The following is a 54,462-nucleotide window of genomic DNA, read 5'->3' on the forward strand; positions in this document are numbered from 1 at the left end:
AAGATGGCCACGGCCACCACCACGATGTCCAGGCCGTCCGCCAGGAGCGGTTGGCCGAACGTCAGGCGGCGCTGGCCGGTGACTGAATCCATCCCCACCAGGCCGATGGCCAGGCCGAGGCCCAAGGACGCGAATCCGCGCAGCCGGGACGATCCCAGTACGGCGGTGACGGCCAACAGGGCGAGGACCATGATGGCGAAGTAACTTGGCGCGCCCAGGCTGACGGCGAACTTCACCACGATCGGTGCGCAGACGGCCAGCAGCGCCGTGCCGATGGTGCCGGCGACGAACGAGCCGATGGCCGCCGTCGCAAGCGCCTGCGCCGCCCGGCCCGCCTTGGCCATCTTGTTGCCTTCGATGGCGGTGACCACGGAGGACGATTCACCCGGTGTGTTGAGGAGGATCGAGGTGGTGGAGCCGCCGTACATGCCGCCGTAGTAGATGCCGGCGAACATGATGAAGGCGCTGGTGGGTTCAAGGGCGTAGGTGACGGGGAGCAGCAGGGCGACGGTCATGGCCGGGCCCAGTCCGGGGAGGACGCCGACGGCGGTGCCCAGGATGACGCCGATTACGGCGTACATGAAATTCATGGGGGTCAGGGCGGTGGCAAAGCCGTCCATCAGGGAGGACCAGACGTCCATTTAGAGGATTCCTTCCAGGAGGCCGGCGGGCAGTGCGATGCCCAGGCCGAGGTAGAAGCCGTAGAAGGTCAGCAGGGACAGTGCCACGGAGATCAGTCCGTCCCGGACGTAGTGGCGGCTGCCGAGGGCCAGGACGCTGCCCCAGAACAGGACGGTGCCGGAAATGACCCAGCCGGCCCAGTCGATGAGCAGGATGTTCAGGACGAAGGCCCCCGCCAACGGCAGGATGGTCTTCCAGTCGGCGGGGTGCGCCAGGTCGACGTCCTCGCCGCCCTCCGCCTCACCCTTGCCGCCGCGCAGGACGTTGATGGCCAGCAGTACGGCGCAGACCACCAGCATTCCGGCCACGATGAACGGAACGGTTTTGGGCCCTACCGGGTCGGATTTCGAATACGGGGTTACCAGGCCGTTGGCGTCCAGGAAGACCATGACGCCGGCCGCCCCGAGCAGGAGTGCGACTCCCAGCTCGGAGCGGCCTTTGAGGCCGGTGGTCAGGGAGGTCACGCCAACCCAAGCTTGGTGAGGACGTCCGCCACCCGCTTGTCCTGCTCGGTGAGGAAGGTCTTGAACTGGTCGCCGGTGATGAAGGCATCGGTCCAGCTGTGGGTCTTCAGCGCTTCCTTCCAGCCGTCAGTGCCGTGCATCTTTTCCAGGGCTGCGATCAGGGCCGCCTTGTCCTTGTCGCTGATGCCCGGAGGGGCTACGACGCCGCGCCAGTTGGTGAACACCAGGTCGATGTTGGATTCCTTGAGCGTGGGTGCGTCCACGCCGTCGAGGCGCTTTTCGCCGCTGGTGGCCAGGACGCGGACCTCGCCGGATTCGATCTGCTTCAGGTACTCTCCGGCGCCGGAGGCGGCGAAGCCGAGCTTGTTGCCGAGGATCGCGGGCAGGAGGTCGCCGCCGCCGTCGTAGGAGACGAAGTTGACCTTGGTGGCGTCGATGCCCACGGCGCCGGCCAGCTGCATCGGCAGGAGGTGGTCCGGGCCGCCGGGGGAGGAGCCGCCGCCTACCGCGATGGAGCCGGGATCGGCCTTCCAGGCCTTCACCAGGTCATCGATGGTCTTGTAGGGCGAGTCCTTGCTGACCATGATGGCGCCTGGCTCTTCGATGAGGCGGGCCAGTGGAGTGGTGTCCGTCAGCTTGGACTCGGACTTGTTGGTGTAGCTGGCACCCACCACGCCCAGGCCCATGAGCATGGCGAGGTCGCCGTTGCCCTTTTCGTTGACGATCCGGGCCAGGCCCACGGTGCCGCCCGCGCCGGCCAGGTTGAAGACTTCGGTGTTGGTGGAAATCTTCTCGTCATCGAGGACCTTGGCGGCAGCGCGGGCGGTGGTGTCGTAGCCACCGCCGGGGGTGTTGGGGACCATGATCTGCAGGCCGGTGATGGGACCGGCGGCGGCGCCGGAACTTTCCGAACCCGTGGAGCCCTTGCTGGTGGCACCGCAACCGGTGGCCATCAGGGCGATGCCGGCGGCAATGGCGGCAACTCGCAATGCGCGGATCTGGCGCATGTATTCCTCTTCTCATCAAAATCTGATCAGCATCGGCTGACTGGGTGGTTCCGATGCTAGGGGCGCAGGTGACGGTCATCACTCTTGTGTACGCAGAGAAAGTTGTGTTCATTGCGTTCACGCTTCAAACACCCCGCAACGTCCCCGCCGCGGGCTTTGGGATATAGTTCCCGGGTATCGCCCCCGGAATACCAGGAAGACCATTGTGACTCGACGACGAGGAATGTCCCTTGCCGGGCAGTACCTTCTGCTGCAGTTGCTCATTGTCCTGGCGGTGCTGGTGGGCGTGGTGGCCATCTCCCTGGCCCAGTCCGCGGCGGCGTTCGAACGGACCGAGGGCAGGCGTGCGCTGTCGGCCGCGGAAGCCCTGGGCGGCAATCCGGTGGTGCGGGAACTCCTTCCGGACACTGAACCGCGTGGTGGTGCCGTGTTGCCCGCGGTGGCCGAGTCGGTGCGCATCGTCTCGGGTTCATCCAGGGTGGCGCTGGCAAGACTTGACCGTACCGTGGTGGCCTCCTCGGACCCCAGCCTGCTGGGCCAGCCGCTGGAGCTCGGCGAGAGCAGGGTGATGGAAGGCCGGGCCTGGACCGGAGTGGTGGGCGGGACGCCCGCCCCGCTCCTGTCCGCCCACGTTCCGGTCCTTGACGACGCCGGCCGCATGATCGGGATCGCTTCCATCAGCCGCAACTATCCCACCGTGCTTGAGCGGCTGGGCGACGCCGTCCCCAATCTCCTCACCTACCTGGGGGTCGCCAGCGTCCTGGGCCTCGCCGGGTCCCTCCTGCTGTCCCGCAGGGTCAAGCGGCAGACCCTCGGCATGGAACCCAGCGAAATCACCAGCCTGGTGGAAAACCGGGAGGCCATGCTGCACGGCCTCAAGGAGGGCGTGGTGGCGCTCGACCTGCATGAGCGGATCACGGTGGCCAACCACAGTGCGCGGTCGCTGCTGGGGCTCCCGCCGGATTGCGTGGGCAAACGCGTGTCCGGACTGGCTGTCGAACCCGCCCTCAAGGAAGTCCTCACGGGGGACCAGCCCGGACCGGACCGACTGGTGCTTGTCGGGGACCGGCTGGTGGTGATGAACCGGGTTCCCATCCGGTCCCGCGGCAAGGTGATCGGCTCGGTAGCTACGCTCCGCGACCGGACAGAACTCTCTGAACTTGAGCATGAACTGGGCGCCACCCGCACCGCCACGGACACCCTTCGGGCCCAGGCGCACGAGTTCGCCAACCAGCTTCATGTCATCTCCGGCCTGATCCAGATCGGCGAGTACGATTCCGTGGTCCAGTTCGTCAACGGCGCCACGGTGGACCGGACCCGGCTCAACGATGAGGTGACCGGCCGGATCGCCGATCCGGCGCTCGCCGCCCTGCTGATCGCCAAGTCCAGCCTGGCCGCCGAGCGTGGGGTGGCCCTGCAACTGGACCCGGACTCGGGGCTGGACAAGGTTGATGACGCGCTGTCCCGGGACCTCACCACGGTGGTGGGGAACCTCGTGGACAACGCGTTCGACGCCGTCACCGGGCTTCCGCAGGCGGCCGTCAGGGTGCTGGTGGAAGGCAGCGCCGGGGGAGACGTGGTGGTGACGGTGCGGGACAACGGACCCGGCGTCCCTGGTGGTTCAGCAGACCAGATCTTCCGCCAGGGCTTTACCACCAAGGAGCCCGGACCGGCGGGCAGCCGCGGCTTCGGGCTGGCGATGTCCCGGGTCGTCTGCCGCCGCGGCGGCGGGAACCTGACGGTGGCCAATGACCACGGGGCGGTCTTTACGGCCGTGCTGAAACGAGGGAGTGCCCAGCCATGATCAAAGTCCTGATCGTCGACGACGACTTCATGGTGGCCAAGGTGCACGCCGGCTTCATCCAGCGCACACCCGGCTTCACCGTGGTGGGAGCGGCCCACACCGGCGCGCAGGCAGTTGCCGAGACCCAACGGCTCAGGCCGGACCTGGTGCTGCTGGACATCCACCTGCCCGATGTCAACGGCCTGGACCTGATGCACCGGCTGCGCAGCGTGGCCCCCGAACTGGACGTTTTGGTGATCAGTGCCGCCCGCGAAGTTGAAACGGTGCGGAAGGCGCTCCGGGGCGGCATCGTCCACTACCTGATCAAGCCGTTTTCCCAATCGGACCTGCAGGAGCGGCTGGAGCACTACCGCAACGCCTACCAGGGCCTGGATGCTGCCAAGGACGTGGCCGAACAATCGGACGTCAACCGGGTGTTCGGCCTGGACCGCGCCGAACGTCCGCTGCCCAAGGGCTGCAGCATCGAGACCCTGAAGCTGGTGGAGGCCGCTCTTAACGCTGCCGCCGCTGATGTGTCCGCCGCCGAGGTGGCGCAGGAGCTCGGAACCTCCCGCGTCAGCGCCCGCCGCTACCTGGAGTACCTGCACGACGAAGGCCTGCTGGATGTCCGGCTCAAGTACGGGGCAGGGCGGCCGGAGCGCCGGTACGTCCTCAAGGCCTGATCCGGCCACGCACCGGGGACTGTCAGCGCAGCAGCGTATCCACCAGCCGGGCGGCCGTGCGTGCGGTCCGGCCGTCGATGTCGAATGCCGGGTTCAGCTCCGCCACGTCAAGGTGCAGCAGCTTTCCGCTCCGCGCCACCTGCCGGCACACTGCCGTGATGACCGGGAGCGGCACACCGTAGGCCGCGGGGGCGCTGACGCCGGGGGCCACCGCGGCGGGCAGCACGTCAAGGTCGATGGTCAGGTACAGGACGTCGGTTTCCGCCAGGAAGTCCGCCACGAAGGCCTGCACCCGTTCCGCCCCGCAGTCTTCGTCCAGCAGGTACCTCACGCCCAGCTTCCCGGCGGTATCGAACAGGGCCCGGGTGTTGTTCGGCTCCGAGATGCCCACGACGGCATACCGGAAGTCACGCCCCGCGTCCGCTTCCGCGCGTGCCATTTGCAGGAACGGCGTCCCGGAGCTTGGAACCGGTTCGTCGCGGAGGTCGAAGTGGGCATCGAGGTTCAGCACGCCCAGACGCTGCCCGCTGCGGACCGCCGCCGAGGCACTGACGCCAAGGTAGCTGGCGTAGGCGGTTTCGTGGCCCCCGCCCAGGACGACAGTCTGGTGGCCGGCATCGAGCAGGGCGGCTATTGACTGGCCCAACCGTTCCTGGCCGGCCTCCAACCGGTCCCCGGACACCACCACGTTCCCATGATCGGCAACAGTGCGGTCCAGATGGAACGCCAGCGGGCCCAGTGCTTGTCGCAGCGCTGCCGGTGCGGCTGCCGCCCCGGTGCGGCCCTTGTTCCGGCGCACGCCCTCGTCGCTGGCGAAGCCCAGCAGGGCCACCGGCGGGCGGCCGGATGCCGCTGGATGCCCGGCACGGTGAATTGCAGGGATCTGGCCGCCCGGCGCGTCCACCGCCCCGGACTGACTTTCCGTGGTCACTGCCTGCCACCAGCGGCGGTGTTCCGGTCCGTCGCCGTCGTACCTCCCGGTCCAAGGTTGCGGCGGGACATCGACGGCTGCGTGATGGAAAGGCATGCTTCAAGCTCACCGTAAGCCGGGTCCAAAAACCAGCACCGCCGTCGTCGTCCTGTCCGGGATCCAAGAACCAACCGGGCGGGCCAGGGGATAGGGTGAAAGCGGTCGGCCAGATCGAAGCGTGACGTGCCTGTGCCGGAACCACGCACATTCCCAGGCTGGAGGCCGCCCATGTTCGACGCCGCTAACATCATCTTTGCCGCAGCCGGCGCTGCCGTCTTCGTCGCCGCGGTCCTGCCAAAGCTGCTGCGCAACATGCCCCTGTCAATGCCCATGGTCTTCCTCGGCGCCGGGATGGGCGCTTTTGCGTTGATTCCATCGCTCCCGGATCCCAACCCCGTGGAGCACAGCGGCTTCGTGATGCACCTGGCGGAAATCTGCGTCATCATTTCGCTGATGGGCGCCGGGCTGGCCCTGGACCGGCCGGTGGGGCGCAAGCGGTGGTCCACCACGTGGCGGCTGCTGGGTATAGCCATGCCCCTGTGCATCGTTGGCCTGACGCTGCTGGGCATGTGGTTCCTGGGCCTCGGGCTCGGCGCGGCGCTGCTGGTGGCCGCGAGCCTGGCCCCCACGGACCCGGTCCTGGCCTCCGAGGTGCAGGTGGGCGAACCGGCGGACGAGGAGGACGGCGTCGAAAAGGAGGATGAGGTGCGCTTCGGCCTCACCTCGGAGGCCGGCCTCAACGACGGGTTGGCTTTCCCGTTCGTCTACCTTGCCATCGCCATCAGTGTGGTCGGGGCCTCGCCGTCAGCCTGGTTTCCCGAATGGTTCGGGGTGGACGTGCTGTGGCGGCTGGCCTTGGGACTGCTGGTGGGCTTCCTGACCGGAAAACTGTTGGCGATGCTATTCTTCTCTGCCCGCCGGGACAGCCTGCGGCTCTCCAACCACTCGGAGGGCTTCGTGGCCCTGGCGGCCACGTTCCTGGCGTACGGGCTGACGCAGCTGGCGGAAGGCTACGGGTTCATCGCGGTTTTCGTGTGTGCCGTGACCATCCGTGCGGCTGAGCGGAGCCACGGCTACCACCGGGTACTGCACTCCTACGTGGAGCAGCTCGAACGGCTCCTGACGGTGGTGATCCTGGTCCTGCTCGGGGGTGCCATCGCCCGCGGACTACTTGAGGGAATCGGCCCGGCGGAGGTGCTGGTGGCCTTGGCGTTCCTGCTGCTGGTGAGGCCCCTGGCAGGCTGGCTGGGGCTCCTGGGCGGCAAGACCGGACCGCGCGAACGCGTGGCGCTGTCATTCTTCGGCATCCGCGGCATCGGGTCGCTGTACTACCTGGCCTTTGCACTGGGGGAGGGCCATTTCGCTGGCCAGGCGCACTGGCTGTGGTCGTTTGTGGGGCTGGTGGTGGCGTTGTCAATCGTGATCCACGGGGCCACCACCTCGCCACTGATGAACCGGCTGGACCGGCTTCGCGAGAAGCGGGCGCTGGCAGTTTCCGGGGACGAGGGACTCGCGCCAAACACGCCGGTCTAGTCAGCGCCAAAGACAAAGGGCCGGCACGGCGGACGCCGCACCAGCCCTGTCCGTACATCGCAGTAGCTACATGCCGAGGACGGCCTCGATCGGGCCGATGGCGAAGAACAGCAGGAACGCTGCTGCCACAGCCCACATCAGCGGGTGGATGTCCTTGACCCGGCCCTGGACCGTGCGGATCAGCACGTAGGCGATGAAGCCGGCGCCCAGGCCGTTGGCGATGGAGTAGGTGAACGGCATGAGGGTGAACGTCAGGAACGCCGGAATGGCAATGCCCCAGTCCTGCCAGTCGATCTTGCCCACCTGGGACACCATCATGAAGCCCACCACCACCAGCGCCGGGGCCACGGCCTCGAACGGCACCAGGTTGATCAGCGGGGTGAAGAACATGGCCACCAGGAACAGCAGGCCGGTGACGATGGAGGCGACGCCGGTCCGGGCGCCTTCGCCAATGCCGGCGCCGGCTTCGACGTAGATCTGGTTGGAAGAGACGGACGCGCCGCCGCCGATGATCGCACCGAGAGCGTCCACCTGGAGCACGCGGTCGACGTCGGGAATGTTGCCGTTTTCGTCAACCGTGCCGGCTTCGTTTGCCAGGCCCACCATGGTGCCCATGGCGTCGAAGAAGATGCTGAGCAGGATCACGAAAGCCAGCAGGGTGGCGGCCACGAAGCCGAGATCGGAGAACGCCCCGAACGGGTTGGCCTTGCCGATCAGGGAAAGGTCCGGGGCGGACCAGCCGGTGAACGTGGGGGCCACCAGGGACCAGCCCTGCGGGTTGGAGGTCTTGCCGTCGAAGCTGGGGCCGATGTGGAGGGTCGTCTCAAGGATGACGGACACCACCGTGGACGTGATGATGCCGATCAGGATGGCGCCCTTGACCTTGCGCACCACCAGGGCGATGGTCAGGACCAGGCCGAAGACGAACACGGCCGTTGGCCAGCCCAGCAGCTTGCCGTCGAAGCCCAGGCCCACGGGCACGGTGGTTCCTGCCACGTCGGGGATGCGCCGGACGAACCCGGCATTGACCAGGCCGATCAAGGCGATGAACAGGCCGATGCCCACCACGATCGCTGTCTTGAGCCCGTCGGGGACGGCCTTGAAGACGGCGGTGCGGAAACCGGTGAGGACCAGGATCAGCATGGTGATGCCGGAGAGGACCACCAGGCCCATCATGTCCGGCCAGGTGAGGCCCGGGTTCCTGGCGACTGTCACGGCCACGAAGGCGTTGACGCCCAGGCCGGTGGCCAGCGCGAAGGGGTGCCGTCCCCAAGCACCCATGAGGATGGTCAGGACTCCGGCTACGAGCGCGGTTACCGCGGCCACGGCGGTGAAACCAAGCGTTGCCCCGGTGGAGTCGGGGCCGGACAGGATCAGGGGGTTCAGCACCACGATGTAGCTCATGGCGAAGAAGGTGGCGAACCCGCCGCGGATTTCGCGGGAAAGGTTGGAGCCGCGCTCCGTGACCTTGAAATACCGGTCCAGGGCAGAGCCTTGCTTAAGCATTAGTCCTCCGGGGGAATGTGTGGGGATACCTGCATCCTAAGGGTGCTGAACGGTAGAGTCGGCCAAATTCGCCTAGTCTGTAAGGAAGCCAACACGAGGAGCAGCCCACCATGCGCCCAGTCCGCCGGCAGTTGCTGAGCGTGATGCTCGGCTTGTTCACCCTTGCAGCCGTCACCCTGGGCCTGGCAGCGCCGGCCTCCGCGCATGATGCTGCGGAATCCACCAGCCCGGCACAGGGAGCTTCGCTGGCGGCCCCGCCGGGTGAAGTTTCGGTGACCTTTAGCAATCCGCCGCTGGGCATTGGTTCCTCGTTCTCCGTCAAGGACGCGTCCGGCACGGAATGGGCTGACGGTTCCGTCCGGATCGTTGACAACGTGGCCACCCAAAAGCTGCGGCCCGGCGGCCCGGCAGGGGCGTACACGGTGGCGTGGCGCGTGGTCAGCTCCGATTCACACCCGATTGAGGGGACTTTCAGGTTCACCGCGGCGTCGGGGTCTGCCCCGGCCGGATCTGCGGCGCCGGGTAGTCCGACGACGGCCGGCGCTGTCCCGGGCATTGGCACCGCAAAGCCGGGAGTCACGGAGGAGCCATCCGTACCGGCCGGTGCGGGCGAGCCCTTCCAATGGAGCATTGTGCTGTTTGCGGCTGTGGCCGTTGGACTGCTCGTCGCCTTGGGCGTCCTGGCCCGGCGTCGGCTTTCCGGCGACGAGGACACGCCTGAACACGACATGCCGGACGACGGCAACATGCCTGACGATGGGGACACTCCTGATGGCGGGGACCCGGCCGACGAAGCCCGGCAGTAGCGCACGCCCGCAGTACCAGGCGGAACCAGGCCGGCGGGCACGCGGACGGCCGTCAGCAGGTCAGCGCCGCAAAGCTGCCCGTCGCCGGGAAGGCGCCGCCGGATCGGTGGACGTTGTCTATATTGACCTTGGCGGAGATCGCCTGGCCCACGGTCTTGGCCTGGCGCAGCACTTCCTTCGGTGATGGCGTGATCAGCTCGCCCACGCCTACCAGGTAGATGCCGATGGCGCGCATGGCCGCTGCGACGTTCTTGCCCACGGCAATGCCAAAGTCGCTGAGCATGCGCCGCAGTTGGCTGTGGGCGCACCGCGTCAGGACGATGTGGTCAGCCACCAGGATGCCTGTAGGCGTGTGGACCTGCCACTGCGGCGCCGCCGTGTCCTCCGGCCCTTCAACCATGGTCAGCTGCACTGCCCGCGTGGTGTTCCGTACGTCAACGCTGTGGCTTGCGGCGTAGTTGCGCAGGTGACGCAGGATCTCGTTCCGTTCCCGGAGGGTGTCGCTGTCAGCGGCGTCGCAGCGCTGCAGCGACGACGTGTTCGCCGGCTGCGCGGCGCCCAGGATGTCCAGGCCATCCACCACGATGGAGTCCACGCCATGGCGCCGCAGTTCAGCGGCCACGGCCAGCCCGGACAGGCCGGTGCCAATGATCACAGTGGTGGTCTGTTCTGTCCCGGCACTCCCAGGCATGCTTGACACTGCAGTTTCCCTCCTTCGAAGCTTCGGCAGGTTGCCGGCGACCTCGCCGGCTCGCGTTCCGATACCCCCAAGTACGGTCGCAGCGCATGGCCGGGCCGCCCCTGACAGGAAGTTGCAGCTGGCGTCCCGGACCAACAATGTCCTGAAGACTACAGAACAATTGCGGCCGTGAATAGCCCATTGGACAAAACATTCCTGCCGTAGTGAAGGCGCTTTCCGCGCCTTGGCCAAAAGCCTGTGGATAACCCTCGTTCCCGCCCCTGAACAGCCTTGCTAAGCCGTATGGGACGGAGAATAGTGGGAAACGGAGGCGGTCCTTTTCCCGCCGTTGCGGCAGCGGGGCGGGCTGCACGGGACCAGGGCCGTTTTCTGGCAGAATAGCCGCAACATCAGGCAGTATCGCGAGGAGGCGGCCCCCATGGGCTCACAAGAGTTGCATCCGGACCCGGCCCGGGACGGTGGTGGTTCTCCGGCCGCTCCCGAAGGCATCGTGGTAGGCGTCGATGGCTCTGAGCACGGCCAGTGCGCCCTGGTGTGGGCCGCGCGGGAGGCCCAGCGCCGTCGTCGTCCCCTCCATATCGTGACCGCCTATTCGGTGCCGATCTTCGCCGCGTCCGGCCTGGATGGCGGCTACGCCACCGTGGATGACTCGGTCATCCGCGAGGGGGCCGAGGCCATCGCCAAACAGGCGCTCGAGAAGGTTTCCATGTACGACGTCGAGGTCAGCTCCTCGGTGGAGAACGGTGACGCCGCTGGAGTGCTGCTGGAGATCTCCGAAACCGCCGAGCTCCTGGTGGTGGGCACCCGCGGCCGTGGCGGCTTCGTGGGCCGGCTCCTGGGTTCGGTCAGCAGTGCACTGCCTGCGCACGCGAAATGCCCCACGGTAACGGTGCCCCTGTTCTGCTCTGACCGCCTCGGGGAAACCACCGAGGACCGGCGCATCAAGGCAGAGCAGGCCAAATCCGGGCACCGCCCGGTGGAGAACGTCGTGGTGGTGGGCGTCGACGGTTCGGAGCAGGCCCGGGTCGCTGTCCTGGAAGCGGCTGACCAGGCCGAACGGCTCGGCGCCGCGCTGCGCGTGGTCTGTGCTGTCCCGCAATACAGCGGATCCTTGGCCTGGGTTCCTGCGCCGATGGACCGGAAGGCCCTGTTTGAGGACATCCGGGTCACCCTGGACGCCGGCATGGCCTGGCTCCGCAGCCATTATCCCCGCTTGGAGGCCGACTACGAGCTGAAGGACGGTTCGCCCGTCGATGTGCTCGTGGAGGAGAGCAGGCACGTGGAGCTGGTGGTGTTGGGCACCCGCGGCCGCGGCGGCTTCACGGGCATGCTCCTTGGCTCAACATCGGACGGCGTGCTCCATCATGCCAAGGGGCCGGTCATGGTGGTTCCGGACAGGGAAGATCCCCGCTTGGCCGACCGCGCACGGTTCGGGCCCATCCTGGGCGACGCCACCTAGGCACAACAGATCCGCCGGCAAGGCAGCCACACCATGGAGCAGCACGGGGTACCGTCGCCGGGCACCCGCGGGGATGCCGGGCCGGTCCTGGGGCTGGCCGCGCTCCACGCCGGAATGCTGGCCCTTGTGGGCGGCAAGGCCGCGAACCTCGGCGAGTTGCTGTCCGCCGGGCTGCCCGTCCCGGAAGGTTTCTGCCTGACCACCGAGGCATACTGGCAGGTGGTCGGTGCCCCCGATCCCGTCCTTCCCGCCCTTGCGGAGGTCTACGCCGCCCTGCAGGCAACAGCGCCGGCCACGGGCCACAGTCCAGCCCTTAGGGAGCCGGACGACCTGGACGGGCTGGCCGGAACCGCTCGGGCTGCAATCCTGGCGGCACCGCTTCCGGCAGCAGTATCCGACGCCGTTAAGCAGGCCTACGCTGCCATGGGGCCGAACGTACCGGTGGCGGTGCGGTCCTCCGCTACCGCCGAAGACTTGCCGTTTGCGAGTTTCGCCGGCCAGCAGGACACCTACCTCAATGTCGTCGGAGCGGACGCCGTCCTTGAGGCTGTCCGCAACTGTTGGGCCTCGCTCTGGACCGACCGTGCAACTGCCTACCGGGCAAGCCTTGGTATCGACCCGGCCGGTGTGGCCCTGGCAGTGGTGGTCCAGCGAATGGTGGACGCGGAGACGGCAGGGGTCATGTTCACGGCGAACCCTCTCACCGGCCGGCGCCGGCAGATCGTGATCGATGCCGCCCCGGGCCTCGGCGAAGCGGTTGTCTCCGGCGCGGTCAACCCCGACCACTTCGTGGTGGACGGCCTGACAGGCAAGGTGCTGGAAAAGCGGTTTGGTGGGAAGGGGGTTGAAATCCGGCCCCTTCCCGGCGGCGGCACTGAGACCCGCCAGTCGCCGGCCGCCACCGGCACTTCCTGCCTTACGGAACGGCAGCTGACGGCCCTGGCGAGGCTCGGCCTTCGGGCCGAAGAGCATTTCGGCGCCCCGCAGGACACCGAGTGGGCCATCGACAACGCCGGCGCCCTGTGGCTGACGCAATCCCGGCCCATCACCACCCTGTACCCGGTCCCGGAAAGCAACGGGGCCGCGGGCCGGAATCGACAGGGCGGGCACGATGCGGGCGGTACCAGGGCGTACCTCTGCTTCAGCCTGGCACAGGGGCTTACCCGGCCACTTACTCCCATGGGGCTCGCTGCGTTGCGCCTTGTCGCCTCGTCCGTGGCCACGGCCGCAGGGTTCCCGGTTCCGGAGCCCCGGCGGGGTCCGTCCCCGTATGCCGAGGCCGGGCAGCGGATGTACATCGACTTCACCACCCCCCTTCGCAGTGCTGTGGGCCGCCGCATCGTTCCCCGGGTCTTTGACGTCATGGAAGCCCGGTCCGCAGCGGTCATGCGGCAATTGTTCGACGACCCCGCGTTTGCGGTGACCAGCAGGACGCCCTTCGGGCTCCTCCGCCACGCGGGCCTGGCAGCGGTGCATGCCAAGGTTCCCCAAGCCATACTCGGGGCGCTGCTCCGGCCCGAGGCAGCCCTCCGCAGGCTGGACCGTTTTACCCGGGACTTCGAAGCATCGCTGGCTCCCGGCGACGACGCCGGGACCCTGGCGCAGCTGGACCACATCGAGGCCCTCCTCGGAGGCCGCCTGTTTTCGATTGTTCCGGCCATACTTCCCGTTCCCTTGGTGGGTTTCGCCATGCTCGGCGTCGCCGGAAAGCTCCTTGGCGATGACGCGTGGGACGAACTGCAGCCGGTCATCCGGGGCCTGCCGAACAACGTCACCACGGAGATGGACCTTGAACTGTGGCGCCTCGCAACGGCCATCAAGGATGATGGCGAATCGAGCGCCGCACTGATGGCGTCGGATCCAGCGGCACTGGCGGAAGATTTCAAGGCCCGGCGGCTGCCCGCGCGCCTGGACGCCGGGCTGGGAAGGTTCCTTGACCGGTACGGACACCGGGCAGTGGCTGAGATCGACGTCGGGCTGCCGCGCTGGTCGGAAGAGCCCGCACACATCCTGGGCATCCTGGCCAACTACCTCCGGCTGGAGGATCCCGCCCTCGCGCCGGACCGGCAGTTCAGCAAGGCAGCCGAGGACGCTGAAGCCCAGGTTGACGGGCTCGTAGCCCGCGCAGCCGGGCGCGGCAGGATCAGGGGAGTGTTGGTGCGGGCTGCCCTGCGCAGGGCACGGCTCTTCGCCGGCCTGCGTGAAATGCCGAAATACCAGCTTGTGGTTGGCCTTGGCGAGGTCCGCAGGCAACTGCGTCTGGTGGGCGCCGAGCTGGCGGAGGCCGGGGCCCTCGAGTACCCGGATGATGTCTTCTTCCTGGACTTCGACGAGGCGCGCCAGGCACTTTCCGGTGGAACAGCGGACCGCGGCGCAACGCTCCCGGACTTCCGGGCCCTGGTGGCGGCCCGGCAGGCGGACTACCGCAGGGAGCTCGGCCGCCGCCATATTCCCCGGGTGCTCCTCTCCGACGGCACCGAGCCCGAAGCCGTGCGCACCGCCGTCGGGATTGCGGACGGAACGCTGGCAGGAAGTCCCGCGTCGGCAGGGACGGTGACGGCGGCGGCACGGGTGGTCCTGGACCCCGTCGGCGCCCGCCTTGAACCGGGCGAAATCCTGGTTGCCCCGTCCACTGATCCCGGTTGGACACCGTTGTTCCTCACCGCGGGCGGGCTGGTGATGGAGATGGGCGGCGCCAACTCCCACGGCGCCGTCGTGGCCCGGGAATACGGGATTCCCGCGGTGGTCGGGGTGGCGGACGCCACCCGGCTGATAACCACCGGCCAGAGGGTAGCGGTCGACGGCGGCGCGGGGACCGTCGTGCCGGAGCGCCCGGCCGCAGGTTTAGGGGCCCATACCGGCACGGACCCTGCCGCGCGGGCGTAATCTTGATCTATGGGTTCCAACACGCTGGATTCCAGTGGAGAGTTGCAGCAGCACAGCAGATTGAGCCGCCGGACATGGCTTCGGTGGATGCCTGCCGCCGCAGCCCCGGTGGTGATCGCCGTGGGCGCCCTCACCGGGTCCCTGCCGGCCAGCGCCGGAGACCCGCTTCCCGCCAAAACCCCTGAACAAATCCTGGAACTGGTGGGTACCCATCAGGTCCACACCTTCTCAGGAACCCTGGAGCAGGTGGCGGACCTGGGCCTGCCCGAGCTTCCGGCCACCGGAAAGGCCTCCACCCCTGCATCAGCCGGGAGCGCAGCTGCCGCGATTGAGCTCTTGTCGGGCCAGCACACCGCCCGCATCTACGTCGACGGCAAGGACAACGCCCGCGTGCAGGTAGTGGACCAGTTGGCCGAGCGGGACGTGGTCCGGCACGGCAGTGACGTCTGGTTCTACTCATCGAAGGACAACACCGCCGAGCACCTGACGCTGCCGGCAAGAACCCAGGATCCGTCGCCCTCGAAGGACGCGCAGGGCGCACCCGGCATTCCCGCGCCGGGCGACCTGGCGCAGCAGTTCCTGGCTAAAGTCGATCCCACCACCGCCGTCACCGTGGGGCCGGATGTCGTCGTGGCCGGGCGCAGCGCCTACAACCTGGTAATTGAGCCCCGCACGGAGGCCACACTGGTGGGCAAGGTGGCCATCGCCGTGGACGGCCAAACCGGCATGCCGCTGTCCGTCCAGGTGACCGCACGCGGAGCGGACAAGCCGGCTTTCCGTTCCGCCTTCACCGCGCTTTCCCTGGACGCACCGGACCAGTCCCTGTTCAGCTTCACGCCCCCGCCCGGCAGCACGGTGAAGGACGTGCCGGTTCCGGTCAAGTCACGTGAGCCCGCAGGTGCCCCGCATCCAGGGCCCATGACCAGCCCGGGCCAGTTGCTGCCGCAGCTCGAAGCCAAGGCACACGTCTCCGTGGCCGGCACCGGCTGGGAAACCGTGGTGGGCACGGCACCAGGCGCATCCGGCCCAGCCGCCCAATCACTGCTGAGCGATCCGCTGCTGTCCCAAGCCGCAGTCGCCGTGCCGGGCGGCCGACTGCTCTCCACCGCCCTGCTGAACGTGCTGATCACCTACGACGGCCGGATGTTCGCAGGCATGGTGCCGCCGGAGAGGCTGCAGGCCGCAGCAGCAGCAGCTGCTCGGTGAGTAGGGGCCGGGCGGGCGCTGGTCCGGTGACTGACGGGCTGGCGATCGAGACCCATGGCCTGAGCAAGCGGTTCGGCCAGCAGACCGCCGTCGACGCTGTGGACCTTGCCGTCCCGCACGGTGCGGTCTTCGGTTTCCTGGGACCCAACGGGTCCGGCAAAACCACCACCATCCGCATGCTGCTGGGGCTGGCTGCCGCGTCGGCCGGAACGGTGAACCTGCTCGGCAGGCAGATGCCCGATGAGTTCCACGACGTGTTGCCGCGGGTCGGCGCCCTGGTGGAAGGGCCGGCGTTCTACCCCTTCCTCTCCGGGGCCGCCAACCTCCACCGGCTCGATGCTGCCGGGCGGCACACCGTTCCGGCCACCCGCAAGGCCAGGGTGGAACGGGCCTTGGAACGCGTGGGCCTGGAGCATGCGGCCGGGAAGCGCGTCCACGCGTACTCGTTGGGGATGAAGCAGCGGCTGGGCATAGCCAACGCCTTGCTCTCGCCCCGGGACCTGCTGGTTCTCGACGAGCCCACCAACGGGCTGGATCCGCAAGGAACCCGTGAGGTGCGCAACCTGGTCCGGTCCCTGGCCCACGAGGGCACCACCGTATTCGTCTCCAGCCACCTCCTGGCCGAGGTGGACCAGATGTGCACCCATGCGGCCGTGATGAGCGCCGGCAAGCTCGTGGCGCAGGGGCCACTGGCCGACCTCCGGCAGTCCGGCAGCACCCGGCTCCGGCTGGTGACTCCGGACGCCGGCGCAGCGCGGCAAGTCCTCGCCCGGCTGGGGCTGGCACCTGAACCTGCGGAAGCGGAGTCCGGCAAGCCGTCGCCGGACGGCGAGACCATCGTGGCGGCCCTGGGCGTCCCGGCGGAGCAATCCGCGCCGCTCCCGGAAGAAGTGGTGGCGCACCTGGTCCAGGCCGGTGTGCGTGTCCGGGGCTTCGCCGTCGAGCGTGAAAGCCTCGAAGACCGCTTTGTGGCCCTTACCGGGGAAGGATTCGACGTTGCCCAGTAGCATGCCTGCTGATATCCCACAGGGCGCGGGGGCTGCCACGCCGGCGGCCCCGGAGCGCACTTCCATGCAGTCCAGCGCCAGGATGTCCGGTTCAGGCATGTCACTGCTGGCCTCGGAACTCAAAGTCCTGTTCAGCCGGCGCCGGACGTGGGCGCTGCTCTTGGCGCTGGCCGCCATTCCGGTGCTCATCGCCGTCGCGGTCAAGGTATCGTCCGCTGTCCCGCCCGGGCGCGGTCCTGCCTTCCTTGACCGAATCACCCAGAACGGCCTGTTTGTGGCCTTCACCGCCATGCTGGTGTCCGTCCCGCTGTTCATGCCGCTCGCGGTGGGTGTGGTGGCCGGTGACACGATCGCCGGGGAAGCGAGCCTGGGAACCCTCAGGTACCTCCTGGTTGCCCCGGCCGGCAGGGTGCGGCTGCTCCTGGTCAAGTATGTGGGCGCCCTGGCCTTCTGCATCGTGGCGCCGCTGACCATCGGCCTGACGGGGGCGGCCATTGGCGCCGCGCTCTTCCCGGTAGGGCCCGTGACGCTGCTCTCCGGCGGGGTGGTCCAGCCCGCTGAAGCTGCCGTGCGGATAGTGCTGATTGCGGCCTACATCGCCGTGTCCCTGGCGGGCCTCTCAGCGATCGGGCTGTTCCTGTCCACCATGACCGTGGTCCCTGTCGGCGCGATGGCAGCCACCGTGGTGGTCTCGGTTGTTTCCGAAGTCCTGGACCAGCTTCCGCAGCTGGAATGGCTGCACCCATGGTTGTTCAGCCACTACTGGCTTGGCTTCGGCGACATGTTGCGCCAGCCGGTGCTGTGGGACTCGTTTGCCAGCAACGCCCTGCTCCAGACGGGTTACATGGCGGTGTTCGGGGCGCTCGCGTACGGCCGCTTTGTCACCAAGGACATCCTGAGCTGACTGGGGGCCGGAACCGGCAATCCCAGCACGGAATTCCAGGACAGGAAATGCCAAGCCCGGCAAAGCGGCTCAGTAGCGGGCAGCGTACGGGTAGAGGTCCATTCCCACCATGGAGCTGATGCTGGACACGGTGATGCCTTCCTGGGGATTGAGCGCCTGCACCACTTGGCCGTTTCCGAGGTAGATGGCCACGTGGTAGAAGTTCGGAGCCGAACCCCACACCAGGAGATCGCCGCGGCGCGCCTGCGAGATCGGGACGTGGACAGGGGCGGCAGCGTACTGCTGGGACGCGGTGCGCGGGAGGTACTTCCCGGCTGCGGCGAAGGCGTTCTGCACCAGGCCCGAGCAATCAAAGCCGTACACGCCGGTACCGCCCCACTGGTAGTAGTACGGCGCGCCGACCTTCCCCAGGGCGACGGAAATCGCTGTCTCGTAGGTGCCTGCGCCGGTTGACGGCGGCGTGGGTGCCGGCGTGGGTGCCGGTGCAGGGGCCGGTGCGGGGTCGGCCGGAACAGGGGCCGGGGCAGGCGCAACGGGGGCGGGAGCAGCGGGGGCGGCGGGCGGCTGGACGGCCACCGGAGCCGGGGCAGCCGGTGCCGGAGCGGCGGGTGCTGCGTCCTGGGCCGTCGTGTTCCGGGCCGGGGTGTTCTGCGCGGCGGCCTGGTCCTGCGCCGCCTTATCCTGTGCCGCTTTGTCCTGCGCTGCCTTGTCGGCAGCGGCGGACAACGCGGCAAGCCGGGCTTCTTCACGCTGCCGGTCCAGCGCATCCACCCGGGCCGATTCCAGCGCCACGGTGGTGTTGCGGAGCTGCGCCAGTTGGTCCACCAGGATGGTCCGCTGCGCCTTCGCGTCGGACACGGCTTTGGCCTGGGCGGCATTGGCCTCTTCGGCCTGGGACTTCCGCTGTTCGGCGGTTCTCGCAGCATCGTCAGCGGCCTTGGTGGCATCGTCTGCGGATGCCGTCAGGGAGCGGTAGGCGGTGGCCGCAGCGTCTGCAGCTTCAAAGGCACGGCTCCGGCTGGCGGACAGGGCTTCGAGCGTGGCGGCCTGCTGCAGGCTGTCCCCGCCGCCGGCCAGTGTTCCGAGAGTGGGGTTCAGGCCGCCGTTGCGGTAGAGGTCGCCGGCGAGTTGCCCCACCTGTTTCCGGGTCTTGTCCAGCTGTTCCTTCGCGGACGAGGCGCGGGCGGAGGCTGCTGACGCGGCTTGGGTCCGCTGCTGCAACTCCACCAACGCCTCGCTGTAGGAGTTGTTTGCCTGCATCGCCACCGCGAAGGCTGCCTGCTGGGCCGTGGAAGCGTCGGCGAGGATGCGTTCGATCGCGGTGACCTGGTCCGCCGTCGCGGTCTCGCTGGCTTTAGCCGCGGCAATGTCCTCCGGTGACGGGATGTCCGGAGACGCCGGAACGGACAGGGGCGCGGAAGGCGCCGGTACAGCAGCTGCGGGCGTTGCGGCGGAGGCAAAAAGTACGACGGCGGCGCACAGCACGGCCGTTTTGCGGCCGGATCCGGATAAAAGCATGTGCAGAGACCTCGCAACAATATGGCTGGGAGTGAGGTTCTGGATGCGGCACGACGGTACCCCTCAGCTGCTCGCCAGCAGTCCGAGGTTACGTGACTGGCTGCACATTGGCAACAGCAGTCACATCAATAACATAAACCACAAGTATGTCATTTACGGCGTTTGTTGAGGCGGCGTGTCGTGCGGTCAAGCGCGGGGGCCGGAGCCCTCTCAGCCCCAACCCAGCTCGTGCAGCCGGGCATCGGAAATGCCGAAGTGGTGGGCGATTTCGTGCACAACCGTCACGGCCACTTCGTGGATCACGTCGTCCCGGGAGTCGCAGATCTCCAGGATGGGGTCGCGGAAGATTGTGATGCGGTCCGGCAGGGAGCCGGCGTCCCACCACGAGTCGCGTTCAGTCAGCGGCACCCCTTCGTAGAGTCCCAGCAGCACGGCCTCCGGATTTTCCCCGGGGCCGGGGACATAGTCGTCCTCGATGAACACGGCCACATTGTCCATGGCGCGGGCCAGGCGGTCCGGAATGCTGTGCAACGCGTCCTGGACGGCCGTCTCGAACTCGTCCGCCGACATGGCGAATCCGGAGGGCCCGTCCGTGGCGGGCTCATGCGGGGCGGCTCCGTCCGGGCCGGAGGGGACAATCGGCAGGCCCGGCGGCAGGCTGGCTGGCATAGGTCGACTCTAGCCCCGAAGCGGCCGGCGGTGACCGCGGGGCGCCCGGGTCCTTCGCCGGGTCAGGCCAACGCCCACCAGGCACACAAGGCCGCCCGCCAGCCCCCAGGCCGTCGGGATCTCGCCCAGCACGAGCCAGGAGATGAGGACGGTGGTTCCGGGAACCAGGTAGGTGGTGGCAGCCAGCTTTCCTGCGTCCACCAGGGACAATGCGTAGGCCCATGTGGTGAACGCGATGGCGGTGGGAAAGACGCCCAGGTACACCAGTCCCCAGGTGGCCTGCGGAGGGGCGGCCTGCACCTCGGCGGCGAGCTGCCCGGCAAAGGGCAGGCAGCACAGCGCCCCCACCACGACGCCGAACCAGGTGGCCTGCGCCGCGGGGAACTTCCGCACCACCGGCTTCTGGATGATGACGCTCACTGCGGCGAGTACCGCGGCAAGGAGGCACAGCGCCACCCCGGCGAGGTCCGCCGTCGTACTGCCGCCCGGGGTGCGCGGCTGTCCCGAGCCTATGGCAATCATCGCGACGCCGGCGAAGGCCACCGTGCTGCCGATCAGCAGCCAGCGCGGAAAACCCTCCTTGAGGAAGATGCCGGCCATGATCGCCACCAGGATGGGATTGACGTTGATCAGCAGGGCGCTGGTGCCTGCGTCCAGGATGTGCTCGGCGGCGTTCAGCGCCACGTTATAGCCACCGAACCACATCAGGCCGTAGGCGAGGATGGGCAGCCACTCCCGTCCCCGGGGCAGCAGGCGGCTCCTCAGGAGTTGCGGCAGGACCAGGAAGGCCAGGACGACGGCGGCGATCGCCAGCCTGCCCAGCGTCAGGGGGCCGGGGGAGAAATGCGGGCCGATCGCGCGGATTCCCACGAAGGCCGAGGCCCACAGCAGCACGGTGACCGCCATCGCCGCCACGCCGAGGGCCTTAACCGGGGCGGCTGCGGCAGCTGGGGGAGTGAGGGGTTCGCGCGCGGGGCTGGTTGAGGGCATGAACCAAATGTAGCGGCGGCGGCGAAGCCCGGCTGGCGGGAATCGGCCATGTCTGTGCCCCAACATTGCGCCTGCGGATGACCGTCGTTGACTACTTCGAACCTGTCCAGGCCAGCAGCTTGTCCAACGGCCAAGTGGTGATGATCCGCTCAGCCGGAACGTTGTTACGGGCTGCCCGTTCGGCGCCGTACTGCAGGAAGTCCAGCTGCCCGGGTGCGTGGGCATCGCTGTCGATGGAGAACAGGCAGCCGGCCTCCAGGGCCAGCTGGATCAGGGCGTCGGGCGGGTCCTGCCGCTCCGGCCGGGAATTGATCTCCACGGCAACGTTGTGCTCTGCGCAGGCGGCAAACACTTCCTTGGCGTCGAATTCCGACGGCGGCCGGGTCCCGCGCGAGCCCTCCACCAGGCGGCCGGTGCAGTGGCCCAGGACGTTGGTTTGGGGATCGCGGATGCCGCCGAGCATCCGCGCGGTCATGGTCTTGCGGTCCGCGCGCAGCTTCGAATGGACGCTGGCCACCACGATGTCCAGGCGCTGCAGCAGTTGCGGTTCCTGGTCGAGTTCGCCCGATTCCAGGATGTCCACCTCAATGCCGGTCAGGAGCCGGGTGGGTCCGCCGTTGCCGTTAATGCCCGCCACCACGTCCAGTTGGTCCCGCAGGCGTTCGGGCGAGAGTCCGTTGGCGATGGTGAGGTTGGGGGAGTGGTCGGTCAGGGCCAGGTACTCCCGGCCCAGTACCTCCGCGGCGGCCACCATCAGCTCGATGGGGGAGCCGCCGTCGGACCATTCGCTGTGGCTGTGGAGGTCGCCCCGCAGCGCATCCTGGATCTCCACGCCGCCGCCTGCCAGTGGCTGGGCGCCCTTCTCCCGGAGGTCCGCCAGGTACTCCGGGACTTGTCCGTCCACGGCTTCCCGGATCACCGTGTAGGTCCGGTCGCCGATCCCCTTCATGGACTTCAGCCGCCCCGACCGTGCGCGGGATGCCACTTCGTCAGGTCCCAGGGTGGCGATGGCGGCGGCCGCCTTGCGGAAGGCCTGCACCTTGAAGGTGGCGGCGCGTCCGCGCTCCAGCCAGAAAGCAATCTCGTTAAGGGCTGCGACGGCATCCATCCGTCCATCTTGGCCCCTACAGTGGCGGAATGGCGGTGTTTTTGGCCGATTTTGGATAATTCCTGCAGAGGCCCTATAGTTGTTGAGTCCAGTTCGGAGAAACGCAAAGGACAAAGACGGAAAGCCTCGCTTGACGCCTTTTATTTTGTTCCGAACGGGTTCTGGCCCCCATCGTCTAGCGGCCTAGGACACCGCCCTTTCACGGCGGCGGCACGGGTTCGAATCCCGTTGGGGGTACGCAAGGAACTGGTCAAGCAGGCTGAGAAAGTCTGGTAGGCTGGAAGCCTTGAAAAAAGCGGTAGAGATACTGTGAAAGCAAGAAACGCAAGGCCCTGTAGCGCAGTTGGTTAGCGCGCCGCCCTGTCACGGCGGAGGTCGCGGGTTCAAGTCCCGTCAGGGTCGCTCTGATTGTTGGAAGTAATTCCGGCTCTCATGGTGACTAGTCACCTAGGCTCTGTAGCTCAGTTGGTAGAGCGTTCGACTGAAAATCGAAAGGTCACCGGATCGACGCCGGTCGGAGCCACCACTGGGAAGCATCAGTTCTTCGGAACTGGTGCTTTTCTTCGTTTAAGGCGCGACAATGTGCTCCACCGCATTCGCAGGCGACGTCCAGATGCATCTGCGCCACCGTGATTCATCTACGCGACCCACGTTCGTTTGCGCCATCCACATTCGTCTGCGCCACCGTGATTCATCTACGCGACCCATATGTGCGCGTCGTCACGGAATAACGGGGGCGAAGATGAATATGGGCGTCGTCAAACGAGGGCACCGCCCTGGATCACAGTTGCGCACACCCTCCAGCCAGGCGACATTGCCTGCGTTTCCGCCTCGGGCAGGGCCGGCATCGCACACGCACCATTCCCTGGCCCGACTACGGATGCCGCGCCGACGCCGGCCAGCAAGCGTGGCTTACGCAACATCTGGGCGCCGGGCAACAGAAAAATTCGTGCTGCCACGAAACATTTGACCTTCGCCAAACCGTTGTGGCACGCGCGCGCATTAGCTTGCGTAAGCGCTTGCATCCTACTCGCCGGTAGCTGTTTGGAGGCCCCGAAACAGGGTTTGAAATGCTCCCGGGATGCCGCCTAGCGTGGATCGCGGCCAGGGAAAGCATGCTTTCCATCTGCCCGGGGCCCTACCCAGGCCCTGCTGATTCCCGACACACAAAGGCGTCTCCGACGGCACCTGAGGTGTTGCCGGGGCCGCGGATGTTGTCGGGGCAATGGGCACACGCCCGTCTTCCACGAACAGTTACAACTCCGCGAGAAGAGCAACAATGCACAAGCACCCCCAAAACCGGATGCTGCGGTGGCGCTCCGCCGCCGCAGCATTGGCGGCTGCGGTCGCCGCCTCGGCCTTCCTGGCCGTCCCCTCGGCACAGGCCAACGAGCCGTCCGACCCGCCTGCCGTCCAGCAGATGCCGGCGCCCGCTCCGGGCTTCCCCCTCCCGACCGGACACACACAGCAGGCGTTCGATCCGGCGTCGGACTTCACCTCCAAGTGGACCCGCGCCGATGCCAAGCAGATCATGGCCCAGAGCGATTCAACGGTCGCGCCGGGTGAGAATTCCATGAGTCCCGATGTCACCATGCCGGAGATCCCCCAGGACTTCCCCACCATGAACGACGACGTCTGGGTCTGGGACACCTGGTCCCTTACCGACGAGAACGCCAACCAGATCAGCTACAAGGGCTGGGACGTCATCTTCTCCCTGGTAGCAGACCGCCACGCCGGCTACGGCTTCGACCAGCGCCACTGGAACGCCCGGATCGGCTACTTCTTCCGCAAGACCAACGCGGACCCGGCCAAGGACAAGTGGAACTACGGTGGCCACCTGTTCCTGGACAACACCTCCATCGGCAACACCGAGTGGTCCGGTTCCACCCGCCTGATGCAGGGTGACCACGTCAACGTGTTCTACACGGCCACCACCTTCCATGACATCGCAGAGCGCAATGCCGGCGGCGGCGGGATTGCTCCCGACGCTGCGATCGCGAAGGCCCTGGGCAACATCCACGCCGACAAGAACGGCGTCACGTTCGATGGGTTCCAGCACACGAAGCTGCTGGAACCGGACGGAAAGATGTACCAGACCAAGGCGCAGAACCCCGGCTTCGCGTTCCGCGACCCCTACACCTTCGTTGACCCGGCCCACCCGGGCAAGACCTACATGGTCTTCGAAGGCAACACCGGCGGCACCCGCGGCGATTACAAGTGCAAGGACGAAGACCTCGGCTACAAGCCGGGCGATCCGCACGCCGAAAACGTCAACGACGTCCAGAACAGCGGTGCTTACTACCAGACCGCAAACGTCGGCCTCGCCGTGGCTGACAACAAGGACCTCACCAAGTGGTCCTTCCTCCCGCCGATCCTTTCCGCGAACTGCGTGAACGACCAGACCGAGCGGCCGCAGATCTTCATCCAGAATGAGGGCGGGAAGAACAAGTACTACCTGTTCACCATCAGCCACCAGTTCACCTATGCGGCCGGCATGCGCGGTCCTGACGGCGTCTACGGCTTTGCGGGCGACGGCGTCCGGTCCGACTTCCAGCCGATGAACAACAGCGGCCTGGCGCTGGGGTCCCCGACGGACCTTAACCTCGCAGCCAACGCCCCGGAGAGCCCGTCCGCGAAGCAGAACGGCCGGCAGTTCCAGGCCTATTCGCACTACGTGCAGCCCGGCGGCCTGGTGCAGTCGTTCATCGACAACGTCAACGGCGTCCGCGGCGGCTCGCTGTCGCCGACCGTGAAGATCAACTTCCGCAACGCCGTATCCCAGGTTGACCGCAGCTTTGGCCGGAACGGCCTTGGCCCGTTCGGCTACCTGCCCACCAACGTCAGGGTGGGCGGCGAGGGCCTTTACAAGTAGGCCGCTTTTGCACCACCGCCGGTAATCCGGCGTATACCGCCCAGGCGGGGATGTCCTTGGGGGCTTCCCCGCCTGGGTCTTTCCATTGGGCACCACCTTCGGCGCGGCGGGCCGCAGTGTTTCCGGCACATCTGTCGCAGGCTGGGGATAGGGTGGAATCAATAGAAGGGGGAGTGCCTGATGGAATACCAGAACCCACAACCCGTGGTGCCAAGCCGTCCTGCCGCCAGCCCGGTGACGAGTCCGGGGCCGGGACGCACAGTAATCTCCGAAACCGCCGTGGCCAAGGTGGCGGGAATCGCGGCGCGGGCCGTCCCCGGCGTCTACTCCCTTGGCTCGGGCCCGTCCCGTGCACTGGGTGCCATCCGGGACGCCGTCGGAAGTTCGGACCACGCAGCCGGAGTCCATGCGGAGGTGGGCGAAACGCAGGTAGCCGTGGACATCACCCTGGTGGCAAGCTACGGGACCCCCCTGCACTCGCTGGCCGATCACGTCCGCGCCGCCGTCTACCGCGCCGTCGAAGAACTCGTGGGCCTGCAGGTCATCGAAGTGAACGTCGAGATCACGGACGTGTACGTGCCGCCGCCGGTCAAACCGGCAGCGCCGGCGGCTGTGGACCGGGAGGCATTGTTGTGAACCTCACCGTTGCGGGCACGGCCATGGGCGCCTTCGTGGCGTTCATGTCACTGCAATTCGGCTTGTGGGGATTCATCGTGTCCCTGCTCTTCATGGCCATCGGAGCAATCCTGGGCCGCGCCGCCGAGGGGAAGCTCGATCTGCGCGGCGTGATCGATGCCATCATCGGCCGGCGTTCGTCCTCATGAGTTCACCAGCGCCCGTTGCGAGTGGGCAGGCGCTCAGCGGCCATAACCGGATCAGCACCCAGGCATTGACCAGCCTCGCCAGGGCAGCAGCCGCCCAGGCCCTGGGCGTGGACGCGCAGGACATACGGGCGGATTGGACGGACGACGACGGCCTGCTGGCTTTGTCCCTCGTCGCGCCCATCAGCATCCCGCCTTTGCAGTCCGTGGTGCTGGATCCGGCGCGGGTCCCGGCATCCGGCGGCTCCATCTGGGACCGCACGGTCATGGCCAAGGCCGCCATCCTGGAGACCGTCTCGGAGCTCAGCGGCTCCAGGCTGAGCCGGGTGGATATCCGCATCAGCGGGGCAAAGATCAGCGCAGGAGGGCGGGTGCAGTGAGCAGCAGTGTGGAAAACCGCCGGGCAAGGGCCGGTTCCCGGGCGGGCAACGGGCCGGACATGCGCAGGATCACCTACCGCGAGACGCACTCGACGCGCGCCGCGGTCTCGGTCGTGGCCGCCGCACTGGTCCTGGTGCTGGCCGGTTACGGGGTCCTCGAATCCGGCGTCCATGCCGTCGGGCAGCCTGCCTGGCTGATTGAGCCGCAAGTGGCGGCCCAACGGATCGTGGATCTTCCTTCCGGCGTACCGCCGCTGCTCCTGGGTGCGATCGGTGGTGTGCTTGGCATGCTGGGTGTGATCTTCTTCCTCAACGGGATACTTCCAGGACGGCGGGCGCGCCACCTGCTGGCCGGCGGCCGCCGCGGTGGGTCCCCGGGCGCAGTGGTGGACGACGAAGTTGTGGCATCCTCGATCGCACGCCGTGCCCGGCTGGCCGCCAACGTCACGCCGGAGCAAGTCATGGTGGTGGTGTCCCAACGCCAGGTTTTGGTGAATGTCCGGCCCACCTCCGGTGTTGCGGTGGGCCAGGACCGGGTGCTTGCCGCAGTCAGCGATGAACTGGACCAGATGCAGCTGGAACCGGCCCCCGTTGCCCGCGTCAACGTTGCCCCGTCGGGGGTGATCGGAGCATGAACAGCACCCCTGCCCTGCTTAACCGCGTCCTCCTCACCCTGCTGGGCGTTGTCCTGCTGGCGGTGGGCTTGCTGCTGGTTTTGCTGGCAGCTGTGCCAGCTGTGGGCCCGTGGTGGCACGCCTGGGCATCCGGGGCATGGGACGGCATAAGCCAGGCCTTCAATTCCACCCGGTTTCCCGGTGGGCAGGAAAGCTGGCTGTGGATTGTGGTGGCGCTGGCACTGCTGGTCCTGATGGGCCTTATGGTTGCCTGGATTGCGCAGCAGGGAAAGGGCCGGGCAAACGTCCTTGTAGCTGAGTATGACCCCGGTGACGTTCCGGGCGATGTCCGAATCGGTGGCGGCGTAGCGGAGCAGGCCCTTAGGCAGGCCCTTGAGGGCCGCCCTGACCTCGCTGGTTTCTCCGTCACCACCTATGACGTGAAAGGCTCGCCCGCGCTGAAGGTCCGGCTTATGCCGCGCCAGGGTGTGGCACCACACCTGTTGGCCGCCGAGGTATCCGGGCTCCTGGACGCCTTGGAAGCTGTGGTGGGCAAGGAGATACCCGTCCTCATCCACATCGGTTCAGGGGCGCGGACGCGCTTCAGCCGGGCTGAGCGCGTCCGCTGATTTACATCCGGGTTTGTAGGGTCACTCCTGCAGCAGGTAGACGGTGCAGTCCACGGGAACTTCCCGCATCGCTGCCCGGTCTTCGGCCGGGTCGGGTCCGCTGGAGAGCGCTACGCTGTATCCGTTGGGCACGGGCGCCGAGGCGAAGCCCAGGTTGGACAGGACAATGACATCTCCGTTCCGGAACGCCAGCAGCCCGCTGTCCGGCGCGTGCTCATCGGTCCACTCCACCGTCCCCTTGCCGAGGTGGTGCGCCGACCTGAACGCAATGGCGGCCCGGTAGAGCTCCAGCGTTGAGCCTTCCTCGCCCTCCTGCTGGTCCGCAGCCAGGGGTCCGAAGCTCTCCGGCTGCGGGAGGCACGGCGCGGACGCCTGGCCGGAGTGCCCGCCGGAAAACCCGAAACCCGGTTCGCCCCCGGTCCACGGCAGCGGGACGCGGCACCCGTCACGGCCGATCTCGGCTCCGTGGGTCCTGAAAAATGTCGGATCCTGCCTGGCGGACGCCGGCAAGGTGGTGTGTTCCGGAAGCCCCAGCTCCTCGCCTTGGTAAAGGTAGGCCGAGCCCGGCAATGCCAGCGCGACCAACGTGGCGGCGCGGGCCCGGGCAAGGCCCAGGGCAGAGTCCGGCTGTTCGTCTCCGGCCCCAATGCCTTTCGGAAAAGTGGTGGGATCCTGGAGGCCGAACCGGGTGGTGTGCCGGACTGTGTCGTGGTTGCTGAGTACCCAGGTGGACGGAGCTCCCACGGATGCTGCCGCTGCCAGGGAAGCGTTGATGGCGTCAGCCATCCGCTCGGCATCCCAGCCGGCCAGCAGGAAATCGAAGTTGAAGGCCTGTTGCATCTCATCCGGCCTGACGTACCTGGCCAGGCGTTCGGCGGGTTCAACCCACGCCTCCGCCACCATCATCCGGTCGCCGCCGTATTCGGCCAGGACCCGGTTCCAGTCGCGGTAGATGGCGTGCACGCCATCCTGGTCGAAGAAGGGCGACGGCGGGTACATCGGTGAGACGGCCCGGTGCGGTTCCTGGGCATCGGTGTGGGCGTGGGGAGCGTCCCCGGGCAGGTGGCTGTCCCGGCGCGGGCCGGACGTTCCTTCCACCATCGCTGCGGCGCCGTCCCAGTCAGGCAGGCCTGCCGCCTTGACCAGGCCGTGGGCAACGTCCACCCTGAAGCCGTCCGCGCCGCGGTCCAGCCAAAAGCGCAGCACCGAACGCATCTCCTCCTGCACATCCGGGTTTTCCCAGTTCAGGTCGGGCTGCTTGGTGTCGAAAAGGTGCAGGTACCACTGGCCCGGCGAGCCGTCCGCTCCGGTAAGGCGGCTCCATGCCGGTCCGCCGAATATTGATTTCCAATTGTTGGGCGCCAGCCTGCCGTCCCCCGATCCCGGCACTTCGTCCTTGCCGTCCCGGAAGATGTACCTGTCCCGTTCCGGGCTTCCCGGGCCTGCCGCCAATGCTTCCTGGAACCAGGCATGCTCGTCGGAGGTGTGGTTTGGGACCAGGTCCACGATCACCTTCAAACCGCGGCGGTGAGCTTCCTGCAACATCGCATCGAAATCCGCCATGGTACCGAAGAGCGGATCCACCTGGCGGTAGTCCGCGACGTCGTAACCGCCGTCGGCCTGCGGCGACTTATAGAAAGGAGAGAGCCAAATGGCGTCCACGCCCAGCTTTTCCAGGTAGGGAGCCGGTTCAGGACGCCCCGCAAATCGCCCATTCCGTCGCCATTGCCATCGGCGAAGGACCGGGGGTAAATCTGGTAGACAACGGCGTCCGCCCACCATGCGGAGGGCACGGAACGCGATGCCGGAACGGACGGGTTGGGCATTTGGTTCCCCTAAGATAACTTTTTGATGTAAACGCTTGCATTCGAGACTGCAACCTTACTAGTGTGATGGTCACCACATCAACCTCACCTAGCAAGCGCACTGTCGACTTACTTGTCACTCAGCGAGGAGCTTCAAGCTAATGAAAACCCCGAGATTCCTGCTTCCGGCCGCCACGGCCGGCATTCTGGCCCTGACGTTGTCCGCCTGCGGTGGCGGCGGCGGAGGGGGCACCACCGGCGGGGGAGGCAGCGACGCTGACGCCAACCTCGACGGCCGCGGCCCCATCACGTATGTCCAGGGCAAGGACAACAGCAACGTCGTCCGTCCGCTTGTTGATAAGTGGAATGCCGCGCACCCGAATGAAAAGGTCACCTTCAAGGAACAGACCGACCAGGCCGACCAGCAGCACGATGACCTCGTCCAGCACTTCCAGGCCAAGCAGTCCGACTACGACGTTGTCGACGTGGACGTTGTCTGGACCGCCGAGTTCGCGGCCAAGGGCTGGCTGCAGCCGCTGAAGGACAAGATGGCGATTGACACCAGCGCCATGCTGAAGCCGACCGTGGACAGTGCCACGTACAAGGGCACCCTGTATGCAGCCCCGCAGACCTCGGACGGCGGCATCCTGTACTACCGGAAGGACCTGGTCCCCACGCCGCCCAAGACGTGGGACGAGATGATGAGCATGTGCTCCATCGCCAAGCAGAACAACATCGGTTGCTACGCCGGCCAGTTCAGCAAGTATGAGGGCCTGACCGTCAACGCTTCAGAGGCCATCAACTCCGCCGGCGGCTCAGTCCTTGACAAGGACGGCAAGCCCAGCGTGAATACCGCAGAAGCGAAAGCCGGCCTGGGTAACCTGGCCAAGGCCTACGCTGACGGGAACATCCCCAAGGAAGCCATCACCTACAAGGAAGAGGACAGCCGCCAGGCATTCCAGAGCGGCAAACTCCTGTTCCTGCGCAACTGGCCCTACGCCTTCAACCTGATCACCACTGAAGGATCCTCGGCGGTGAAGGACAAGACCGGCCTTGCAGCCCTTCCGGGCAAGAGCGGTCCGGGTGCGTCCTCGCTTGGCGGCCACAACCTCGCTACCAGCGTGTACTCCAAGAACAAGGCCACCGCACTGGACTTCATGAAGTTCATGACCTCCGCGGAGACCGAGAAATTCTACGCCACCCAGGGTTCCCTGGCTCCGGTCCTCGGCTCGCTGTATGAAGATCAGGAACTGGTTGCCAAGCTGCCCTACCTGCCGGTCCTGAAGACGTCCATCGAGAACGCCGTACCGCGTCCCGTAACGCCTTTCTACCCGGCCGTCACCAAGGCAATCCAAGATAATGCCTACTCCGCTATCAAGGGAGAAAAGACAGTGGACGCTGCACTTTCCGACATGCAGAACGCCATCCAATCCGCCGGTGCAGGATCGTAGTCCTGCCATGGCAACCGAACTAGGCCCGACGCCGGTTAAGTCACCGGCGTCGGGCGCTGCCCCTGCTCATCACGCGCCCAAGGGCGTTGGGGAAGACAACAGGATCGCAAGTCAGGGGCGCTGGGCGTCCTGGCTGCTCGCCCCGACCATTGTGGCCCTGGGCATTGTGATCGTGTACCCCATCGTCAGCGCGATCGTCATGTCCTTCCAGAAGGACGCCGGCCTTGACCCCGCCACCGGCCTGTTCACAGCCGGCGGCTCAGCCGGCATCCAAAACTATGTCAACTGGCTGGCGCAACAGTGTTCGGCGCCCGCCGGCGGAACAGTTGCCTGCCCGCCGGGAACCCTGGGCGGCCAGTTCTGGTCCGCCACCGCCACCACGTTCTTCTTCACCATCGTGACGGTGACGCTGGAAACGGTGCTTGGCTTCTGGATGGCCATGATCATGGCACGTACTTTCCGCGGCCGGAGCCTTGTCCGCGCAGCGGTTCTGGTGCCGTGGGCAATCCCCACCGCCGTGACGGCGAAGCTCTGGTTCTTCATCTTCGCCTTCGAGGGCATCGCCAACAAGCTGTTCAACACCACCATCCTGTGGACGGGCAGCGAGTGGCCGGCCAAATGGGCTGTGATCATTGCCGACGTCTGGAAGACCACGCCGTTCATGGCACTGCTGATCCTCGCAGGCCTGCAGATGATTCCGGCCGAAGTCTATGAGGCGGCCAAGGTGGACGGTGCGTCCGCCTGGCAGCGGTTCCGGCTGATCACCTTGCCGCTGGTCAAGCCGGCGCTGATGGTGGCGATCCTCTTCCGCACCCTGGATGCCTTGCGCATGTTCGACCTGCCGTACATCCTCACCGGCGGCGCCAACAACACCACCACGCTGTCCATCCTGGTCATCAACCAGATCAGGCAGGGCTTCAATTCCGCGGCGGCGTTGTCCACCATCACCTTCATCATCATCTTCCTCGTCGCCTTCATCTTTGTCCGCTTCCTCGGGGCAAACGTGGTTGAACAGAGCGGCGCCACAGGAAAGGGGAAGAAATGACAACGGCAACAGCAGACGCCACAGCGCTGCGGGCACGCCAGGACAAGGGCCGCAAAACTGCCCAGAACCGGGAGAAGTGGGCCCAGGGCAGGACCTACATCAGTGCTGTCGTCGTCCTGATCTGGTGCCTGGCGCCGGCCTACTGGATGGTGGTCACCGCCTTCCGCGAGGTGGGGTTCACGTACGACACGTCGATCCTTCCCACCCACGTCACCATGGACAACTTCATCACCGCCTTTGATACGTCATTCGGCAACCGGTTCGGACAGGCACTGCTCAACAGCGTGTTCATTGGCGGCGTGGTGACGGTGGTATCCCTGGTGATCGGCGTGTTTGCGGCCTACGCCCTGGCCCGGTTGAATTTCCGGTTCAAGTACCTGGTACTCGGCTTCATCCTGGGAGCTTCCATGTTCCCGGGCGTCGCCCTGATCACACCGCTTTTCCAGCTGTTCACCAACATCGGCTGGATGGGCACCTACCAGGCGCTGATCATTCCCAATATCTCCTTCGTGCTCCCGCTGACGGTCTACACCATGACCTCGTTCTTCCGGGAAATGCCGTGGGAGCTGGAGGAATCAGCCCGTGTTGACGGCTGCACCCAAGGGCAGGCCTTCCGCAAGGTCATCATGCCCCTGGCGGCGCCGGCGATCTTCACCACGGCGATCCTGGCGTTCATTTCATCCTGGAATGAGTTCCTGATTGCCAGCCAGCTGTCCAGCGACGCAACCCAGCCGGTCACGGTGGCAATCGCCAACTTCGCCGGTGCACAGCCGAACCAGATCCCGTACACGGCCATCATGGCCGCAGGCACCATCGTCACTATCCCACTGGTGATTCTGGTACTGGTCTTCCAGCGCAAGATTGTCGCCGGCCTCACGGCAGGTGCGGTCAAGTGACGGACCACGGTGCCCGCCCCCGCACACCCGCGGGGGCGGGCAACCGCAGCCGGCTGGTCAGGTCGGGCGAAGATTTCGACATCATCATCGGCTTTCTTGGTTTCTGGGCAGTGGTCCTCCTCGTGGTCACTGTATGGATGGAAATCACTGCGCAGCCGGCCATGGGCTGGGCTCTGGGCCTGCTCGCAACACTGCTGGCCTTGTACGGAATGGTGCGCCTGCGGCGTAAGCTTCCGGCCCGCAAGTAGGCGCATTCAAAGCAGCGGTCCCCGCCACAGTTATCACTGCCTGGCCGCGGAATGGAAAAATACGAGGCTTGGGGGTAGAGGCAGGGCCAACCGGCCTGCGCCGCGCAGGAGTTATGAGGGGACACGGTGGCACGCACAACGGAAAGGTCCCAACGGGGCGGCCATAATGGCGTCAGCATCGAGGACGTGGCGGCGGCCGCCGGAGTCTCAACCGCAACCGTCTCCCGCGCCGTGCGGGGCTTGCCCCGGGTTTCCCCGGCCACCAGGGAGAAAATACTCGAAGTGGCAGGGAACCTGGGGTACGTCGCATCGTCCTCCGCCTCCGGCCTCGCCACGGGACGCACCAAGACCATCGGCGTCCTGGCCCCGTTCGTCAGCCGCTGGTTCTTTTCCAAGGCCATCGAGGGCGCGGACCGCGAGCTGCACGCCCGGCATTACAACCTCTCCCTTTTCAACCTCGGCGGCCACGGCAGCAACCGCGAACGGCTCTTCAGCAAGACCATGGTCTACAAGCAGATCGATGCCCTGCTGGTCCTTTGCATGGCGCTCAGCCACGAAGAAATCGAACACCTGCAGAAGATCGACATTCCGTTGGTGGTGGTGGGTGGCCACGTTGAAGAGTGCCCTTACATCGGCATCGACGACTACGCGGCAGCCTCAACCGCTGTCCGGCACCTGATTGAGCTGGGCCACCGGGACATCGCCTTGCTGCATGGCGACGACGAGACCGACCTGAACTTCGATGTCCCCCGGGTGCGCATCCTGGCGTTCAAGGACGTCATGGCCGCCGCAGGCCTGCCTACCCGGCCGGATTGGGACGAGTGGGGCGACTTCACGGTGCGCAGCGGGCAGGAAGCCTTCCGCCGGCTCTGGACAGGTCCGGGGCCTAAGCCCACGGCGATCTTCTGCGCCTCTGACGAAATGGCCATGGGGGTCATCTTCGAAGCCAGCCGCCTCGGAGTCAGCATTCCCCGTGACCTGTCAGTGGTGGGCATCGACAACCACGACTTCGCCGATGCCATGGGCCTCACCACCGTTGGGCAACGCCCGGACGAGCAGGCTGAACTGGCCACCAAGATGCTCCTGGACGAACTGGACGGTGAAATCGGGTCCGTCCGGTCCACCGTCGCGCCGCATGAACTGATTGTCCGGCGCACCACTGCGCCGCCCAAAGGCTGAGAGCGCGTCAGGAGGCGCGCGCGAGCTGCCGGATGGGAATCCAGCGGGAGGCCAGCCGGCGGTAGGCGGCTGCGGCGCCGGTCATGTCACCCTCAGCCAGGCACTCAATGCCCAGCCTGATGTCCATGGGTGATTCGTCCGGGTACACCTTGTCTGCCACGGCACCGTAGTCCAGTTCCACCATGGAGTTCACATGGAACAGCTCCAGCCATTCGGTCAGCTGTGCCAGGTCATCAAGCATGTCCAGGTCCGGGGCGGCAAGCGCCAGGTTGGCCACGGCGTAGCGGGCCCGCTCCAAAGCATCGGTGATGGGCGCCCAGACCCGGACCGTGAGGATGCGGCCGGCGGCTTCCACCACGTCCTTGCGGTCGGATTCCATGAACAGCGAGAACCAGCTGAACGGGATGCCCCAGGTGGAGGCCCGCGTGTGTACCCGGATGGATCCGTCCCGTGCCTTCACCAAGTCAATCCGCCCCTGGTGCCGGTCCCGCTGTTCCTCGGGAATCAGCAGCTCGGCCAGCGGGCCATGGATCCCCTCCATCAACGCGTTGGCGGCCAGCCCGGCGCGCAGGACCAGTTGGCTGGGGCAATACAGCAACACCGGCCCGGTGCCCGCGGCAGCGCCGTCGTCGTCCGTTGCGCCTTCCGGTGCCGGCGCGGTGGTAACGCGCACCAGGTCGGTGCGCCCGGTGGGGAACGGATCCCCGCCGGAACGGGTAATCCGTCCCAGCGAGGCCAACAGTTCAGCATTTTCGACGGCGGCCCGGGAGGCCGAGCGTGCACCGGCGGCCTGGAGGGCAGGGCGTTGTTCGGCAGGAAAGGCGTCCAGCGGTTCGTAGACGCGCAGCGTGGAGGAAAATGGCAGGCCGGCCTGGCCCCGGTAGAGGTTTCCCGTCATGACGGTCTCCTTGGATGGGCGCAGGGGGCTGTCATCAGTCCGCCAATTCCACCAGCACGGGGGCGTGATCCGAGGCGCCCTTGCCCTTGCGTTCCTCGCGGTCGATCGAGGCGCCGGTGACGCGGGCTGCCAAAGCGGGCGAGGCCAGGACGAAGTCGATCCGCATGCCCTCCTTCTTGGGGAACCGGAGCTGGGTGTAATCCCAGTAGGTGTAGACGCCCGGGCCCGGGGTGTAGGGCCGGACCACGTCGGTGAAGCCGGCAGACTCAAAGGCATGGAACGCCGCCCGCTCCGGCGGGCTGACATGGGTGTAGCGGTTATTGACGAACAAATGGATGTCCCAGACGTCATCGTCGAACGGGGCAATGTTCCAGTCGCCCATCAACGCGACCTGCGCCTGCGGGTTGTCCGTCACCAGCCCCTGGGCGTGTGTTTTCAGGCTTTCCAGCCACTTGAGCTTGTATGGCATGTGTTCGTCGTCCAAGGAACGCCCGTTGGGGACATACAGGCTCCACACCCGGACACCGCCGCAGGTGGCCGCCATGGCGCGGGCCTCCTGGACCGGGTCCTTGCCCGCCTTGCCGAACGAGGGCTGGTCCAGGAACGTCCGCTCCACGTCCTCGAGCCCGACGCGGGAGGCGATCGCGACTCCGTTCCACTGGTTGACGCCGAAGTGGGCAACCTCGTAGCCCATGCGCTCAAAGAGTTCCCAGGGGAAGTTCTCGTCCTTGCACTTGGTCTCCTGGATGGCAAGGACGTCGCAGTCGCTGCGCTGGAGCCAGGCTTCAACACGGTCGGCGCGGGCACGGAGCGAATTCACATTCCAGGTAGCTATCTTCACGGTTCTTAACTTACCTTGGCAGCCCTGCGCCGGGTAAAGCCTCCCGGCTGCCCGGCCGGCACCACCCGTGCCGTTGGTCCCAAGCGTGAAGCGGCGGGTATATTCGCAACCAGAATGACCTGGACCACTCATCCGGCCACCATGCGAAGGAGCAGCCAGCCGATGACCGCAGCCAAGGGAATGGATGGTGCCGCCGGCAACGGGCACCCGGAAGTACTGTTTGAACGCCGCGGCAGGCTGGGCGTGGCCACGCTCAACAGGCCCAAGGCCGTGAACGCGCTCACCGCCGGCATGGTGGATCTGCTGCTTCGGCAGCTCACTGCGTGGGCCGGAGACGACGACGTTGCCACGGTCCTGGTGCAGGGCGCCGGGGAACGTGGACTCTGCGCGGGGGGCGACATCGTGGCCATTTACCGGGACATGCTGCGCGGCGGAAACCGGACGGCCGGCTTCTGGCAGGCCGAATACCGCCTGAACTCGCTGATCGCCCGGTACCGCAAGCCGTATGTTGCCATCATGGATGGCCTGGTCCTCGGCGGCGGCGTGGGGATCTCGGCGCACGGCAGCGTCCGGGTAGTCACGGAGCGGACCAGGATGGGGATGCCGGAAACCACCATCGGGTTCGCCCCGGACGTCGGCGGGACCTTCCTGCTCTCGCGCGCACCAGGCGAAGCAGGAACGCACGCCGCCCTCACCGGCGCGCATCTCGGCGCGGGCGATGCGTTGTTCCTTGGCCTGGCAGACCACTACGTCCCGTCCCCGTCGCTGCCGGACCTGGCGGCCGCCCTTGAGGACGACAGCGCGGAAGACGTCGTCGAACGTTATGCGGAACCGGCACCGCCCTCGCGGCTCGCCGGGCAGCGCGACTGGATCGACGCCTGCTACGCCTCGGATGATGCCGCGGACATCGTCAGCCGCCTCCGGGCCTGGGCCGGGCCCGGGCAGGAGGACGCAAGGGAGGCGGCCGATACGATCGAAACGAAGTCACCCACCGCGGTCAAGGTCACCCTGGCGTCGCTACGCCGGGCCGCCAGCCTCACGCTGGATGAAGCGCTGGTCCAGGAGTATCGCGCGGGGATCCGATTCCTTGCCGGTCCCGATTTTCGCGAAGGCATCCGTGCGCAGGTAGTGGACAAGGACAGGAAGCCGCAGTGGAAACCGGCAGCATTGGCTGACGTGCTTCCCGGGCAAGTGGACAGGTTCTTCGAGCCGCTGGACGGCGGGGAGCTGGAGCTGCACCCGCAGGCGCAACTGACACCGAAGGAGGCGGACCATGCGTGAAAAGGGAACCGTGGCCTTCCTGGGCCTGGGGCATATGGGCGGTCCGATGGCACTGAACCTGGTCCGGGCCGGCTATACGGTAGCTGGTTTCGACGTGGTGCCGGCGGCCGTCGAAGCGGCGCGGGAGCATGGTGTGCCGATGGCGGACAGCGCCGCTGACGCCGTGGCCGGGGCCGGCGTCGTACTGACTATGTTCCCCAGTGGTGGCCACGTCCTGGATGCCTACCGCGGCAACGCCGGACAACCGGGGCTGTTGGCCGCGGCGCCGCCGGGAACCATGTTCCTGGACTGCTCCACCATCAACGTCGATGAGGCCCGGGAAGCCGCGCGCCTGGCCGGTGAAGCGGGCCACCACTCCATCGACGCGCCTGTGTCGGGCGGCGTGGTGGGCGCCGAAGCGGGGACGTTGACGTTCATGGCCGGAGGTGAGGCCCGGGACTTCGATTCAGTTCGGCCGCTCCTGGAAGCCATGGGCAAACGCGTGGTCCACTGCGGTGGCCACGGCGCGGGCCAGGCTGCAAAGATCTGCAACAACCTCATCCTGGGTGTGTCCATGATCGCGGTCAGTGAGGCATTTGTCCTCGGCGAAAAGCTGGGTCTGAGCCACCAGGCCTTGTTCGACGTCGCGTCCGCGGCCTCGGGACAGTGCTGGGCGCTGACCACCAACTGCCCGGTCCCGGGGCCGGTTCCCGCCAGTCCTGCGAACAGGGACTACCAGCCGGGCTTTGCGGGGGCCCTGATGGCCAAGGACCTCAACCTTGCGGTCAACGCCCTCAACAGCACAGGAGTGGCGGGACAGATGGGGGCGCTCGCGGCCCGCATCTACGATAGGTTTGCCGCGGAGGGCGGTGACCGCGACTTTTCCGCCATCATCACGGACATCCGTGCTGCCTCGGGCCCGGCAGCCGCGGACACGGCAGCGGACCTGGCAGCGGGGAAGACAACAGGAACGGACACTGCGGGCCGGAGTCGGACCACAGCAGCACACGACGACGGGAGCCCCGAATGACGGAGTACGCCAACATCCTGGTGGAGCAACAGGGCAGGGTGGGGCTGGTGACCCTCAACCGGCCAGCGGCGCTGAACGCGCTCAACAAGGCCACCATGGAAGAGCTGGTTGCCGCTGTTACCGCGATGGATTCCGATCCCGACGTGGGCGCCGTGGTGATCACAGGCTCGGCCAAGGCGTTCGCCGCCGGAGCGGACATCAAGGAGATGGCGGACCAAGGCTACATGGACATGTACACGGCGGACTGGTTCCGCGGCTGGGAAGACTTCACCCGGCTGCGGATCCCAACCATCGCGGCTGTGTCCGGCTTTGCCTTCGGCGGCGGCTGCGAGCTCGCCATGATGTGCGACCTCATCATCGCGGGGGACAACGCGAAGTTCGGCCAGCCGGAAATCAACCTTGCCGTGCTCCCCGGGATGGGCGGTTCCCAGCGGCTCACCCGGGCCATCGGCAAGGCGAAGGCCATGGACCTGATCCTCACCGGCAGGTTCATCGGCGCCGAGGAAGCGAACCGGTGCGGACTTGTCTCCCGGGTGGTCCCGGCGGAGGATGTGGTGTCCGAGGCACTCAAAGCAGCCGGGCTGATCGCCGCCAAGTCGAAGCCGGCTGCCATGGCGGCAAAGGAAGCCGTGAATGCAGCCTTCGAAACCGGGCTGGCCCAAGGGGTCTTGTTCGAGCGGAGGCTTTTCCACTCGCTGTTCGCCACCGAGGACCAGAAGGAAGGGATGGCGGCGTTCACCGAAAAGCGTGAACCGCAGTTCAAGCACCGGTGACCCGGGGACGCCCTGTCCAGGACCTGGGGGAGCCTGACGAATTCCGTGGCCCGTATTGTGGACATGACGGACAACAGACGGCCATGCCAGGGCAGCGAACAGGGATAGACGTATGTGGACAACCATGACCGATGCAGCCAGCCCCACCGACGGACTCACGGGCATCGTGGGCTTCGCGGCGAGGGCTATCGACAGCCTGGGCGAGTGGGGCGTGGGAGCCTTCACACTGGCGGAGACGGTGGTGCCGCCAATCCCCAGCGAGGTGATCCTTCCCCTGGCCGGCTACCTTGCAAAGCAAGGTTCCCTCAACCTCCTCCTGGTCGTCGTCACCAGCACCCTGGGCGCATACCTGGGTGCCCTGCTGCTCTATTGGCTCGGCGCGAAACTGGGCCTGGAACGTTCAATCCGGTGGCTGTCCAAACTGCCCCTGGTGGACCGGGAGGACTTTGAACAGGCCACAGCCTGGTTCCGCCGCCACGGCAGGTCATCCATCTTCTTTGGCCGCCTGCTCCCCGGGATCCGCAGCCTGATCTCGCTGCCGGCCGGCGCCGCCGCAATGCCCGTAGGAACATTCAGCCTCTTCACCCTTGCCGGCAGCGGTCTGTGGAACGGCGCCCTCATTGGCCTCGGCTACCTGCTGGGCACCCAGTACCAGCTCATCGAGAAGTACTCACATTTCCTGAACTATGCCGTCTACGCGGCGCTCGCCGTTGCCGTTGTACTGCTCATTGTCCGGCGGGCCAAGAGGGCCAAACGCGTCGACGCCAACCGCTGACAGGTGCCCCTAGAGGTGCTTCCCGGCAAAGATGCGAAGGGCGCTCCGCACGAAGGCAGCCCCGTCCACGCCCCCGTAGTTGGCGGCGAAGCGCGGATCCGCGACGTACATGTCAGCCAGTCCGGTGACATATCCCTTGATGTCCCCGCCGGTGTCCGCAGCGGGCGTTCCAGGAATGGACTGGAGCCAGGCCACGTGCCTGCGTGCCAGGTCCTGTGCCTCGGGACCATCCGCCGGAACTCCTGAAGCGCCGGCAGCGATCCAGTCCCTGCCCAGGTCTTCCACCCTTGACTTCCAGGCCCGTTTTTCTGCCGCGTCCATCCCGCGCCACCATGCGTCGGACGTGGCGTAGGCTTCCTTGCCCCAGCGTTCCTCGACCTCGTCCCGGTACTGGGTGTGGTCGAAGCCGTCAAACATGTTCTCGGCCATCAGTTGGCCTCCTGTCTTTACTGTTTCGATGGTTTGCCGCACGGATTGTGCCTGCCGGGCCAGCCGTTGCTGCTCCTTTCCCAGCCACTCGAGGTGGCGGGTGAGTGCGGCGACGGGATCGGCGTGGCGCTGGAAGACCTCGGCGATGGCCGGCAGGCCCAGGCCCAGCTCCCGCAGCAGAAGGATCCGCTGCAGCTGAAGGAGGGCGGCGCCGTCGTAATAGCGGTAGCCGTTGCCGCCCAACCGGCTGGGCTTCAAGAGCCCGATGTCGTCGTAGTGCCTGAGCGTGCGGCTGGTGGTGCCGGCCATCCTGGCCACATCCTGGATGGGCCAGTCCCGTCCGCCGGTACCTCGGATTTCTTCCATGTCCCTGAGCCTAGGGGTTGACGCAGCGTCAAGGTCAAGGGCGGCTGTCCGCTTACTTGGCTGGACCGTTTCGCGGTCTCCGGGGCCGGGCCTGTGCCACCAGCCGCGTGAAGGCAAAGACAAAGATGGATTCGAACATCAGCATGAGGCCCACCAGCAGCCACTGCTGCCGGGCGATGAACACGATGCATCCGGTAAGGGCCAGGATTGTGCCCAGGGCCAGGGCGTAAACGGCGAAGCCGACGGCGACGCGCGCGCTGCGTACACCGGTACGGAATCCGAATCCGTGGGGTTCCCCGCCGGGCTGCCCCGGCACGCGGTCAGGGGCGGCGGGCCCGAGCGCGTCGAACTCCGCCCACGGATCCTTGTCCTGGTCCTGTCCGGTCATGGGTCAATTATCCCAAACCGGCAGTGCGGCAGAAAAACAGTGTCGCAGATAAACAGTGCCGCAAAAAACAAGCGGCCCCTCCAGCTTTCGCTGAAGGGGCCGCCGGATGGGGTCCCGGCAGTTGCCGGAGCCGCCGAAGACTTAGAGCGGGCGGATGTTCTCTGCCTGCGGACCCTTGGGGCCCTGGGTCACATCGAATTCGACCTTCTGGTTTTCGTCCAGTGAGCGGTAGCCGCTGCTGGCGATTGCCGAGTAGTGGGCGAATACGTCAGCGGACCCGTCATCGGGGGCAATGAAGCCAAAACCCTTTTCGGCGTTGAACCATTTAACTGTGCCTGTTGCCATGGCTGCATTCCTTCATGTGACTCTGATTCTCTCCCCGGAATCGTCCCGGGGTGCGCGGGAGTTAGTCCCCCACAGTCCCCAACGTACGGGGCGCAGGCCTCGGGTGCAAGGGTAACGGCCATAATGTGCTGTTAACGCATCCCCTCACGGCGGATGGCGGTAGCAATAGCGGCCGCCCGGGTGTCCACCCCGAGCTTGGCGTAGATGTGTGCCAGATGCGTCTTAACAGTGGCTTCGGAAATGAACAGCCGCCGGCCGAGCTGCCCTTCGTCACGGTGGCGCTGGTCGACCGCTTCGGCACGGTCCAGGCACTGCTCCGGGGAGACAACGCTGCGGCCCACACCATTGAGGCCGCAAAGCAGAAGGCCTATACGGCGGCAGCCTTCGGCGCACCCACCAGCGAGCTGGCCAAGCGCGTCAACGGCAATGGCGCCCCTCCATCGCCGACTTGCCGGGCACCCTGTTCCTTGCGGGCGGTGTCCCGCTGAAGGTCAATGGCGTTTCCGTTGCCGGCATTGGTGTCGGCGGGGCGCCGGATGGCGCCTTGGACGAAGCCTGTGCAGCTGCCGGCGCCGAGGCCATCGCGGGGGCCGCTAAGTAAAGCGAAGCGGCTGCCGGCCGGCGTCTTGCGCTCCCGGGGCACTTTGGCACGGACACGCCGTCCGTTATGACTCCGGGCAGGCGCTGGCGGGGTCAAAGTGCCCTGCGACGGCGGCGGCCCCTGATCCCGCGACGTCAGACGGCTTCGAGGATGCTGACGTAGTTGGCGATGCCGACCCCGCCCATGTTCTGCACGGCTGCCCTGCGCGGGGCCGCCAACTGCATGTCGCCGGCGGTGCCGGTGAGCTGCATGGCGGCCAGGACGTGCTGCGAGACGCCTGTGGCGCCCACCGGGTGGCCTTTGGCCTTGAGGCCGCCGGAGACGTTGACTGGCAGTTTGCCGTCTTTGTAGACCCAGCCCTCCTCGATGGCGCGGGCACCTTGGCCGGGGGCAGTCAGGCCCATGGCCTCGTACATGAGCAGCTCGGCGATGGTGAAGCAGTCATGGACTTCGGCGAGGTCCAGGTCTTCGAGCCCGACGCCGGCCATCGCCAGGGCGCGCTGCCAGGACATGCGGGTGGCCTCGAAGGCCGTGGGATCGCGGCGTGCAGCAGGGAAGAAATCGTTGGCCTGGCCAAAGCCGGCGAGCCGCACCGGGGCGGTCGCGCCGCCGGTGGGCGAGGTGGAGAGGACGACGGCGGCTGCACCGTCCGAGACAGGGGAGCAGTCGGTGCGGCGCAGGGGGTCGGCCACCATCGGGTTCTTGTCCGAGACGGTCCGACAGAACTCCTCGCCAAGGTCCTTGCGAAGCTGGGCGTACGGGTTGTCAACGCCGTTGCGGTGGTTCTTCGCAGCGATGCTGCCCAGGACGTCGCCCAGGGCGCCGGCGGCAGCGTAGCGCTTGGCGTAGTGCTTTGCCACCTCGGCGAAGAGCCCGGTGAAACCGGTGGTGGACTGTTTGCCGGCCATGTCATAGTCGGCCCCGAGCAGCGCGGCACCCACCACGTCTGCCCCGGCTTGGGTCATCTTTTCCGCACCGATCACCAGTACCGTCTTTGCGGTGCCGGCCAGCAACGATTTGGTGCCCTGCTGGAAGGCGGCCGAACCGGAAGCGCACGCATTCTCCACACGGGTGGCAGGGACGTTGGCCAGGTCCGGGGAAACCTGCAGGGCCAGCGACGACGGGAAGGCAAGCGGCATCATGCCAGCGTTGAACTGGCCCACGTAGACCTCATCGATCTGGCCGGGCTCGACGCCCGCGTTTGAGATTGCCTCGGAAGCCACCTGGACAATCAGGGACTCTAGGGTGTCGTCCGTGAGCTTCCCGAACCTGCTGTGCCCCCAGCCGGTGATCAGGACGTCCTTGCCGAACTGGTCTTTGAGGCTCATGCTGTAGCTCCTTCAAAGGTGGGTGTTGAGCCGAGGGAGGTGGCGACGTCGAATGCGGCTTCGGTCTTCCCGCGGATCTCCTCCACGGTGACTCCCGGCGCCAGTCGGGTCAGCGTCAGCCGCCGCCCGCCGTCGTCCGCCTTGTATAGATCGAAGACGGCGAGATCGCTGATGATCCGGTCCACGCAGCTCAGGCCCGTGAGGGGGAGGGTGCATTCGCGGACAATCTTAGCCGTGCCGTCCTTGGCGTTGTGCTCCGTGAGGACCACCACCCGCGGGGTGCCGGCCACCAGGTCCATGGCTCCGCCCATGCCCTTGACCATCTTGCCCGGGATGGTCCAGTTGGCCAGGTCGCCGTTGCCGGAGACCTGCATGGCGCCCAGGATGGCCACCTTGACGTGGCCGCCGCGGATCATGCCGAACGAGGTGGCGGAGTCGAAGATACTGCCGCCGGGCAGGACCGTGACGGTCTGCTTGCCGGCGTTGATCAGGTCCGCGTCCTCCTCGCCCTCATACGGGAAGGGTCCCATGCCCAGCAGCCCGTTCTCGCTCTGCAGCACCACCCGCACGCCCTCGCGCAGGTTGTTGGCCACCAACGTGGGAATGCCGATCCCCAGATTCACGTAGTCGCCGTCGTGCAGTTCCTCGGCCGCGATCGCAGCCATTTCATCCCTGGTCCATGCCATGGCGAAACTCCTTTTTCTCAGTACTCGGGTGTCTGGGTCAGTTGGGTATTACCGGCGGCACGAATTCGAACGCCATTCCCAGCAGCCACGCCAACAGCAGCACCACCGGAAGATGGAACAGGAACTGCTGGAACGTGAAGCCCACCAGGTCGCGGGCCCGCAGGCCCAGCACTGCCAGCAGCGGCAGCATGAAGAACGGGTTGACCAGGTTGGGCAGTGCCTCGGCCATGTTGTAGATCTGCACGGTCCAGCCGAGGTTCATATTCACGTCCGTCGCGGATTGCATGACATACGGTGCCTCGACCAGCCACTTGCCTCCGCCGGAGGGGACGAACATGCCCAGGAAGGCTGTGTAGAGGGCGATGATGATGGCGAATGCCCCATTGCCGCCGATGCTGGTGAAGAACTGCGCCAGGTGCTCGGACACGGAGAGCCCGCCGGCGCCTGTCGCCTTGGTGAGGATGGCCGCCATCGCGGCATACAGCGGAAACTGGACCAGGATTCCGGCTGTTGCGGGCACGGCCTTGGCCACTGACTGCAGGAACTTTCGCGGCGTACCGTGCAGCACCAGCCCCAGCATGAGGAAGACCAGCAGGTATCCGTTCAGCGAGCTGACCACGCTCAGGATGGGCAGGGTCAGGAGCTGGGAGACCAGCCAGCCCAGGGTGAGCACACCCGCCAGGACCGGCAGGACGCGGCTGTATTCAAGCCACTCGCCGGGCCGGGACTTTTCGTCCGGCGGCTCGGGTTGGTCGTCAAGGTCGACGCCAAGATCCGCCGCAGTTTTGACGGCGTTCCCCGTCGGCGCAGAAAAGTGGGCGATGACGGTGGTCAGCAGCATCAGGATGAGGAGCGTCAGCAGGGACTGCCAGGTGAAAATGGTGGTGCCGAAATCCAGGACGCCGGTGATTTTCAGCAGCGCCGGCGGAATGGAAGCCTTGGTTGCCTGCAGCTGGGCCGCGGACGAGGACATGCCCAGCGCCCAGACTGCGCCCAGTCCCATGAACGCCGCCGCGCCGAGGGCCCGGTAATCGACGCGCAGGTCGCCGCGCCGGGCCACCGCACGGGCCAGGAGTCCGCCAAAGATCAGGCTCAAGCCCCAGTTGACGAATGACACCGACATGGACATGACGGCGACGAAGCTGACAGCCGACCGCGCGGAGCCGGGCACCTGGGCCAGGCGTTCAATCAGCCGGGCCACCGGTGGTGAAGTTGCCACGACGTAGCCGGTCAGGACAACCATTGACATCTGCAGGGTGAAAGCGGTGAGGTCCCAGAATCCGTTTCCGAAGGAATCGACCACGGCCTTGGGCGAAGCGCCCGCCGCCAATGCTGCGACGGCGACGAGCAGGACGCCTGCCAAGGCGAAAATGTAGGCGTCCGGGAACCATTTCTGCGTCCAGCCGGCCAGCTTCTCCGCCATCCGGGCCAAGCCCTTCTGGGGGATGTCCAGATCATTGGGATGGGTGGTAGTCATATCTGAGGCCCCGGCTCAGACGGCCAGCGCTTCGGCGCCGGCAGCCACAGTGCGCTGCCGGACGGTCCGCTGCTCGATGTCCTCCACCCTGGCCGTGGCCTGAACCAGCCGCTGGACAAAGACGCCGGGAGTGACGATGTGGTTCGGGTCCAGTTCGCCGGGGGCGACGATGGCCTCGGCCTCGGCGATGGTGAGGACCGCGGCGGTGGCCACCACCGGGTTGAAGTTCCGGGCTGTGAAGCGGTAGGTGAGGTTGCCGTCCGTGTCCGCGGTGTGGGCGTGGACCAGTGCGACGTCGGCCTTGATGGCGCGCTCCTGGACGTACGTTTCGCCGTCGAACACCTCGTGCGGCTTGCCCTCGGCCACCAGGGTGCCCACGCCGGTCTTGGTATAGAACGCGGGGATGCCGGCCCCGGCGGCGCGGAGGCGTTCCGCCAGTGTTCCCTGCGGAGTGAACTCAACCTCGAGTTTCCCGGCGAGGTACTGCTCCGCGAAGAGCTTGTTTTCGCCGACGTAGGAGGCAATGACCTTGCGGACCTGGCCGGCCTCGATCAGGACGCCCAAGCCCTTGCCGTCCACGCCCATGTTGTTCGAGACGACGGTCAGGTCCCGCACGCCGGAGTCGCGCACGGCTTCAATCAGATCAGCGGGAATGCCGCTGAGGCCGAAGCCGCCGACGGCGAGGGTCATCCCGTCCTGCAGCGCGCCCTCCAGGGCTGCGGTGGCAGAGGGCTGGAGTTTGTTCATGACGTCTCCTCGTTGAGCGCGGTAAGGCGTCCACTTAGTGGACGCTGGATCTGATTCTGGAGACTACGGGCGTCCCGAGGAGCATGTCAAGGAAACAATGTTCAGTAATTACAGTGTGGACGGTAGGCTTTTGCGTATCCATATTGTGAACATTCGGGAGGGCTTGTGACCGCGATGCCAGTGCAGGGCGCCCAGGTGGTGACGCGGGTTGCCGGACTGCTGCGGCTGGTGGGCCGGAGCGCTGAGGGCATGCCACTGGCCGGGCTGGTCCGCGAATCGGGCCTCACCCGCCCCACGGTCCACCGGCTCCTGTCTTCCCTTGCTTCCGAAGGTTTACTGGACCACGATCCTGCCACTGGCAACTGGGTACTTGGCCCGGAAGTCCTGCTCATGGGGTCGGTGGCCGCCGCACGGTTTCCCATGGAGGACATCGCCCGCCCCAGCCTTCGGCGACTTGCCGAGGCCACGGGGGAGAGTGCGTTCTTTTCGATCCGCCGCGGCGCCGAGACGGTCTGCCTGCTGCGCGAGGAGGGAAGCTTTCCCGTACGCTCCTTCGTCCTGCATGAGGGCGTGCGGTTCCCGCTGGGGGTTGCGTCAGCCGGGACTGCCATTATGGCCTTCCTGCCGGAGCACGAGCAGGAGCAGTTGTTGGGCCGCTGGGCCGAACATGCGGGGGCATTTGCCGCGAACCATACAGCCGCCCTGGTCCGGGAAAACCTCGCCCGCACACGGCTGGCCGGCTACTCGGTGAACCCCGGGCTGGTCCTGGAAGGAAGCTGGGGGATGGGTGCTGCTGTGTTCGACCGTTCCGGGAAGCCTGCCTGGGCCTTGTCATTGACCGGCATCGAGCCCCGCTTCAAGCCGGAACGGCAGGAGGAACTGGGCGGCCTGCTGATGGCGGAGGCGCACCGGATTACGCAGCAGCTGGGCGGGGGTGCGGAGGGCAGGCGGCGTACCCGCTGAGCCGGGCCGGGCAGGCACTCCTAGAGTCCGGCGCGGGGCTCCTCCGGGCCTTGGCCCTTCCACCAGGTGTCGAAGATGGTCACCGGAACGGTGCGCTTGTGGCGGGTGCGGAGGAACTTCTGTTCGATCGATTCGGCCACCGCTTCCGGAACATCGCGTCCTTCGAGGTAGTCGTCGATCTGGTCGTAGCTGATGCCAAGTTCGTCTTCGTCAGTGCGGCCAGGCCGGTCATCGAGCAGGTCGGCGGTGGGCACCTTCTCCCAGATGCGGGCCGGTGCCCCGAGCTCGGCCAGCACGGCACGGTTCTGCCGCTTGTTGAGGCCGAACAGGGGCAGGATGTCCGCCCCGCCGTCGCCGTACTTGGTGAAGAAGCCGGTCACGGACTCGGCGCCGTGGTCCGTGCCAATCACCAGGTAGTTGAATTCCCCTGCCAAGGCGTACTGGGCGATCATGCGGGTACGGGCCTTGGTGTTGCCCTTGTGGAAGTCGGAGATCTCCGAGCCCACCGTCTTTTCGAACTCGTCCTCGAAACCGTCCACCGCTGCGGAGATGTTGAAGGTCCACTCGGTTTTGGCCTTGATGAAGTCCAGGGCCGCCTGCGCGTCCTCCTCATCATGCTGCACGCCGTAGGGCAGGCGGACAGCCACGAAGTTCGCTTCCACGCCCTCGGCCTGGAGTTCCTCCACCGCCAGCTGCGCAAGCCGTCCGGCCAGCGAGGAATCCAGCCCGCCGGAAATGCCCAGGACGAAGCCCTTGGTATGCGTTGCCTTGAGGTATTCCTTGAGGAAAGTGACGCGCTTGCGCACCTCCCCTGCGGGGTCGATCCGGGGCAGAACGCCCATTTCTTCAATGATCTTGGCCTGGAGTTCGCGCATGTGGTCCAGCCTAGCCAGCGCTGTCAACAACCCTCAACTGTTCCAGGTACGCTGCACCCGGCGTAGCGTGACTGCATGGAGCGGACGGGGTGTGCGGTGGTGGGCGGCGGCCCGGCGGGAATGATGCTCGGCCTGTTGCTCGCCAGGGCCGGGGTTGAAGTAGCAGTCTTGGAGAAACACGGTGACTTCCTGCGGGATTTCCGCGGCGACACGGTGCATGCTTCCACGATCAGGCTGATGGACGAGCTGGGATTGGGCCCCGGATTCCGTGCCCTGCCGCAGAGCCGGCTGCGGAATGTCGCGTTCCCGGTGCCCGGCGCCGGCCTGGTCACCCTGGCTGACTTCGACTCCTTGAAACCCCCGTATAACTACGTGGCCATGATGCCGCAGTGGGATTTCCTGGATTTCCTGGCGTCCGCCGCCAAGGCCGAACCGACATTCACGCTGCTGATGGAATGCGAAGCCACAGGATTGGTGTTCGGCGACGGCGGACGCGTCACCGGGGTGCGCTTCCGGGCCGCCGGCGACGCCGGGGAGCAGGTTCTTCACGCCGACGTGGTGGTGGCAGCGGACGGCCGCCATTCAGTGCTGCGACGGGCAACGGGTTTGTCCCCGAAGGAGTATCCGGTGCCGTTTGATGTGTGGTGGTTCAGGCTCACGCGCCGTGGCACCGAAGCGGGGGAGTTGGCAGGGGTGGTACCGGCGTTCGGTGACCGGGAAGCCATGATTGCCCTGAACCGCACCGACTACTACCAGATGGGATATCTCGCCCCTAAAGGTGCGGATGCCAGGATTCGGGCCGAGGGTGTGGAGCGGTTCCGCCAACGTGTCGCCGCACTTCGCCCCGACCTCGCGGATCGCGTCGGCTCGATCAGCAGTGTTGAGGACCTGCACTGGCTGGATGTCAGGCTGAACCGCCTGCGCCGCTGGTACACCGACGGGTTCCTGTGCATCGGGGACGCCGCGCATGCCATGTCCCCGGCCGGGGGCGTAGGAATCAACCTGGCCATCCAGGACGCCGTGGCCGCGGCAAGGCGGCTGGCGCCGGACCTGCGCCGCGGACAGGTGCGCACCGCCACCCTTGCTGCGGTCCAGCGTCGCCGCTGGATGCCCACCGTGGTGGTGCAAACGGTGCAGCGGATCATGCACCGGGCGGTGTTTGTTCCGCTGTTTGCCGGTAAGTTCCCGGCAGGCGCTGCAGCCGGGAACGCGGCGGGACACAGGTCCAGGCTCCGGCAGGTGCTGCTCTTTGTTGTGCGGCACAACCCGGTGGTGAGGCGGTTCCTGCCCCGGGTCATCGCTTTCGGTCCACGCCCGGAGCACGCGCCAGGCTTTGCCCGTCCGCTCACCCACTAAACTGGAGCCCATGACTTCGCCCACTCATACTGCGCCTGACGCTGCAGCTGCCCGCGCCCGACTGCTCGAACTGATCAAGGAGCTTGCCGTTGTTCGCGGCAAGGTGATCCTTTCCAGCGGGGCAGAGGCTGACTACTACATCGACCTTCGCAGGATCACGCTGCACCACGAAGCCTCCAAGCTGGTGGGCCAGGTGATGTTGGCTTTGGCGGACGACGCCGGGATCGACTTTGAGTGCGCGGGCGGCCTCACCATGGGTGCAGACCCTGTCGGTACCGCCGTGATGCACGCCGCCGTTGACGCGGGCCGGTCCGTTGACGCTTTCGTGGTCCGCAAAGCCCAGAAGTCCTATGGCATGGGCCGCCAGGTGGAGGGCCCTTCCGTTGAGGGACGCAAGGTGCTGGTCCTGGAGGATACGTCCACCACCGGAGGATCTGCGCTGACGGCAGTGGAGGGCGTGCGGAAGGCCGGGGGGAACGTGGTGGCCGTGGCCGTCATCGTTGACCGGGACACTGGGGCCAAAGAAAAGATCGAGGCCGAAACGGGCGTTCCCTACCTGTTCGCGTTTGGCAAGGACGAACTGGGCCTCGCTTAGCGCCGGGCGCAGGTCCGGGGCCTGGGCGGGTTACTTACAAAGGAGTGCCCTTTGGCACTTGGACGGCCCGTTCGGGCTGACCTATGATGTGCGTTAAACGACTAGAGTCCCCGGAGACCATGCCCTTGCTCCCCCCAACCCAACCCCTGAGCGCTACCGACCAGGTCCAGAACCTGATCATGGACAGCGCCGATTTTGAGGACTTCCTCAACGAACTGGCGCGCTTTTCCGCCCACCAGATGGCAGGCGACGGCGACGACGCCCTGTGCGGCATCACGCTGCTCCGCGACCGCAAGGCAGCCACCATTGGCTGGAGCAGCGAATCGGCCCGGGAAGTGGATGAAATCCAGTACTCCCTGTCCCAGGGGCCGTGCCTTACTGCTGCAAAGGAAGAACGTGAAGTCTACGTTCCGGACCTGTTCCAGGAGGACCGGTGGGGCCCGGACTACGCCACCGCGGTTGCGTCCCACGGCCTGCGCTCAGTGCTTTCGCTTCCTTTCAACCTGCAGGGAGAGGCCAAGGCTGCACTGAACCTGTACTCCGACGTCCCGAAAAAGTTCGATGGCCAGGCAGCGGCCAGGGCGCGGGACTTCACCAGGGAGATCTCCCAGGCGCTGCGCCTCGCCGTCAGGTTCTCACTGCACGCGGACAGTGCCTCCAACCTCCGCGCCACCCTTGAATCGCGGACCATCATCGACATCGCCATCGGCATTGTCATGGCACAAAACCGCTGCAGCCAGGCGGCCGCCGTCGAAATCCTCACGGAGGCGTCAAGCAACAGCAACACCAAGCTGCGGGACATCGCCAGGTCCCTGGTGGAGTCCGTCGGCGGGGCGGGCGCGCACACCCACTACCAGGAGCCTGGCAACGTCAGGCCGGGCCAGAGCGCCTGAGGGGCGGCTTGTGCGCGGCTCCCGCTGGAGGTTAAGCTAGCGGAGGTTGAGCCGTCGGCCATAGAACCTCTTTTTGGAGTACCTATGGACCGCGCGCTAGACGCACTTGTTGACCTGGATGTCCCTGCTGACATCGTCCGGATTGAAGTCCGGGGAACCCTTCGCCACGACACCCGTGCGGAACTCGTCCATATCATTCGACGTGTCCGGCACATGGGCCTGCGCTGCCGGATCTGCGTCGATCTTTCGCAGGCTGCCCTCATTGAATCAGCGGCACTCTCCGGGTTGCGGGGCGACCTTAATGCCATGGATGCCAACTCGCTGCCAGGCCTTCCTTCCGCCGGGGTCTCCCTCCAGCTCTTATCCTCCAGTTACGACCGGAACGCCGAAGACCCTTCCACCAGCCAACCGCTCCTCATGGATGAGGACATCACCGGACTGTTCACCGGCGGCGGCGATTTTGCCGAGGGACTCCCGCAAGTGCCGGTGATCTTCTTCGAGCTTTTGTACGGCCGTCCGCTGGCCGAGTACTCGGACGAAGAACTGCTCAATGCCAGCGATTCGGTCTTCGCGTTGCTGGATAACCCGCAGGCGTTCGACGGCGCGGACCTGCTGGGCCGCTACAACGACATTGGCCTGGAGATCATCCGCCGGCAGCAAAAGCCCCAATCGCCGTTCCCGGCCACGGAGGGCCAGGCCGCAAGCTGAGCGTTGCGTCACCGAGTGGTTATATGCCGCTTCTTGCGGCGTTTACAACAGGTGTGCTTACGGTAGGGGTGTGCCGTATGAGGGGGAGACAGGTCCGCAGAACCGGCGCGGGGCCTCCCAAGCCCGGCTGCTGGCGGAAGCGGCTGCCCTCAAACGCTTTTCGCGCCGGACGTTCCTCGCCGGCGCCGGGGCATCCGGTTTGCTCGCTGCGGACATGCTGCTGACCCGCGAAGTTCAGTCGCAGCGCCAAACCACAAAAATCCTGCCCGTTGCGGATGACTTCGCTGATGCCTACTACCCGGACGCCGGCTGGTTCCTCTTCCCCGGGTACAAAACCAGCTGGGAAGAGGCCCAGTGGATCCTCAACACCCTCCGGGGGGCTCTGAACAAGCGGGCCCGGCTCGCCGCCGTCGGCTATTCCAACCTGGGGCTGGACGTCACCGAGGTGGTCAGCGCGATCTCCGAGTACATCGCGGTGGAAAAAATCACCAAGCTGTTCTTCTACGGCCACAGCTTCGGCGGCATGCTGGCCACCCAGGTGGCCGCCCGCCTGCTTGCCCTGGAAGGTATCCAGGTGCAGTTCATCCTGCTGGACTCCAGCCCCTACAGTGCGCATGACGTCCTGGACCAGAGCTGGTTCGACGGCGTGGTGTTCCTGTATGAGCGGGGCTTCAGGTTCCCGTCCACCCTGCGCGGCGGCTACGAACTCGGGGAGCGGATCATCCACAAGGACGAACGCAGCTGGCGCCAGATCCTGGATCAGACGCTCGAACAACTCTCGCCCATCGCCCCGTCCAGCGTGCTCATCCAAACCGAGTCGGCGTACATCTACCACTTCGAGGGCAGCCAATTCACGGGGCAGCTCGGGACGGCCAAAATGGCCTACATCGGCAACCCGAAGGACCAGACCGTTGACTATGAAACGGCTTCGGAGACGTGGGCGGTGGCCTTCAAGGACAACATGGTCTCCAGCGGCCTGCAGACCACAGGAGCCGCGCCGGCCCACGCCAGCCCCGGCTGGAATCCGCAGATCTACCGGCCGCTGGTGACGGAGCTGCTGGAGGAGTACTTCCCGTTGCCCCGGGGCGGCTCCCGGGTGAGTATCTTCTAGATCTGGTTCTTCAGGTCCGCCACCGAGTTCAGCACCTGGTTGGGCCGGAACGGGTAGGCGGCAATATCGTCCTTGTGCGTGATGCCGCTGAGCACCAGGACGGTGTGCAGGCCCGCCTCCATGCCGGCGATGATGTCCGTGTCCATCCGGTCACCGATCATCGCGGTGGTCTCGGAGTGGGCGTCGATCTGGTTCATGGCGGAACGGAACATCATGGGGTTCGGCTTGCCCACAATGTAGGGCTCGCGGCCGGTGGCCTTGGTGATCAGGGCGGCAATAGCGCCGGTAGCCGGCATCGGGCCGTCCTTGGACGGGCCGGTGGCATCCGGGTTGGTGGCGATGAACCGGGCCCCGGCCAGGATCAGGCGGATGGCGGTGGTAATCGCCTCGAAACTGTAGGTGCGCGTCTCGCCAAGCACCACGAAGTCCGGATTCTGGTCGGTGAGGATGAAGCCGGCCTCGTGCAGCGCCGTCGTCAGTCCTGCCTCACCGATGGTGTAGGCGCGGTTGCCGGTTTCTGAGCCACCCACCTGGTCCTTCAGGAACTGGGCGGTTGCCAGCGCCGAGGTCCAGATGTTCTCCTCCGGGATCTCCAGGCCGGAGGAGCGCAGGCGGGCGGCGAGGTCGCGCGGTGTGAAGATCGAATTGTTGGTGAGCACCAGGAAGCGCCTGGACGTATCCACCCAGCGCTGGATCAGCTCCGCAGCACCCGGGATCGGCTGGTTCTCGTGGACCAGGACGCCGTCCATGTCCGTCAGCCAGCATTCAATCTCCTGGCCGTTGCGGTAAACCGCGGGGTTTCCTGCTACCTGGTCTTCTTCTGCCACGTCTACCTCCACCGGTGATGAATGCTCCAGTGGTCCAGTCTAGTGTTGAAGGGTGAACCAGACGCCGGGCCTGCCAGACCAACCCAACCACCACCCCGGAGAGGCTGAACCCGCCAAGGCGGAGGTCGGCGTCGGGCCCTGGGAGGGGGAACTGCCCGAAGGCGACCACTGGGACCCCGACCTCCTGGCGGACGGCGACCGCCGCAACGTGCTGGACAAGTACCGCTACTGGAAGCACGAGGCGATCGTGGCGGAGCTGGACTCCCGGCGGCACAACTTCCATGTGGCCATCGAAAACTGGCAGCATGACCTCAACATCGGCACGGTGGTGCGCACCGCCAATGCTTTTCTCGCCAAAGAAGTCCACATCATCGGCCGCCGACGGTGGAACCGGCGCGGTGCCATGGTCACCGACCGCTACCAGCATGTCCGCCACCACCCCACCGTGGAGGATTTCGTCCAGTGGGCGCAGGGGGAGGGCTTGGCGATCATCGGGATCGACATCTTCCCGGACTCCGTCCCCCTGGAAACCTACGAACTGCCCAAGGACTGCGTGCTGGTCTTCGGCCAGGAAGGGCCGGGCCTCACTCCGGAAGTCCACCAGGCCGCCGTCGCCACCCTGTCCATCGAGCAGTTTGGTTCCACAAGGTCCATCAATGCCGCCTCCGCCGCCGCCATTGCCATGCACGCCTGGGTCCGCCGGCACGTCTTCGGCCAGCACGTCTGAGTATTACCGACCCGTGACCCGAAACACCCGGCCAGCCCGGGAATGGCTAGGATGGTGCCTAGCCGTAAGCGGTCTACTTGAGGGTCATCGACCCACAGACGAAACTCAGCAGAGGAGCCAGCATGCCCATTGCAACCCCAGAGATCTACTCAGAGATGATCGACCGCGCAAAGGCGGGCGGATTCGCTTTCCCCGCCGTGAACGTCACGTCCTCGCAGACGCTCAACGCGGCGCTCCGCGGCTTCGCCGAGGCCGAATCGGACGGCATTGTGCAGGTTTCCACCGGCGGCGCAGCCTACTGGTCGGGTGCTTCCACCAAGGATATGGTTGCCGGCTCGCTGGGTTTCGCAGCCTTCGCCCGCGAAGTTGCCAAGAACTACAACGTCAACATCGCCCTGCACACGGACCACTGCCCCAAGGACAAGCTGGACGGCTTCGTCCTGCCGCTGCTCGAGGCTTCCGAAGCTGAGGTCAAGGCCGGCCGCAACCCGCTGTTCAACTCCCACATGTGGGACGGCTCCGCCGAAACCCTGCAGGAGAACCTGCGCATCGCCCGCGACCTGCTCCAGCGCACAGCTGCCGCCAAGATGATCCTCGAGGTGGAGATCGGCACCGTCGGCGGCGAGGAAGACGGCGTCGAAAA

General features: G+C 66.4%; 53 protein-coding genes, 3 tRNA genes and 3 pseudogenes (2 of these 59 running past the window's edge). 36 read left to right on the forward strand and 23 right to left on the reverse strand.

The genetic code is table 11. From position 1 onward, the window contains the following. The 3 genes in view from AB4Y79_RS16135 to AB4Y79_RS16145 are tightly spaced (each overlapping or abutting the next) and all read right to left on the reverse strand, a layout consistent with a single transcriptional unit that may run on beyond the window. Window positions 1–641, reverse strand: the 5' portion of a protein-coding gene (locus AB4Y79_RS16135; protein ID WP_441863839.1) for a tripartite tricarboxylate transporter permease. The gene continues 898 nt to the left of window position 1, outside the view; the window shows 641 of its 1,539 coding nt (coding positions 1–641); its start codon is at window positions 639–641; the stop codon falls past the left edge of the window. Beyond that, window positions 642–1,145, reverse strand: coding sequence for a tripartite tricarboxylate transporter TctB family protein (locus AB4Y79_RS16140; protein ID WP_441863842.1), 504 nt, complete (start codon window positions 1,143–1,145; stop codon window positions 642–644). Next, window positions 1,142–2,152, reverse strand: coding sequence for a Bug family tripartite tricarboxylate transporter substrate binding protein (locus AB4Y79_RS16145; RefSeq protein WP_441863845.1), 1,011 nt, complete (start codon window positions 2,150–2,152; stop codon window positions 1,142–1,144). The genes AB4Y79_RS16140 and AB4Y79_RS16145 overlap by 4 nt, the downstream gene beginning before the upstream one ends. A 223-nt stretch (window positions 2,153–2,375) precedes the next feature. Between AB4Y79_RS16145 and AB4Y79_RS16150 the strand changes: the two genes are divergently transcribed. Beyond that, window positions 2,376–3,956, forward strand: a complete 1,581-nt coding sequence (locus AB4Y79_RS16150) for a sensor histidine kinase (RefSeq protein ID WP_441863994.1) — start codon at window positions 2,376–2,378, stop codon at window positions 3,954–3,956. After that, window positions 3,953–4,618: a response regulator gene (locus AB4Y79_RS16155; RefSeq protein WP_441863848.1), complete on the forward strand. Its 666-nt coding sequence runs from the start codon at window positions 3,953–3,955 to the stop codon at window positions 4,616–4,618. Before AB4Y79_RS16150 ends, AB4Y79_RS16155 begins: the two co-directional genes overlap by 4 nt. Before the next feature lie 22 nt (window positions 4,619–4,640). Here the strand turns inward: AB4Y79_RS16155 and hutG are convergent, their stop codons facing one another. Continuing rightward, window positions 4,641–5,645, reverse strand: a complete 1,005-nt coding sequence (gene hutG / locus AB4Y79_RS16160; RefSeq protein ID WP_441863851.1) for a formimidoylglutamase — start codon at window positions 5,643–5,645, stop codon at window positions 4,641–4,643. 171 nt (window positions 5,646–5,816) lie between these two features. Between hutG and AB4Y79_RS16165 the strand changes: the two genes are divergently transcribed. Beyond that, the gene (locus tag AB4Y79_RS16165; RefSeq protein WP_441863854.1) at window positions 5,817–7,121 is read left to right on the forward strand and encodes a cation:proton antiporter; all 1,305 of its coding nucleotides are present in this window, start codon (window positions 5,817–5,819) and stop codon (window positions 7,119–7,121) included. Window positions 7,122–7,187: 66 nt separating this feature from the next. On the opposite strand, the gene AB4Y79_RS16170 is transcribed toward AB4Y79_RS16165, so the two are convergent. Next, the gene (locus tag AB4Y79_RS16170) at window positions 7,188–8,627 is read right to left on the reverse strand and encodes an NCS2 family permease (RefSeq protein ID WP_441863857.1); all 1,440 of its coding nucleotides are present in this window, start codon (window positions 8,625–8,627) and stop codon (window positions 7,188–7,190) included. A gap of 110 nt (window positions 8,628–8,737) precedes the next feature. On the opposite strand from AB4Y79_RS16170, the gene AB4Y79_RS16175 reads away from it, so the two are divergent. Next, a complete protein-coding gene (locus AB4Y79_RS16175; protein WP_441863860.1) occupies window positions 8,738–9,433 on the forward strand; it encodes a copper resistance CopC family protein in 696 nt (231 codons plus the stop codon). Window positions 9,434–9,485: 52 nt separating this feature from the next. On the opposite strand, the gene AB4Y79_RS16180 is transcribed toward AB4Y79_RS16175, so the two are convergent. Continuing rightward, entirely contained in the window at window positions 9,486–10,124 is a 639-nt protein-coding gene (locus tag AB4Y79_RS16180; RefSeq protein ID WP_441863997.1) for an NAD(P)-binding protein, read from the reverse strand. Window positions 10,125–10,551: 427 nt separating this feature from the next. On the opposite strand from AB4Y79_RS16180, the gene AB4Y79_RS16185 reads away from it, so the two are divergent. The 5 genes from AB4Y79_RS16185 (at window position 10,552) to AB4Y79_RS16205 (ending at window position 17,595) form a co-directional block, all read left to right on the forward strand. After that, window positions 10,552–11,592 (forward strand): universal stress protein, encoded by a 1,041-nt coding sequence (locus tag AB4Y79_RS16185; protein ID WP_441863863.1) that lies wholly within the window; start codon window positions 10,552–10,554, stop codon window positions 11,590–11,592. Between the two features lie 33 nt (window positions 11,593–11,625). After that, entirely contained in the window at window positions 11,626–14,478 is a 2,853-nt protein-coding gene (locus AB4Y79_RS16190) for a PEP/pyruvate-binding domain-containing protein (RefSeq protein WP_441863866.1), read from the forward strand. 9 nt (window positions 14,479–14,487) lie between these two features. After that, window positions 14,488–15,684 (forward strand): LolA family protein, encoded by a 1,197-nt coding sequence (locus AB4Y79_RS16195; protein ID WP_441863869.1) that lies wholly within the window; start codon window positions 14,488–14,490, stop codon window positions 15,682–15,684. A 26-nt stretch (window positions 15,685–15,710) separates the two neighbouring features. Continuing rightward, on the forward strand, window positions 15,711–16,691 hold the full coding sequence (locus AB4Y79_RS16200; RefSeq protein ID WP_441863872.1) for an ABC transporter ATP-binding protein: 981 nt from the start codon (window positions 15,711–15,713) through the stop codon (window positions 16,689–16,691). A 64-nt stretch (window positions 16,692–16,755) separates the two neighbouring features. Beyond that, the gene (locus AB4Y79_RS16205; RefSeq protein ID WP_441864000.1) at window positions 16,756–17,595 is read left to right on the forward strand and encodes an ABC transporter permease; all 840 of its coding nucleotides are present in this window, start codon (window positions 16,756–16,758) and stop codon (window positions 17,593–17,595) included. Between the two features lie 69 nt (window positions 17,596–17,664). Here AB4Y79_RS16205 and AB4Y79_RS16210 read toward each other — a convergent pair whose 3' ends face one another. From AB4Y79_RS16210 to AB4Y79_RS16225, 4 genes are all read right to left on the reverse strand, one after another. Further along, entirely contained in the window at window positions 17,665–19,113 is a 1,449-nt protein-coding gene (locus AB4Y79_RS16210; RefSeq protein WP_441863875.1) for a C40 family peptidase, read from the reverse strand. A gap of 210 nt (window positions 19,114–19,323) precedes the next feature. Next, a complete protein-coding gene (locus tag AB4Y79_RS16215; protein WP_441863877.1) occupies window positions 19,324–19,782 on the reverse strand; it encodes a metallopeptidase family protein in 459 nt (152 codons plus the stop codon). 9 nt (window positions 19,783–19,791) lie between these two features. Beyond that, complete coding sequence (locus tag AB4Y79_RS16220; protein WP_441863880.1) at window positions 19,792–20,772, reverse strand: DMT family transporter; 981 nt, start codon at window positions 20,770–20,772, stop codon at window positions 19,792–19,794. A 91-nt stretch (window positions 20,773–20,863) separates the two neighbouring features. Beyond that, the gene (locus AB4Y79_RS16225; protein ID WP_441863883.1) at window positions 20,864–21,880 is read right to left on the reverse strand and encodes a PHP domain-containing protein; all 1,017 of its coding nucleotides are present in this window, start codon (window positions 21,878–21,880) and stop codon (window positions 20,864–20,866) included. 164 nt (window positions 21,881–22,044) lie between these two features. Between AB4Y79_RS16225 and AB4Y79_RS16230 the strand changes: the two genes are divergently transcribed. The 9 genes from AB4Y79_RS16230 (at window position 22,045) to AB4Y79_RS16270 (ending at window position 27,196) form a co-directional block, all read left to right on the forward strand. Next, window positions 22,045–22,117: transfer RNA gene (locus AB4Y79_RS16230), tRNA-Glu, on the forward strand. Window positions 22,118–22,208: 91 nt separating this feature from the next. Then, window positions 22,209–22,282, forward strand: a tRNA-Asp gene (locus AB4Y79_RS16235). 48 nt (window positions 22,283–22,330) lie between these two features. Then, window positions 22,331–22,406: transfer RNA gene (locus tag AB4Y79_RS16240), tRNA-Phe, on the forward strand. 753 nt (window positions 22,407–23,159) lie between these two features. Next, window positions 23,160–24,752 carry a glycoside hydrolase family 68 protein gene (locus tag AB4Y79_RS16245; RefSeq protein ID WP_441863886.1) on the forward strand — a complete coding sequence of 531 codons (1,593 nt, stop codon included), beginning with the start codon at window positions 23,160–23,162 and terminating at the stop codon, window positions 24,750–24,752. A gap of 180 nt (window positions 24,753–24,932) precedes the next feature. Next, the gene (locus AB4Y79_RS16250) at window positions 24,933–25,388 is read left to right on the forward strand and encodes an Asp23/Gls24 family envelope stress response protein (RefSeq protein ID WP_441863889.1); all 456 of its coding nucleotides are present in this window, start codon (window positions 24,933–24,935) and stop codon (window positions 25,386–25,388) included. Further along, complete coding sequence (locus tag AB4Y79_RS16255) at window positions 25,385–25,576, forward strand: hypothetical protein (protein ID WP_133831152.1); 192 nt, start codon at window positions 25,385–25,387, stop codon at window positions 25,574–25,576. The genes AB4Y79_RS16250 and AB4Y79_RS16255 overlap by 4 nt, the downstream gene beginning before the upstream one ends. Next, window positions 25,573–25,953, forward strand: a complete 381-nt coding sequence (locus AB4Y79_RS16260; RefSeq protein WP_441863891.1) for a hypothetical protein — start codon at window positions 25,573–25,575, stop codon at window positions 25,951–25,953. Before AB4Y79_RS16255 ends, AB4Y79_RS16260 begins: the two co-directional genes overlap by 4 nt. Continuing rightward, complete coding sequence (locus AB4Y79_RS16265; RefSeq protein WP_441863894.1) at window positions 25,950–26,588, forward strand: hypothetical protein; 639 nt, start codon at window positions 25,950–25,952, stop codon at window positions 26,586–26,588. Before AB4Y79_RS16260 ends, AB4Y79_RS16265 begins: the two co-directional genes overlap by 4 nt. Next, the gene (locus tag AB4Y79_RS16270) at window positions 26,585–27,196 is read left to right on the forward strand and encodes a hypothetical protein (RefSeq protein WP_441863897.1); all 612 of its coding nucleotides are present in this window, start codon (window positions 26,585–26,587) and stop codon (window positions 27,194–27,196) included. Before AB4Y79_RS16265 ends, AB4Y79_RS16270 begins: the two co-directional genes overlap by 4 nt. 21 nt (window positions 27,197–27,217) lie before the next feature. Here AB4Y79_RS16270 and AB4Y79_RS16275 read toward each other — a convergent pair. Continuing rightward, a pseudogene (locus AB4Y79_RS16275) lies at window positions 27,218–29,022 on the reverse strand (glycoside hydrolase family 13 protein). 140 nt (window positions 29,023–29,162) lie between these two features. On the opposite strand from AB4Y79_RS16275, the gene AB4Y79_RS16280 reads away from it, so the two are divergent. The 5 genes from AB4Y79_RS16280 (at window position 29,163) to AB4Y79_RS16300 (ending at window position 33,820) form a co-directional block, all read left to right on the forward strand. Beyond that, window positions 29,163–30,452, forward strand: a complete 1,290-nt coding sequence (locus tag AB4Y79_RS16280) for an ABC transporter substrate-binding protein (protein ID WP_441863899.1) — start codon at window positions 29,163–29,165, stop codon at window positions 30,450–30,452. A 7-nt stretch (window positions 30,453–30,459) separates the two neighbouring features. Beyond that, window positions 30,460–31,497 carry a carbohydrate ABC transporter permease gene (locus AB4Y79_RS16285; protein WP_308928765.1) on the forward strand — a complete coding sequence of 346 codons (1,038 nt, stop codon included), beginning with the start codon at window positions 30,460–30,462 and terminating at the stop codon, window positions 31,495–31,497. Then, on the forward strand, window positions 31,494–32,393 hold the full coding sequence (locus AB4Y79_RS16290) for a carbohydrate ABC transporter permease (protein WP_018763099.1): 900 nt from the start codon (window positions 31,494–31,496) through the stop codon (window positions 32,391–32,393). Before AB4Y79_RS16285 ends, AB4Y79_RS16290 begins: the two co-directional genes overlap by 4 nt. Continuing rightward, window positions 32,390–32,641 carry a hypothetical protein gene (locus AB4Y79_RS16295; protein WP_441863903.1) on the forward strand — a complete coding sequence of 84 codons (252 nt, stop codon included), beginning with the start codon at window positions 32,390–32,392 and terminating at the stop codon, window positions 32,639–32,641. The genes AB4Y79_RS16290 and AB4Y79_RS16295 overlap by 4 nt, the downstream gene beginning before the upstream one ends. A 126-nt stretch (window positions 32,642–32,767) precedes the next feature. Then, window positions 32,768–33,820 carry a LacI family DNA-binding transcriptional regulator gene (locus AB4Y79_RS16300; protein ID WP_441863906.1) on the forward strand — a complete coding sequence of 351 codons (1,053 nt, stop codon included), beginning with the start codon at window positions 32,768–32,770 and terminating at the stop codon, window positions 33,818–33,820. 7 nt (window positions 33,821–33,827) lie between these two features. Here AB4Y79_RS16300 and AB4Y79_RS16305 read toward each other — a convergent pair whose 3' ends face one another. Beyond that, a complete protein-coding gene (locus AB4Y79_RS16305; protein ID WP_441863909.1) occupies window positions 33,828–34,718 on the reverse strand; it encodes a hypothetical protein in 891 nt (296 codons plus the stop codon). Between the two features lie 34 nt (window positions 34,719–34,752). Beyond that, window positions 34,753–35,559, reverse strand: coding sequence for an exodeoxyribonuclease III (locus AB4Y79_RS16310; protein WP_441863911.1), 807 nt, complete (start codon window positions 35,557–35,559; stop codon window positions 34,753–34,755). 162 nt (window positions 35,560–35,721) lie between these two features. Between AB4Y79_RS16310 and AB4Y79_RS16315 the strand changes: the two genes are divergently transcribed. The 4 genes from AB4Y79_RS16315 (at window position 35,722) to AB4Y79_RS16330 (ending at window position 39,397) form a co-directional block, all read left to right on the forward strand. Continuing rightward, window positions 35,722–36,840, forward strand: coding sequence for an enoyl-CoA hydratase/isomerase family protein (locus AB4Y79_RS16315; RefSeq protein ID WP_441864003.1), 1,119 nt, complete (start codon window positions 35,722–35,724; stop codon window positions 36,838–36,840). Beyond that, a complete protein-coding gene (mmsB, locus tag AB4Y79_RS16320; protein WP_441863914.1) occupies window positions 36,833–37,849 on the forward strand; it encodes a 3-hydroxyisobutyrate dehydrogenase in 1,017 nt (338 codons plus the stop codon). The genes AB4Y79_RS16315 and mmsB overlap by 8 nt, the downstream gene beginning before the upstream one ends. After that, window positions 37,846–38,622, forward strand: coding sequence for an enoyl-CoA hydratase (locus AB4Y79_RS16325; protein WP_441863916.1), 777 nt, complete (start codon window positions 37,846–37,848; stop codon window positions 38,620–38,622). Before mmsB ends, AB4Y79_RS16325 begins: the two co-directional genes overlap by 4 nt. A gap of 112 nt (window positions 38,623–38,734) precedes the next feature. After that, window positions 38,735–39,397 (forward strand): DedA family protein, encoded by a 663-nt coding sequence (locus AB4Y79_RS16330; protein ID WP_441863919.1) that lies wholly within the window; start codon window positions 38,735–38,737, stop codon window positions 39,395–39,397. 9 nt (window positions 39,398–39,406) lie between these two features. Here the strand turns inward: AB4Y79_RS16330 and AB4Y79_RS16335 are convergent, their stop codons facing one another. The 4 genes and pseudogenes from AB4Y79_RS16335 to AB4Y79_RS16350 form a co-directional block, all read right to left on the reverse strand. After that, window positions 39,407–40,192 (reverse strand): MerR family transcriptional regulator, encoded by a 786-nt coding sequence (locus AB4Y79_RS16335; protein ID WP_441863922.1) that lies wholly within the window; start codon window positions 40,190–40,192, stop codon window positions 39,407–39,409. Between the two features lie 52 nt (window positions 40,193–40,244). Further along, window positions 40,245–40,580: a hypothetical protein gene (locus AB4Y79_RS16340; protein ID WP_441863925.1), complete on the reverse strand. Its 336-nt coding sequence runs from the start codon at window positions 40,578–40,580 to the stop codon at window positions 40,245–40,247. A gap of 141 nt (window positions 40,581–40,721) precedes the next feature. Further along, on the reverse strand, window positions 40,722–40,925 hold the full coding sequence (locus AB4Y79_RS16345) for a cold-shock protein (RefSeq protein ID WP_013599688.1): 204 nt from the start codon (window positions 40,923–40,925) through the stop codon (window positions 40,722–40,724). A gap of 131 nt (window positions 40,926–41,056) precedes the next feature. After that, window positions 41,057–41,185, reverse strand: a pseudogene (locus AB4Y79_RS16350) (LuxR C-terminal-related transcriptional regulator); the annotation flags it as partial. Between AB4Y79_RS16350 and AB4Y79_RS16355 the strand changes: the two are divergent. Beyond that, window positions 41,183–41,526: pseudogene (locus tag AB4Y79_RS16355) on the forward strand (GlcG/HbpS family heme-binding protein); the annotation flags it as partial. The pseudogenes AB4Y79_RS16350 and AB4Y79_RS16355 overlap by 3 nt on opposite strands. Before the next feature lie 134 nt (window positions 41,527–41,660). Here AB4Y79_RS16355 and AB4Y79_RS16360 read toward each other — a convergent pair. Genes AB4Y79_RS16360 through AB4Y79_RS16375 form a run of 4 tightly spaced genes read right to left on the reverse strand, consistent with a single transcriptional unit; the run spans window position 41,661 to window position 45,764 of the window. Continuing rightward, the gene (locus tag AB4Y79_RS16360) at window positions 41,661–42,854 is read right to left on the reverse strand and encodes an acetyl-CoA acetyltransferase (protein WP_441863929.1); all 1,194 of its coding nucleotides are present in this window, start codon (window positions 42,852–42,854) and stop codon (window positions 41,661–41,663) included. Next, on the reverse strand, window positions 42,851–43,540 hold the full coding sequence (locus tag AB4Y79_RS16365) for a CoA transferase subunit B (RefSeq protein ID WP_441863932.1): 690 nt from the start codon (window positions 43,538–43,540) through the stop codon (window positions 42,851–42,853). The genes AB4Y79_RS16360 and AB4Y79_RS16365 overlap by 4 nt, the downstream gene beginning before the upstream one ends. 37 nt (window positions 43,541–43,577) lie before the next feature. Further along, the gene (locus AB4Y79_RS16370; RefSeq protein WP_441863935.1) at window positions 43,578–45,017 is read right to left on the reverse strand and encodes a short-chain fatty acid transporter; all 1,440 of its coding nucleotides are present in this window, start codon (window positions 45,015–45,017) and stop codon (window positions 43,578–43,580) included. Window positions 45,018–45,032: 15 nt separating this feature from the next. Continuing rightward, window positions 45,033–45,764 carry a CoA transferase subunit A gene (locus AB4Y79_RS16375; RefSeq protein ID WP_441863938.1) on the reverse strand — a complete coding sequence of 244 codons (732 nt, stop codon included), beginning with the start codon at window positions 45,762–45,764 and terminating at the stop codon, window positions 45,033–45,035. Between the two features lie 165 nt (window positions 45,765–45,929). Between AB4Y79_RS16375 and AB4Y79_RS16380 the strand changes: the two genes are divergently transcribed. Further along, entirely contained in the window at window positions 45,930–46,727 is a 798-nt protein-coding gene (locus tag AB4Y79_RS16380) for an IclR family transcriptional regulator (RefSeq protein ID WP_441863941.1), read from the forward strand. A gap of 20 nt (window positions 46,728–46,747) precedes the next feature. Here the strand turns inward: AB4Y79_RS16380 and nadE are convergent, their stop codons facing one another. Beyond that, window positions 46,748–47,602 carry an ammonia-dependent NAD(+) synthetase gene (gene nadE, locus AB4Y79_RS16385; protein ID WP_441863944.1) on the reverse strand — a complete coding sequence of 285 codons (855 nt, stop codon included), beginning with the start codon at window positions 47,600–47,602 and terminating at the stop codon, window positions 46,748–46,750. A 75-nt stretch (window positions 47,603–47,677) separates the two neighbouring features. On the opposite strand from nadE, the gene AB4Y79_RS16390 reads away from it, so the two are divergent. The 5 genes from AB4Y79_RS16390 to AB4Y79_RS16410 all read left to right on the forward strand — a co-directional run bounded on the left by AB4Y79_RS16390 (window position 47,678) and on the right by AB4Y79_RS16410 (window position 52,265). Further along, window positions 47,678–48,958, forward strand: a complete 1,281-nt coding sequence (locus AB4Y79_RS16390; protein WP_441863947.1) for an FAD-dependent oxidoreductase — start codon at window positions 47,678–47,680, stop codon at window positions 48,956–48,958. Between the two features lie 10 nt (window positions 48,959–48,968). Continuing rightward, window positions 48,969–49,553, forward strand: coding sequence for an orotate phosphoribosyltransferase (gene pyrE, locus AB4Y79_RS16395; RefSeq protein ID WP_441863950.1), 585 nt, complete (start codon window positions 48,969–48,971; stop codon window positions 49,551–49,553). A gap of 119 nt (window positions 49,554–49,672) precedes the next feature. Next, window positions 49,673–50,446 (forward strand): GAF and ANTAR domain-containing protein, encoded by a 774-nt coding sequence (locus AB4Y79_RS16400; RefSeq protein WP_441863952.1) that lies wholly within the window; start codon window positions 49,673–49,675, stop codon window positions 50,444–50,446. An 84-nt stretch (window positions 50,447–50,530) separates the two neighbouring features. Beyond that, window positions 50,531–51,154, forward strand: coding sequence for a hypothetical protein (locus AB4Y79_RS16405; protein ID WP_441863954.1), 624 nt, complete (start codon window positions 50,531–50,533; stop codon window positions 51,152–51,154). 70 nt (window positions 51,155–51,224) lie between these two features. After that, window positions 51,225–52,265 (forward strand): alpha/beta hydrolase, encoded by a 1,041-nt coding sequence (locus tag AB4Y79_RS16410; protein WP_441863956.1) that lies wholly within the window; start codon window positions 51,225–51,227, stop codon window positions 52,263–52,265. On the opposite strand, the gene AB4Y79_RS16415 is transcribed toward AB4Y79_RS16410, so the two are convergent. Then, the gene (locus tag AB4Y79_RS16415; RefSeq protein ID WP_374121486.1) at window positions 52,262–53,104 is read right to left on the reverse strand and encodes an HAD-IIA family hydrolase; all 843 of its coding nucleotides are present in this window, start codon (window positions 53,102–53,104) and stop codon (window positions 52,262–52,264) included. The two genes, AB4Y79_RS16410 and AB4Y79_RS16415, sit on opposite strands and share 4 nt — an antisense overlap. 40 nt (window positions 53,105–53,144) lie before the next feature. Between AB4Y79_RS16415 and AB4Y79_RS16420 the strand changes: the two genes are divergently transcribed. After that, complete coding sequence (locus AB4Y79_RS16420; RefSeq protein ID WP_441863959.1) at window positions 53,145–53,819, forward strand: TrmH family RNA methyltransferase; 675 nt, start codon at window positions 53,145–53,147, stop codon at window positions 53,817–53,819. A 122-nt stretch (window positions 53,820–53,941) separates the two neighbouring features. Continuing rightward, on the forward strand, window positions 53,942–54,462 hold the 5' portion of the coding sequence (gene fbaA / locus AB4Y79_RS16425) for a class II fructose-bisphosphate aldolase (RefSeq protein ID WP_441863962.1). The gene runs 499 nt beyond the window's last position; 521 of the gene's 1,020 nt are visible here — the first part of the coding sequence; it begins with the start codon at window positions 53,942–53,944; its stop codon lies beyond the right edge, outside the window.

Origin of the sequence: Pseudarthrobacter sp. YAF2, from assembly GCF_052113345.1 — a bacterium.
GTDB lineage: Bacteria > Actinomycetota > Actinomycetes > Actinomycetales > Micrococcaceae > Arthrobacter.

Bases quoted from the DNA above. Each gene is read 5' to 3' on its own strand.
- AB4Y79_RS16145 (WP_441863845.1), bottom strand. From the start codon at position 2,152: ATGCGCCAGATCCGCGCATTGCGAGTTGCCGCCATTGCCGCCGGCATC.
- AB4Y79_RS16150 (WP_441863994.1), top strand. From the start codon at position 2,376: ATGTCCCTTGCCGGGCAGTACCTTCTGCTGCAGTTGCTCATTGTCCTG.
- AB4Y79_RS16155 (WP_441863848.1), top strand. From the start codon at position 3,953: ATGATCAAAGTCCTGATCGTCGACGACGACTTCATGGTGGCCAAGGTG.
- hutG (WP_441863851.1), bottom strand. From the start codon at position 5,645: ATGCCTTTCCATCACGCAGCCGTCGATGTCCCGCCGCAACCTTGGACC.
- AB4Y79_RS16165 (WP_441863854.1), top strand. From the start codon at position 5,817: ATGTTCGACGCCGCTAACATCATCTTTGCCGCAGCCGGCGCTGCCGTC.
- AB4Y79_RS16170 (WP_441863857.1), bottom strand. From the start codon at position 8,627: ATGCTTAAGCAAGGCTCTGCCCTGGACCGGTATTTCAAGGTCACGGAG.
- AB4Y79_RS16175 (WP_441863860.1), top strand. From the start codon at position 8,738: ATGCGCCCAGTCCGCCGGCAGTTGCTGAGCGTGATGCTCGGCTTGTTC.
- AB4Y79_RS16180 (WP_441863997.1), bottom strand. From the start codon at position 10,124: ATGCCTGGGAGTGCCGGGACAGAACAGACCACCACTGTGATCATTGGC.
- AB4Y79_RS16185 (WP_441863863.1), top strand. From the start codon at position 10,552: ATGGGCTCACAAGAGTTGCATCCGGACCCGGCCCGGGACGGTGGTGGT.
- AB4Y79_RS16190 (WP_441863866.1), top strand. From the start codon at position 11,626: ATGGAGCAGCACGGGGTACCGTCGCCGGGCACCCGCGGGGATGCCGGG.
- AB4Y79_RS16195 (WP_441863869.1), top strand. From the start codon at position 14,488: ATGGGTTCCAACACGCTGGATTCCAGTGGAGAGTTGCAGCAGCACAGC.
- AB4Y79_RS16205 (WP_441864000.1), top strand. From the start codon at position 16,756: ATGCAGTCCAGCGCCAGGATGTCCGGTTCAGGCATGTCACTGCTGGCC.
- AB4Y79_RS16210 (WP_441863875.1), bottom strand. From the start codon at position 19,113: ATGCTTTTATCCGGATCCGGCCGCAAAACGGCCGTGCTGTGCGCCGCC.
- AB4Y79_RS16215 (WP_441863877.1), bottom strand. From the start codon at position 19,782: ATGCCAGCCAGCCTGCCGCCGGGCCTGCCGATTGTCCCCTCCGGCCCG.
- AB4Y79_RS16220 (WP_441863880.1), bottom strand. From the start codon at position 20,772: ATGCCCTCAACCAGCCCCGCGCGCGAACCCCTCACTCCCCCAGCTGCC.
- AB4Y79_RS16225 (WP_441863883.1), bottom strand. From the start codon at position 21,880: ATGGATGCCGTCGCAGCCCTTAACGAGATTGCTTTCTGGCTGGAGCGC.
- AB4Y79_RS16245 (WP_441863886.1), top strand. From the start codon at position 23,160: ATGCACAAGCACCCCCAAAACCGGATGCTGCGGTGGCGCTCCGCCGCC.
- AB4Y79_RS16250 (WP_441863889.1), top strand. From the start codon at position 24,933: ATGGAATACCAGAACCCACAACCCGTGGTGCCAAGCCGTCCTGCCGCC.
- AB4Y79_RS16260 (WP_441863891.1), top strand. From the start codon at position 25,573: ATGAGTTCACCAGCGCCCGTTGCGAGTGGGCAGGCGCTCAGCGGCCAT.
- AB4Y79_RS16270 (WP_441863897.1), top strand. From the start codon at position 26,585: ATGAACAGCACCCCTGCCCTGCTTAACCGCGTCCTCCTCACCCTGCTG.
- AB4Y79_RS16280 (WP_441863899.1), top strand. From the start codon at position 29,163: ATGAAAACCCCGAGATTCCTGCTTCCGGCCGCCACGGCCGGCATTCTG.
- AB4Y79_RS16285 (WP_308928765.1), top strand. From the start codon at position 30,460: ATGGCAACCGAACTAGGCCCGACGCCGGTTAAGTCACCGGCGTCGGGC.
- AB4Y79_RS16290 (WP_018763099.1), top strand. From the start codon at position 31,494: ATGACAACGGCAACAGCAGACGCCACAGCGCTGCGGGCACGCCAGGAC.
- AB4Y79_RS16305 (WP_441863909.1), bottom strand. From the start codon at position 34,718: ATGACGGGAAACCTCTACCGGGGCCAGGCCGGCCTGCCATTTTCCTCC.
- AB4Y79_RS16315 (WP_441864003.1), top strand. From the start codon at position 35,722: ATGACCGCAGCCAAGGGAATGGATGGTGCCGCCGGCAACGGGCACCCG.
- mmsB (WP_441863914.1), top strand. From the start codon at position 36,833: ATGCGTGAAAAGGGAACCGTGGCCTTCCTGGGCCTGGGGCATATGGGC.
- AB4Y79_RS16325 (WP_441863916.1), top strand. From the start codon at position 37,846: ATGACGGAGTACGCCAACATCCTGGTGGAGCAACAGGGCAGGGTGGGG.
- AB4Y79_RS16330 (WP_441863919.1), top strand. From the start codon at position 38,735: ATGTGGACAACCATGACCGATGCAGCCAGCCCCACCGACGGACTCACG.
- AB4Y79_RS16335 (WP_441863922.1), bottom strand. From the start codon at position 40,192: ATGGAAGAAATCCGAGGTACCGGCGGACGGGACTGGCCCATCCAGGAT.
- AB4Y79_RS16340 (WP_441863925.1), bottom strand. From the start codon at position 40,580: ATGACCGGACAGGACCAGGACAAGGATCCGTGGGCGGAGTTCGACGCG.
- AB4Y79_RS16345 (WP_013599688.1), bottom strand. From the start codon at position 40,925: ATGGCAACAGGCACAGTTAAATGGTTCAACGCCGAAAAGGGTTTTGGC.
- AB4Y79_RS16360 (WP_441863929.1), bottom strand. From the start codon at position 42,854: ATGAGCCTCAAAGACCAGTTCGGCAAGGACGTCCTGATCACCGGCTGG.
- AB4Y79_RS16365 (WP_441863932.1), bottom strand. From the start codon at position 43,540: ATGGCATGGACCAGGGATGAAATGGCTGCGATCGCGGCCGAGGAACTG.
- AB4Y79_RS16370 (WP_441863935.1), bottom strand. From the start codon at position 45,017: ATGACTACCACCCATCCCAATGATCTGGACATCCCCCAGAAGGGCTTG.
- AB4Y79_RS16375 (WP_441863938.1), bottom strand. From the start codon at position 45,764: ATGAACAAACTCCAGCCCTCTGCCACCGCAGCCCTGGAGGGCGCGCTG.
- nadE (WP_441863944.1), bottom strand. From the start codon at position 47,602: ATGCGCGAACTCCAGGCCAAGATCATTGAAGAAATGGGCGTTCTGCCC.
- AB4Y79_RS16390 (WP_441863947.1), top strand. From the start codon at position 47,678: ATGGAGCGGACGGGGTGTGCGGTGGTGGGCGGCGGCCCGGCGGGAATG.
- pyrE (WP_441863950.1), top strand. From the start codon at position 48,969: ATGACTTCGCCCACTCATACTGCGCCTGACGCTGCAGCTGCCCGCGCC.
- AB4Y79_RS16400 (WP_441863952.1), top strand. From the start codon at position 49,673: ATGCCCTTGCTCCCCCCAACCCAACCCCTGAGCGCTACCGACCAGGTC.
- AB4Y79_RS16405 (WP_441863954.1), top strand. From the start codon at position 50,531: ATGGACCGCGCGCTAGACGCACTTGTTGACCTGGATGTCCCTGCTGAC.